Below are 56,955 nucleotides of genomic sequence, written 5' to 3'. Positions count from 1 at the left end.
GATCATGAGACGCACGCCGGAGGCCGCGAGCGGATGCCCGAGCGCGATCGCGCCGCCCCACTGATTGACGCGCGGGTCGTCGTCGGCGATGCCGAAGTGGTCGAGGAGCGAGAGCACCTGCACGGCGAAGGCCTCGTTGAGTTCGAACAGACCGATGTCGTCGATCTTCAGCCCGGCCTTCTTCAGCGCCTTCTCGGTCGAGGGGATCGGGCCGATGCCCATGATCTCGGGCTGGACGCCGGCGAAGGCGAACGAGACCATCCGCATCTTGGGCGCGAGACCCAGCTCCTTCACGGCGGCGCCGCCAGCGAGCAGCGACATCGTCGCGCCGTCGGTCAGGGGCGACGATGTGCCCGCCGTCACGCGCCCGTGCGGGCGGAACGGCGTCTTGAGGGCGGCGAGATCCTCCATCGTGGTCTGCGGTCGCCGGCCCTCGTCCTCCGTGGCGAGCCCCCAGCTGCCCTCGGCATCCTTGATCGCGACGGAGACCAGGTCGGGCTGGAACTTGCCCGCTTCGTAGGCGGCCTGCGCCTTGTGCTGGCTGAGCATGCCGAAGCGGTCGCTGCGCTCCTTGGTGAGCTGCGGGAACCGGTCGAAGATGCGCTCAGCGGTGACTCCCATGTTCAGGGCGCCCGGGTCGACCATGCGCTCCGCGACGAAGCGCGGGTTGGGGTCGGCGTTGCCGCCGATCGGGTAGTGGCCCATGTGTTCGACACCGCCGGCGAGGGCGACGTCGTACATGCCCGAGCCGATCGATGCGCCCATCATCGCGACGCTCGTCATGGCGCCCGCGCACATGCGGTCGATCGCGAAGCCGGGAACCGTCTGCGGCAAGCCCGCGAGGATCGCGACCGAGCGTCCCAGGGTCAGTCCCTGCTCACCCGTCTGGCTCGTCGCCGCGATTGCGACGTCGTCGACGCGATCGGCCGGGACGTTCGTGTTCCGCGCCATGAGTCCGATCGTCGCCTTGACGGCGAGGTCATCCGCGCGGGTGTTCCAGTACATGCCCTTCTCGCCGGCGCGCCCGAACGGGGTGCGCATGCCGTCGACGAAGTAGACGTCCGTGATCTCGGCCACACTGCCTCCAAGGTAAGTGAGATTGAGTACAGCCTAACGTGAGACTCAGTCTCGTGAAATCGCTTGGTTCGATTCTACGAGACGTCGCCCGCGTCGTCGCCGGTCGGCTGAACGGACTCGACAAATGCGACGGCGATCACGGGAGCTGTCGCGGTGATCTGCCATGGTCGCGCGCCGTGCGCAGCGAGGTCGGCCGCGATGGATGCCTCGTCGATGGGCGCCGTGGGAGCCCACGCGATTCGACGCAGCGTGTCGGGCGTGAGCAGGTTCTCGACGGGCATGACGAGCTCGCGGGCGACCTCGTCGACACGCGGCTTCGCCGCCTTCAACCGGGCATCGGCTTCGGGATTCCGGTCCGCCCAGGCACGGACCGGGGGCAGTCCGTCGCTCGGCACGCGGTCGGGCGGCAGAGAAGTCTCAGCGCGTCCTGCCTCGATCGCGGCCCACCACCGATCCAGCTGCGTGCGACTCGCGCGACCCGTGAACTCCTTCACACGGGAGAGATCGTGCTTGCTCTTGGGGTCGGCGAGGATCGCGGCGACGAGCGCGCGGTCGGGAACGAGCCGACCCGGCGCGGTGTCTTCGGCCCGGGCGAAATCCTCACGCGCCTGCCACAGGGCGCGGGCGACGGCGAGTGCGCGGCGGCCGCGTACGGTGTGGAGGCCGCTGAGTCGCCGCCACGGCTCCTCGCGCGGTGGTTTGTCGGGGCGCGTGCGCACGGCCTCGAACTCCTGTGCGGCGATGTCGGTCTTGTGCTGTTCATCGAGTTCGGCGCTCAGCGCCTCGAACACGTCGACGAGATGCAGCACGTCGAGCGCGGCGTACTCCAGCCATGGCTGGGGGAGCGGGCGTGTCGACCAGTCGGCTGCCGAGTGGGCCTTCGCCAAGGTGATGCCGAGTGTGTCCTCGACGACGGCTCCCAGCCCGACGCGCTCGTGGCCGAGCAGCCGTGCCGCGAGCTCGGTGTCGAAGATCGACGGCGGATTCAGATCCAGCTCGCGAAGCGATGGGAGGTCCTGGCTCGCCGCGTGCAGGATCCATTGCTCGCCGCCGATCGCGTCTTGCAGGGCCCCCATGTCGCCGAGAGCGGGCGGATCGAAGAGGAACGCTCCCGCGTCCCGCCGGTACACCTGGACGAGATAGGCGCGCTGCGAGTACCGGAACCCGGATGCGCGCTCGACGTCGACAGCGACGGGACCCGTCCCGCTCGCGAGGGTGCGCGCCGCCGACTCGAACTCCGCGCGGTCGGCGATGACGTGGTACTCAGGCACGCGGCATCCTGTGCGATCCGAACACGGCAATCCCCTCCGACCCCGGCGGCAATCCCGCCAGCATGCATACCAATTCTGCCCACGCGTCGATATGAGCGGTGAGGTCTTCCGCCGGAGACCACGAGGCTCGCAACTCGATCTGCGCACCGTCGCCTTCGCCGGCGAGGCTCCCGAACCCCTTCGACAGCGTCTTGGTTGCGGTTCCGGATGCCGAGTGGAACCCGGCACCGCGCGCGTCGAGCGCGTCCACCAACCATGACCAGGCTACGTCGGCCAGAAGCGGGTCGGTGCCGATTTCCGGTTCGAGCGGCGCTTGCGCGAAGCACACGATCCGCCACGGACCGTTCCACGCATCGCGCTCGGCGGGGTCGTAGAGCAGCACGAGCCGCCCGGTGCCGTACTCCGAATCGACCCCTTCCGCGTCGGGTCGAACGTCGCCCGCGATCGCGTATGCATACGGAGCGAGGCTCGCCGGTTCGGGGATCTCGCGCACGGCGAAATCGGCGCGAAACGACATCTCGCGTACCGCATCCCGCACCGTGCGGAACGCCTCGGGCGCTGACGTCGCGCGGGGTTCATCCACGCAGTCAGACTAGAATGCAGGGACGATGAAGGCATCCAGGCGCGCCGTCGCTCCCGACGCACGAACCGCCCCCCGCGGACGAACCGCCGCCCACGTAGGAATCGGCAAGGCGGTCGCGCTGCGCACGGTGCTCGGGGCGACCGCAGTGGGCCTTGCCTCCGCCCTGGTCGCGGTGACTGCGGGCCTCGCCTTCGTCGCGCTGCGTGTCGCTCGCCGCGTCGTCATGCCCGCGCGCCGCGCGGCCGACACGCGCATCCTGGACGTCGACGTCGCCGCTCAGACCATCACTCTGGGCAGGACTCCCGACACCGCGCTCCCGGGACGCTACGGTCTGTTCACGACGGGTGCGACCGACTATCTGAAGATCGGCTCGGTGCTCGCGAGTGACGCGGGCACGGTCAAGCGGAAGCTCCTCACCGAGGTCGAGGGCGACATGCATCTGGCGCCGGAGGCGGCGTTCAGCGGCTGGTACTTCCACCAGCCGGAGGAGCTGCATCTTCCCTTCACACAGGAGTACGTCCCGTCGCCTCTCGGCCCGTGCCCCGCGTGGCTCTTCCCTGCCGAGACGGACGGCGAGACATCTGACCACTGGGTCATCCAGATCCATGGGCGCGGCACGACGCGCGCGGAGTGCTTGCGTGCCGTGCCCGTCTTCCACGCGCTCGGCGTCACGTCGCTCATCGTGTCCTACCGCAACGACGGCGACGCACCGCGCACCCGTTCCGGGACGTACGCACTCGGAGCGACGGAATGGCGCGACGTCGACGCGGCGATCACGTGGGCGCATCGCCGCGGGGCGCGGAGGATCCTGCTCATGGGCTGGTCGATGGGCGGAGCGATCGCGTTGCAGGTCGCTCTCGGCTCGGCCCACCGTGAGGAGATCGTCGGTGTCGTCCTCGACTCGCCCGTCGTCGACTGGCGCACCGTGCTGAATTATCAGGGCCACGAACTCGGGCTCCCCGCTCCCGTGACGGGGCTTGCGATCGGGACGCTCGGCACCGAGTGGGCGTCGCCTGCGACGGGTGCCGACGGCGGCATCCCGTTCGACCGGCTCGACATCGTCGCGCGGGCTGCGGAGCTCCGGCATCCCGTCCTCATCCTGCACAGCGACGACGACGGCTTCGTCCCTTCCAGCGCTTCGCACGCTCTCGCTGCGGCACGCCCCGATCTTGTCGAGCTGCAGAGCTTCGAGACGGCGCGCCACACGAAGCTGTGGAACTACGACCAGCAGCGCTGGACAGGAGCGATCGAGGACTGGCTGCGCCGGCACGATCCGACCCTCGCCGAGGAGAACGCGCCGTGAGCTCGCCTGTGCATCTGATCGACCGTTCGCCGCAGGTCTCCGGCGCCGAGATGGTCGCCGCCCTCGTGCCCCCTCCGCAGTTCGACGACGCGACCTTCGAGACGTATCGGGCCGACCCGGACTACCCGTCGCAGCAGGAGACGAAAGACCTGCTCATCGCGTTCAGCCGCGGCAGTGCTCCGCTGGAGCGCGGCGGACTCTTCCGGCGCGCGAAGAAGGCGCCGGAGATGAAGCCCGGCGTCTACCTCGACGGCGGTTTCGGCGTCGGCAAAACCCACCTGCTGGCATCCGTCTATCACGCGATGCCCGCCCGTCGGAAGTACTTCGGCTCGTTCATCGAGTACACCGCACTGGTCGGTGCCCTCGGATATCAGAAGACGGTGGAGCTGTTCCGCGGCGCCGACCTCTTGTGCATCGACGAGTTCGAGCTGGACGACCCGGGCGACACGATGGTCATGACGCGTCTGCTCGGCGAACTCGTGCCGACCGGCACGAAGCTCGCCGCGACGTCCAACACCCCGCCGAATGCGCTCGGCGAGGGACGGTTCGCCGCGCAGGACTTCCTGCGAGAGATCCATGCGATGGCGTCGAGCTTCGAGACGCTGCGCATCGACGGCACCGACTACCGGCAACGCGCGATCGACGGTCACGCGGCCGTACTCGACGCGGCGACGTACGCGCACGAGCTCCAGGATGCCGCGGCGCGCGGCACCGTCTCGGACGACGACTTCTCGGGGCTCATCCGGCATCTGGCATCCGTCCACCCTTCGCGGTATATCCGCGTCATCGACGGCATCTCCACGATCGGCCTGCGGGACGTCGTCCAGCTCGAGGACCAGTCCGCGGCACTGCGTTTCGTCGCCTTCGTGGATCGCGCGTACGACGCGCAGATCCCGATGCGTGCCACGGGACGCCCGCTCGACGAGGTCTTCGCTCCCGAGATGCTCGGCGGCGGATACCGCAAGAAGTACCTGCGCGCGATCTCGCGCCTCAACGCGCTGACGCATTCCTGACGCGGCTCCGGGCCCCGCGGCCGCTCTGACGGCCTTCACGCGCGAAACGTGATGTTCACACCCATCCAGGTCTCGTAACGCTTCGGAAACACGACCTGCATGCCGTAGGAAACGCCGCATCGCCACACTGGGACTCGCCTCGACCCGGCGTCCCGAAACGCGCAGGGAGGGGAATCGAGTTACACAACCCCGAGTGAGGATCTCATGGACAGCGGAAACCTCGCGTGGTCTGTCGCGGCGACAGCCCTCGTACTTTTCATGACGCCCGGCGTGGCGTTCTTCTACGGCGGGCTCGTCAAGGCCAAGAGCGTCGTCAGCATGATGATGCTGAGCTTCGGCGCGATGGGCCTGGTCGGAGTGCTCTGGATCCTGTACGGGTTCAACATGTCGGCGATCACCGACGGCCCCACCTTCCTGGCCGGCAACCCGTTCAGTGACTTCGGCCTCGCCAACGCGAACAGCGACACCCTCGTCGGAGCGACCTATGGCGCCACCTTCGCGATCATCACTGTCGCTCTCATCTCGGGCGCTATCGCCGACCGAGCGAAGTTCGGCTCGTGGATGATCTTCGCGGGTATCTGGGCGACGCTCGTGTACTTCCCCGTGGCCGCGTGGGTCTGGGGTGGCGGCTGGATCATGCAGCTCGGCGACACGCTCGGCTTCGACGGCGTCTCGGTCATCGACTACGCCGGTGGCACCGCGGTGCACATCAACGCCGGTGCCGCGGCCCTCGCGCTCGCGCTGGTCCTGGGCAAGCGCGTCGGTTTCCAGAAGGGAATCCACAAGCCGCACAACGTGCCGCTCGTGATGCTCGGCGCCGCGATCCTGTGGTTCGGCTGGTTCGGCTTCAACGCCGGCGCGGAAGGCACGTTCGGCCTCCTCGGCACCGAGGACTCGTCGGTCGGCCTCATCATCATCAACACGCTCGGCGCGACCGCAGCAGCGATCATCGGCTGGGTCGTCGTCGAGAAGTTCAAGGACGGCAAGTCGACCTCGGTCGGTGCCGCGTCCGGCGCTGTCGCGGGTCTCGTCGCGATCACGCCCTCGTGCGCCAACCTGACGCCGGGCTGGGCGCTCCTGCTGGGCCTGATCACCGGCGCCATCTGCGCCCTGGCGATCGAGCTCAAGTGGAAGCTCGGCTACGACGACTCGCTCGACGTGGTCGGCGTGCACCTCGTGGGTGGTGTCATCGGCACGCTCTACCTCGGCTTCTTCGCCACCGGTACCGGACTGTTCGTCGGCGGCGGCATCCAGCAGCTCGTCGTCCAGTTCATCGCGGCGTTCGCGGTGCTGATCTTCTCCTTCGTCGTCGCCTACGTCCTCGGCCTCGCGATCGAGAAGACGATCGGATTCCGCGTCAAGAACGAGGACGAGATCGCCGGCATCGACACCGTCGTGCACGGTGAAGAGGGCTACGCGCTCGTCGACTGATCCCGTCAGGAGCGAAGGGCGTCGGACCGTGGTCCGACGCCCTTCGTCGTGCGCACCGGATCGTTAGGGTGGGGGCATGGCAGGCAGAACGGGCGGCTACCTCACGGGCCTGATCAAAGGCATCGTGAACGTCCTCAGCGGCGGAGCCGCGGTCGTCGACGAGCAACTGCAGCACGCGAAGCGGCGCGAGGATGCCGCGGCGCAGACTGCCTCGCCGGGCCAGCACGGTCGTACGGCCACGATCGAGATCGAGCCGCCGGCAGCGGGCGGCGTGCGCATCACCTACGCCCCCGAGCGTGACGGCGATCCCGACGCGGGTGAGGTCGTGTGGACGTGGGTGCCGTACGAGGAGAACGACGGACGCGGCAAGGACCGCCCCGTCCTCGTCATCGGTCGCCAGAGCGCCGACCGCGTCTTCGCCGTACGGCTGACGAGCAAGGCGCACGACGGGGACCGCGACTTCCTGCCGATCGGTTCGGGCGCGTGGGACTCGCAGGGCCGGCCGTCTTGGGTCGACATCGAGCAGGTGTACTCGGTGCACCGTGAGGGCATGCGGCGCGAGGCATCCGCGATCGACGTGAAGCGCTTCGCGGTCGTCGCCCAGGCGCTGCAGCGCCGCTACGGCTGGGGCTGGCAGGCGGGGGAGTAGCGGCTCACTCGGCTGTCGCCGCCTGCGGCGCGAGGATGATGATCGCAGCCCCCAGAAGCGCGACGGCCGATCCGATGTGGTCCCACACCGTGGGTCGGAATCCGTCCACGACGATGCCCCATGCGAGAGAGCCCGCGACGAAGACGCCGCCGTATGCGGCGAGGACGCGCCCGAAATGGGCGTCGGGCTGGCATGAGGCGATGAAGCCGTACGCGCCCAGCGCGACGATACCCAGCACCGCGAACAACCAGCCGCGGTTCTCCCGCACCGACTGCCAGATCAGCCACGCGCCGCCGATCTCGGCGACAGCGGCGAGGGCGAACAGCGTGACGATGCGCAGCGTGGTCATGCGCGCCATTCTGCCGCCTCGGTGTTTCGTCGTCGTGACGGGCCCGCGGGCACGAGAAAACCCCCGCCGCGGCGGGGGCTCATGGTGGGCGATACCAGACTCGAACTGATGACCTCTTCCGTGTGAAGGAAGCGCGCTACCAACTGCGCCAATCGCCCGTAATCCCGAAGGACCGAGATCCGATGCTACCGGATGCCGAGCGCCGCGCCCAATCGACGCGCGTGACACGCGCGGGCGGCCACCGGTTTTGCGCACGCGCGATCGTCGGCTAAAGTCATTCAAGTGCTCAGGGAAACCGGGGTGCGAATGCGGATGTAGCGCAGTTGGTAGCGCATCACCTTGCCAAGGTGAGGGTCGCGAGTTCGAGTCTCGTCATCCGCTCGAGTGCGGGGATCTCTTTTCGAAGGGGTCACTCCACGTGGGTCGAACCCCACACGGTGGCGTGGCCGAGCGGCTAGGCACCGGCCTGCAAAGCCGTTTACACGGGTTCGAATCCCGTCGCCACCTCGCCTCACAACTGAATACCCATTTGGGCGCGATTGGCGCAGCGGTAGCGCGCTTCCCTGACACGGAAGAGGTCACTGGTTCGATCCCAGTATCGCGCACTCAAGAAAACCCCCGGTAGACGGGGGTTTTTGCATTTCCGAACAAGACAAGGCCGGCCAGGCCGATTCACGCGCTCGCACCCGTCGGAGTCGGAGCGTTAGGCTCGCGGCATGGCCCACCTCGTGCTCACCGTCGTCGGCGACGATCGTGCCGGACTCGTCAGCGCCCTCGCACGCACCATCGCCGACCACGACGGCAACTGGGAGAAGAGCGAGCTGGCCGAGCTCGCCGGTGCCTTCGCGGGCATCGTGCTGGTCTCAGTGCCGGATGAGCGGCAGCGTGCGCTGACGGCGGCGCTCGGCGAGCTCGACGGACTGTTTCGCGTCACGACGCACGATGCGTCGCCCACGGCATCCGCCGACGCCTCGCACTCCGTCTCGTTTACGGTCCTCGGTAACGACCGTCCGGGGATCGTCCGGGACGTCACTGCAACCATCGCCGATCACGCCGTGAGCATCGACGCGTTCCGCAGCCGCACCCTCGAGGCTCCGATGGCTGGTGGCACACTCTTCGAGGCCGTCGTCGAGGTGAGCCTGCCGGCGCACTCCGATGCGGCGGCTCTGACGGGAGCGCTCGAGGCTCTCGCCGGTGAGATCCAGGTCGACCTCACCGTCGGCTGAGCGGGTGGTGGACGACCTCGTTGCGGCGATCCGCGACGACCTTCGGACGCAGGCGAACCCGTCGATCGCTGCCGGCCAGCAGGCGTATATGAAGTCGGCGATGCCGTTCCTGGGAGTTCGCGTGCCCGCGGCTCGCCGGATTGCGCAGTCTCACGGCCGCAGCATCCGAAACGCGGATGAACTGCGACATGCCGCGCTCACGCTCTGGGACGAAGCCCGGTTCCGTGAGGAGCGATACGCCGCGCTCGCCCTCCTCGGGCTGCGTGCACTCCGAGGCAATCCCGACCTCGTGCCGCTGGTCGAGCACATGGTGCGCACCGGTCAGTGGTGGGACTTCACCGACGAAGTCGCTCACCGCGTCGCCGATCTGCTGGATGCGTTCCCCGCGGAGATGGCACTGATCGTTCGCACCTGGAGCAGCGATGGGGACATGTGGATGCGGCGGCTCGCGATCATCGCGCAACTCGGGCGCCGGGAACGACTCGATGCAGACCTTCTGCGCGAGGTGATCGACGAGAACGCCGCCGATCCCGAGTTCTTCATCCGCAAAGCCATCGGTTGGGCGCTGCGGGATGCCGCGCGCAGCGCGCCCGACTGGGTCCGGAGCTTCGTGGCGTCGCGGCAGTTGAGCCCCCTGAGTACTCGCGAGGCCCTCAAACACCTCTGATCGCCCGGTCTGTTCGCGACGGGGCGTGCACCGGTCAGCGGAACGCGAGCGGTACGACGGCGAGCGCGACCGTGACGGGTGCGACGGCGAGGCCCAGCAGGATGTAGCGCTTCCAGGGGACGTCGACCCCGACGGCGTGGAGCCGCTCGTGCCAGAGCAGCGTGGCAAGCGACGCCCACGGCGTGATGAGCGGCCCCGCGTTCACGCCGATGAGCAGGGCGGCCAACCGGACGGGAGAGCCCGCCGCCGACTCCAGGGCGAGATACGCGGGCAGATTGTTGACGACGTTCGCCCCCAGCATCCCCACGCCGGCGACCTGCCAGAGCGAAAGGAGGTCCTCACCGGATCCCGTCGCGGCGGCGAGGAGCGCGCCGGACCCGAGTGCTTCGGCCGCGCCGACGGCGAGGAAGAGGCCCGAGGCGAAGACGACGAGCTGCCACGGCACGAGCGCCCAGCGCAGGGACGTAGGAGAGCGCCATGAGAAGACGACCGCGAGCACGATGGCTGCGCCGACTGCCGGCATCCACGGCGGGATGCCGATGACCAGGAGCGGCAGCATGACGACGAGCACCACCGCGGCGATCCGCAGCAGCGCGGGGTCGACGACGCGCGGAGGGCGAGCGGGGGAAAACCGACCGCGCAGCTCCCGCCGGTTCGTCAGCCAGAGGAGGAGCACGGTGATGAGGGTCGCGATGATCGCCGACGGACCCAGCAGGCCGAGGAAGCCGAGCGCATCCAGATCGCCGAGCCGGTGGGCGGCGAGCAGATTGGTGAGGTTCGACACCGGCAGGAAGAGCGAGGCGGTGTTCGCCAGCCAGACCGTGGCGAACGCGAACGGCATCGGAGACAGACCGTTCGACCGGGCGACGGCGACGACGACGGGCGTGAGCAGCACCGCCGTCGTGTCGAGAGACAGGAACGCCGTCACGACGGCGGCGAAGGCCACCACCGCGAGCCAGAGGACGATGACCCGCCCGCGGGACAGACGCGCCAGTCGTGCGGCGGCCGCATCGAACACTCCGGCCTGCGCGGCGAGCTCCGCGACGATCGTCACAGCCACGACGAACAGCAGGATCGGCCACACACGATCGCCGATCTCCAGCGCGGCATCCAGCGGGAGGAGTCCGAAGACGACGGCTGCGCCGCCCAGGAGCAGCAGCACCGCTCCGATCACGGCAAGCACCACGGCATCCATCATGGACCCTCCTCGACCAGTCCCGTGCGGCGATAGACTGCAGACATGGGACAGAGCCGGATCAGCGCCTTCGCGACTGGCACGCGCGAGCCCGGTATGCGAAAGATCTGGGCCTGAGCGGGCAGGGCGTGCGGCGCCCGAAGCTGAGCATCCCATCCGATCCACTTTTCTGGAGACCTTCCCTTGACTGATGTCTCACCCGCGGCGGACGTGTCGTACCCCGCCGACGGCTTCACCCTGTTCCCCGACCGCTCGGTCGTCGCGCTGCGTGTCGACGGCGAGCTGAAAGACCTCGCGACCGTCGTCGCGGCGACCGACGTCGTCGAGCCGGTCACGGTCGACAGCCCCGACGGGCTCGCTATCCTGCGGCACTCGACGGCGCACGTGCTCGCGCAGGCGGTCCAGCGCATCCGCCCCCAGGCGAACCTCGGCATCGGCCCGCCCATCACCGACGGCTTCTACTACGACTTCGGTGTCGCCGATCCCTTCACACCCGAAGACCTCAAGGCGATCAAGAAGGAGATGGAGCGGATCGTCCGCGAGAACCAGCGGTTCGTTCGTCGCGTCGTCACCGAGCACGAGGCGCGTGCCGAGATGGCGGACGAGCCGTTCAAGCTCGAGCTCATCGGCCTCGCCGGCGGCCCCGGCGCGGGTTCGACCGAGGGCGCGTCTGTGGAAGTCGGTGGCGGCGAGCTGACGATTTACGACAACGTCACCCGCGACGGCGAGACCGCCTGGCGCGACCTCTGCCGCGGCCCGCACGTGCACTCCACCCGGCTCGTCGGGAACGGCTGGGACCTCACCCGCATCGCCGGCGCCTACTGGCGCGGCAGTGAGAAGAATCCGCAGCTGCAGCGCATCTACGGCACTGCCTGGCCCACCAAGGACGAGCTCCGCGCGTACCAGCAGCGCCTCGAGGAGGCCGCCAAGCGCGACCATCGCAAGCTCGGCAAGGAGCTCGACCTGTTCTCGTTCCCCGAGGAGATCGGGTCGGGGCTTTCCGTCTGGCACCCTAAGGGCGGCATCGTCCGGGGCGAGATGGAGCAGCACGCGCGTCGGCGGCACATCGCGGGGGGCTACACCTACGTCTACACCCCGCACATCTCGAAAGAGGACCTCTTCGTCACCTCGAACCACCTCGTGACGTACAAGGAGGGCATGTTCCCCCCGATCGTCATGGACGAGGAGCGGGATGCCGAGGGCAACATCACCAAGGCTGGTCAGGACTACTACCTGAAGCCCATGAACTGCCCGATGCACATCCTCATCTACAAGGAGCGGGCCCGCAGCTACCGCGACCTGCCGATGCGCCTCGCCGAGAACGGCACGGTCTACCGCAACGAGCTGTCCGGTGCCTTGCACGGCCTCACTCGCGTGCGCGGATTCACGCAGGACGACTCGCACCTCTTCGTCACCGAGGATCAGCTGGAGACCGAGGCGACGCGCGTCCTCGAGTTCGTCATCTCGATGCTGCGCGACTTCGGCCTCGACGACTTCGAGCTCGAGCTGTCGATGCGCGACGACGAGAAGTCGAAGTGGATCGGGTCGGACGAGTTCTGGGAGTACTCGACGAATGCGCTCCGCAACGTGGCCGTGGCATCCGGTCTCAAGCTCACCGAGGTCCCCGGCGAAGCCGCGTTCTACGGGCCGAAGATCGACCTCAAAACCCGCGATGCGATCGGTCGCACCTGGCAGCTGTCGACCGTGCAGGTCGATCCGAACCTGCCCGAGCGCTTCGGGCTGGAGTACACCGGACCCGACGGCGAGAAACACCGCCCGATCATGATCCACCGCGCGCTGTTCGGCTCGATCGAGCGCTTCTTCGCGATCCTGCTCGAGCACTATGCGGGGGCATTCCCGGTATGGCTCGCGCCTGTTCAGGTCGTCGGCATCCCTGTCGCGGACGACTTCGCTCCGTACCTCGACGACATCGTGGAGCGGCTGCGCGAGCGCGGCGTGCGCGCGGAGGTCGACCACTCCGCCGACCGGATGCCGAAGAAGATCCGCACTCATACGACGCAGAAGGTGCCGCTGCAGTTGATCGCGGGTGAGCAGGACCGATCCGCGGGCACGGTCTCGTTCCGCTTCCGGGACGGGTCGCAGACCAACGGCATCCCGGTCGATGAGGCGATCGAGAAGATCGTCGGGGCGATTGCGGCGCACACGCTCGTCAACACCGCGGAGGACCTCGCGTGACCGATCGGGACGCCCCTGACGCGCCCTGCCCCGACCTCGAGCAGGCGGCGGAGTTCGCGGGTGTCCCGGACGGCTTCCAGCGGCTGTGGACGCCGCACCGGATGGCGTACATCAACACCGGCGCCGACGCGCTGCGGGGGAGCGGGTGCCCCTTCTGTGCGGCGCCGCAGAAGACGGATGCCGACGGCTTGATCGTCTACCGCGGAGTCACGTCGTACGCTCTCCTGAATCTGTTCCCGTACAACTCGGGACACCTGCTCGTCTGTCCGTACCGACACATCGCGACCTACGACCAGGCGACGTCCGAGGAGGTCGCCGAGATCGGTGCGGTCACGCAGACCGCCATGCGGGTGCTTCGGCAGGTCAGCAAGTGCGACGGGTTCAACATCGGTATGAATCAGGGCGCGGTCGCCGGCGCGGGCGTCGACGAGCACCTGCACCAGCACGTCGTCCCGCGGTGGGGGAGCGACGCGAACTTCTTCCCGATCATCGCGCGGACCAAGGCGCTGCCGCAGCTGCTCGGCGATGTGCGCGAGGCAGTGGCATCCGCCTGGCCCCCCGCCTGAAACGAGCACCGCCGAAACGGCATGCAGCGCGCGGCGCGCCAGGGTGTCTGCCGCGCTGCATGCCGTCTCGGGTGACCGGGTGGCCGGGATCGCGTTCAGCGCACGCGCGTGACGGCGAACTGCTCGCGCGGGTGCGCGTAGTACTCCTGCGCCTCGACGAGCTGCAGTTCGCGCTGTCCGGAATCGTAAGTGAGCTGCAGCAGGTCGTAGACGCTCGAGACCGTCTTGGCGAGAGCGGACGCCGCGTCGCGCGATGAGCGGTAATGTGCCGTGAAGAGCGCCGCGGTGACATCGCCCGACCCGTTGGCCTTCATGGGGATGTGCGGGGTCTGCACCATCCATGCGCCCTCGTCGTCGACGGCGAGCATCTCGATCGTTCCTTCGGGGCGGTCGGGGCGCTCGACGCTCGTGACGAGCACCGTCCGCGGTCCCATCGCGCGCGCGGCGTCGACGGAGGTGAGCGTCGAGTCGAGGTCCCCGGGCTCCGTGCCGGTGAGAAAACCCAGCTCGAACTGGTTCGGCGTGATGATGTCGGCGCTCGGCACGACCCGCTCGCGCAGCAGAATCGGGATGGCGGTCGCCACGAAGCATCCGCTCTTGGCGTTGCCCATGACCGGATCGCACGAGTAGACGGCATCCGGGTTCGCCGACTTCACCCGCGCGACGGCGTCGAGGATCACGTCCCCGATGCCGTCGCTGCCCTGGTAGCCCGACAGCACGACGTCGATCTCGCCGAGCACACCGCGCTCCTCGATGCCGAGGATGACGTCGCGGACGTCATCGGGTGAGATGAGGGGACCCCGCCACGAACCGTACCCGGTGTGGTTCGAGAAGTTGACGGTGTAGACCGGGAGCACCTCGACACCGATGCGCTGGAGAGGGAAGACCGCGGCGGAGTTGCCGACGTGGCCGTAGGCGACGGCGGACTGGATCGAGAGGATCTTCATCGGGATCATCCTGCTTTCGTGAGGGTGGCCGCGCGGACAGCATCGGCCAGGTCGGATGCCAGGCGCTGGAGCTCGGCGTCGGTGAGGTCGTGGGCTGTGAGGCGCAGATGGTGGGCGGCCGAGGGGTCGCTCAGCACGAACTCGTCACCCGGCCGAGCGAGCCATCCACGCCGCATGAGCTGCTCGGCTACGGCGCGCGCCGGCGCGGGGAGAGGGACCCACAGACTCAATCCGTCGCGCGCCGCGGTGGGAACGCCCGCCGCGGTGAACGCCGCCGCCGCGACGAGGTTCCGTGTCGCGTAGTGGTCGGCTGCCGCCGCGACTGCGGCGCGCGCGTGCGCGTCGGTGAGGAGCTCGAGCCCCAGCCGCTGCAGGAGGTGACTGACCCATTGCGACCCAGGATTGAGGCGGCGTGCGAGCCGCTCGGCGGTGTCCGGATCGGAGGCGGTCACGGCGAGGCACATGTCCGGTCCGAGGAACTTCGACACGGACCGGATCAGAGCCCAGCGCTGGTGGTCGGGGCCGATCACGGAGTGGAAGGGCTGCGATGACAGGAGGGAGAAGTGGTCGTCCTCGATCACGAGCACGTAGGGGTGGTCGGTCAGCGCCGCCCGCAGGTCGGCGGCGCGCCGCGCGCTGAGGCTCGCGCCCGTCGGGTTCTGCGCGCGCGGCGTGCAGACGACCGCGCGCACCCCGGCATCCAACGCCGCCCTGAGGCCGGCGACGGTCATTCCCTCGGCGTCGACGGGGACGGCGACGGGCCGGTAGCCGCCGAGACGCACGGTGTTGAGGCTCGCGAGGAAGCACGGGTCCTCGAGCGCAACGGCGTCGTCACGGGTGAGCGTCTGCGCGAGGAGGCGTTCGATCGCGTCGGAAGCGCCGCCGGTGACCGTGAGGCGCAGTGGGCGCTCGTCAGCGACGGCTTCGCGCATCCACGCGGTCGCCCAGCGGTCGAGATCGGGGTCGATGACGGGCTCGCCGTACAGGACCGGTCGCGAGGCGATTCGCCCGAGGGCAGTGCGTGCGTCCGGGATGAGCGCGGCGTCCGGGTTGCCCGTGCCGAGATCGCGGAGGACCGTGCCGCGGGCGAACCCTTCCTGCGCGACGGCGGTGGGTTCGGCCACACGCGTGCCGGCACGCCCGCGCGCCTCGACAAGCCCGGCCTGGGTGAGGTGACGGTACGCGGCGACGACGGTGTTGCGGTTGACCTGCAGGTCGTCGGCGAGCGCACGGACCGGGGGAAGCGCATCGCCGGGGGCGAGTTCAGCGCGCTCGATCTGCTGCCGCACGCTCTCGGCGATCTCGGTCGCCGTGGCGCCGGTGATGACCATGCCTACACCCCTCATCGGCGTCCAGTCTATGTGACAGGCCATGGTACGTTTTGGCCTAGGTCAAAGATGATGACCCCCCACGATCCGTTCCGTCCGCGAGGAGCCCCACGATGCCCACACCCACCACCGGATCCTCCCGCGTCAAGCGGGGCTTGGCCGAGATGCTGAAGGGCGGGGTCATCATGGACGTCGTCACGCCCGATCAGGCGAAGATCGCAGAGGACGCCGGCGCCGTCGCGGTCATGGCGCTCGAGCGCGTGCCCGCTGACATCCGCGCGCAGGGCGGCGTCTCGCGGATGAGCGACCCGGACATGATCGACGGGATCATCGAGGCGGTCTCGATCCCGGTGATGGCGAAGGCGCGCATCGGTCACTTCGTCGAGGCGCAGGTGCTGCAGGAGCTCGGCGTCGACTACATCGACGAGTCCGAGGTGCTGTCGCCCGCCGACTACGTCAACCACATCGACAAGTGGAAGTTCACCGTGCCGTTCGTCTGCGGTGCCACGAACCTCGGCGAAGCGCTGCGACGCATCAACGAAGGCGCCGCGATGATCCGCTCGAAGGGCGAAGCCGGTACGGGTGATGTCTCAGAGGCGATGAAGCACATCCGCAAGATCCGCGGTGAGGTCGCGGCGCTTGTCGCCCTGCCGAAGGACGAACTGTTCGTCGCGGCGAAGGAGCTCCAGGCGCCGTACGAACTCGTCGCCGAGGTGGCCGAAACGGGCGCGCTGCCGGTCGTGATGTTCGTCGCGGGCGGTGTTGCGACGCCGGCGGATGCCGCGATGATGATGCAGCTCGGCGCGGACGGCGTCTTCGTGGGCTCGGGCATCTTCAAGAGCGGCAATCCCGCCGAGCGTGCCGCCGCGATCGTCAAGGCCACGACGTTCTTCGACGACGCGAAGGTCATCGCGGAGGTCTCTCGAGGGCTCGGCGAAGCCATGGTCGGCATCAACGTCACCGATCTGCCGGCTCCGCACCGCCTCGCCGAGCGCGGCTGGTGACTTCGGCCCGTGGGCGTGCGGTGACCCGCGTCGGCGTTCTCGCGCTGCAGGGCGATGTGCGGGAGCACACCCGTGTGCTGACCGCGCTGGGCGCCGACGTGACACTCGTGCGCCGGCCCGACGACCTGGCATCCGTCGATGGACTCGTCCTGCCCGGCGGGGAGTCGAGCGTCATCGACAAGCTGTCACGGGCGTTCGGCATGCAGCAACCGGTACGCGACGCGATCGCGGGTGGCATGCCCGTGTACGGGACGTGCGCCGGGATGATCCTGCTCGCGGATCGCATCGCGAATCCCATCGACGGACAGGAGAGCTTCGGCGGACTTGACGTGACGGTGCAGCGCAACGCGTTCGGTGGTCAGGTGGAGTCGTTCGAGACCGAGATCACCGTCGCCGGCTTCGACGGCCCGGTGCATGCGGCTTTCATCCGCGCCCCGCTCGTCGTCGAGGTCCGGCCCGCAGCGCGAGCGCTCGCGACGCTGCCTGGCGGTGGCGTCGTTGCGGTCAGGCAGGGGAACCTGGTCGCGACGGCGTTCCACCCCGAGGTATCCGGCGAGACGCGCTTCCACGAGTTGTTCCTGCAACTCGTGCGCGCCGCGCGGTAGCGTTCCGGCATGACGACCTGGGTGGCGCTGCTGCGCGGAGTCAACGTGAACGGCGTGACCGTGAAGAGCGCCGAACTGGGTGCTCTCTTCCGTGACCTCGGGTTCGCCGAGGTGAAGACGGTGCTCGCGAGCGGCAACGTGCGGTTCGAGGCCGATGAACCCGAACCTCGCCGCGCGGAGCTGAAGAAGCGGATCGAGACCGGACTGCGCGAGCGATTCGGGTACGACGCGTGGATCGTGCTCGTGTCTCGAGACGAGCTCGCGCATGCCATCACGGGCTTCCCTTTCGACGCGGGGGATGCGGCTCGACAGCCCTACGTCGTGTTCACGAGCGACGACGCCGTCCTTCGCGAGCTCGTTGCGGCGATCGCGGACCTCGACCCCGATATCGACCCCGCGCGGGGCGGGGCAGGCGTCGTCTACTGGAACCCCGCGAAAGGGTCCTCCACCGATACCCCGTACGCGAAGCTTCTCGCGAAGGCGCGGTTCGCGGCATCCACGACGACCCGCAACCTCCGCACCCTCGCGAAGATCATGGCCTGATCCCCGTAAACTGGCTGTCATGTCCGGACACTCCAAATGGGCCACGACCAAGCACAAGAAGGCCGTCATCGACGCGCGCCGTGCCAAGTCGTGGGCGAAGCTCATCAAGAACATCGAAGTCGCCGCGAAGCTCGGCGGAGCCGACCAGGCGGGCAACCCGACCCTCTTCGATGCCGTCCTGAAGGCGAAGAAGACCTCCGTCCCGAAGGACAACATCGACCGCGCCATCAAGCGCGGCGCCGGCATCGGCGGCGAGTCGGTCGAGTACACCTCGATCATGTACGAGGGCTACGGTCCGAACGGCGTCGCCCTCATGATCGAGTGTTTGACCGACAACAAGAACCGCGCGGCCGCCGAAGTGCGCACCGCCCTCTCGCGCAACGGCGGCACGCTCGCCGACCCGGGCTCCGTCGCCTACAACTTCAGCCGCAAGGGCGTCATCGTCGTGTCCGATGAGGGCACAACCGAGGACGACGTCATGATGGCGGCGCTCGAGGCGGGCGCCGAGGAGATCGAGCCGCACGCCGAAGGGTTCGAAGTCATCACCGAGGCATCCGACCTCGTGGCGGTCCGCTCGGCGCTCGTGGACGCCGGCATCGAGTACGACTCGGCCGACGTCGAGTTCGTCCCGAACCTCAAGGTCGAGATCGACGCCGATACGGCGCGCAAGATCTTCCGCCTGATCGACGCGCTGGAAGACAGCGACGACGTGCAGAACGTCTTCAGCAACTTCGATCTCTCCGCCGACGTTCAGGCCGAGCTCGAACAGGACGAGTGATCTCCACCCACCGGTCGTTCACGCCGGCGCTCCATCGCCGGAGGTGAGTCGCAGAGCGGCTGCGCCCGTTTCGACGCCTAGCGTGGAACAGTGGCAGCCGCTCTCCGCGTTCTCGGCATCGACCCCGGCCTCACCCGGTGCGGTGTCGGTATCGTCGACGTCCGTGCCGATCGATCGGCATCGCTCGTGCATGTGGGCGTCGTCCGCTCACGCACCGATCTCGAGATCGGCGAACGCTTGGCGGTGATCGCCGCGGGACTGCGCGACGTCCTCTCCGCGCACCGCCCCGACGTCGTCGCCGTCGAGCGCGTGTTCGCGCAGCAGAACCGCGCGACCGTGATGGGAACGGCGCAGGCGAGCGGTGTGGCCCTGCTCCTTGCAGCCGAGCACGGGCTCCCCGCGGCGACGCACACGCCATCGGAGGTGAAGGCCGCGATCACCGGGTACGGTGCGGCGGAGAAGCTCCAGGTGCAGACGATGGTCGCTCGGGTGCTGCGCCTCGACGCCCTGCCACAGCCCGCGGATGCCGCAGATGCGCTCGCGATCGCACTGTGTCACGCGTGGCGGCGCGGCGCGCCGACGACGGCGGGGACGAGTGCGGCGGGCGAAGCGGCGCTGACGCCGGCGCAGCGAGCATGGGCGCGGGCGGAGAAGGCGGCCGCACGGCGGTGAGCGGCGCGCAGCCCCGCAGCCTCGCGCGGGTGCGTGTCGCTCGAACAAACGTCCGAAGACGCCTCTAGGGTGGTTGCATGATCTCCTCCCTGCGCGGCGTCGTGCTGCATTCCGACGCCGACTCAGTGATTGTCGAGGTCGGCGGCGTGGGGTTCTCCGTCGCGGTGCCGACGGACGTCGCGCGCGGCCTGCGTGCAGGCGACGAGACGCTTCTGCACACGAACCTCGTCGTGCGTGAGGACGCGCTGTCGTTGTTCGGATTCGCCGAGCGCGACGAGCTCGACACGTTCACGCTGCTCCTGAGCGTCTCAGGCGTCGGCCCGAAGTCAGCCCTCGGCGTTCTGTCGGCCCTCAGCGTCGCGCAGATCGCCGAGGCGGTGGCGAACGAAGACGATGCGCCGTTCCGGCGCGTCTCGGGGATCGGACCGAAGACGGCGAAGCTCATCGTCGTCCAGCTCGCCGGCAAACTTCACGCTCGACTGCCCACTCCCGCTGGAGCAGCGCCCGGCATCGCTCCTGCCGCTGTCAGTGCGAAGGTGGTCGCCGCGCTCATCGCACTCGGGTGGAGCGAGCGCGTCAGCACCGAAACCGTGCACGAGATCGCCGGAACCGCGGCGGCATCCGACCTGGGCTCCGTGCCCGCCCTGCTGAAGCTCGCCCTCGCGCAGCTCGGCCCGAGCAGGACGGAGCGTACGAGTGTCTGACGATTCCGCCCGTGACCCGGGGCTTGCGGAAGACGAGACGGAGCTTGCCGTCGAGGGGGCTCTGCGTCCCACATCGCTCGCCGAGTTCGTCGGGCAGCAGAAGGTGCGGGGTCAGCTGCAGCTCCTGCTCGATGCCGCCCGGATTCAGCAGCGTCCGCCCGACCACATCCTCTTGTCAGGGCCGCCCGGTCTCGGCAAGACGACGCTCGCGATGATCGTCGCCCACGAGAGCGAGCGGCCGTTGCGGCTCTCCAGCGGCCCCGCGATCCAGCACGCCGGCGACCTCGCTGCGCTCCTGTCGAGCCTCGTCCCGGGCGAAGTGCTCTTCATCGACGAGATCCACCGGATGGCGCGCTCGGCGGAGGAGATGCTCTACCTCGCGATGGAGGATTTCCGCATCGACATCATGGTCGGTAAGGGTGCGGGCGCCACGAGCATCCCGCTCGACCTTGCTCCTTTCACGCTCGTCGGGGCGACGACCCGTTCGGGGCTGCTCCCGAACCCTCTGCGCGACCGCTTCGGCTTCACGGCGCATCTCGAGTACTACGAGCCGGAAGAGCTCGAGCGCGTCGTCGCGCGGTCGGCCGGCTTCCTAGGCGTGGACGTCCCCGCCGCCGCGCGCGACGAGATCTCGCGGCGCTCGCGCGGCACACCGCGCATCGCGAACAGACTGCTCCGACGCGTGCGCGACTACGTCATCGTGCACGGAGCGGGGGAGAGTGCGTCTGAAGCGGACGTCTCTGCAGCGCTCGACCTCTACGACGTCGACGCCATCGGGCTCGATCGCCTCGACCGCGCCGTCCTGGATGCCGTGGTGCGGCGCTTCCGCGGCGGCCCGGTCGGCCTGTCGACCCTCGCGGTGACGGTGGGAGAGGAGGCCGAGACGATCGAATCGGTCGTCGAACCCTACCTCGTGCGCATCGGCTTCCTCGGACGCACGCCGCGCGGGCGCGTCGCCACGCCTGAGGCATACGCCCACTTGCGCGTGCCGCAGCCCGGGGAGCCCGCGATCTTCGATGACCTATAATCGCTGAAGGTCGGTTCCTGAGGCTGTCGAAGGCCCGCCGTGCTTCTTCGCGCATCTCGCGCGCACCCGAAAGGTCGTACCCATGGATTGGATCCTGCTCGTCGCGATGGCGGCGCTGCTCATCTTCATGTTCTGGAGCTCGCGTCGTCGCGCTGCCCGCATGAAGGCCGAGCAGGAGGCGAAGTCCCGCGCCATGCTCCCCGGCGTCAAGGTACTCCTCCAGGGCGGTCTCTACGGCACGCTCGTCGAGTACGACGGCGAGGACCTTTCGAAGGCCGCCCGCGTCGCGCTCGCCCCGGGCGTCGAGGTCGAGGTGCACAGCCAGGCGATCCTTCGCGTCGTCGACGAAGAAGAGGGCACTCTCACCGAAGACGAGTTCCTCGAGGCTGAGTCCGACCAGGCCGAGTACGTGGCCGATGTCGTGGACGGCGAGATCGCCTCGATCAGCGATGACGCGCAGAGCGCCCGCCCCACGGTGGAGACCGCCGCCGCGGAGAAGAAGGCTGCCGACGGCGCCGAGCCCGGCGACAAGCCGCAGGCCTGACTCACCGCTTCCCACCACCGCTCCGCGGTCTTCGACGAAGAAAGCTGACCCTCCGTGGCCACACCCACCCCTGTGCGTCATGCCTGGCGCGCACTGACCGGCCTGCTCGCGATCGTCGTCGTGCTCTTCGGCGTCAATGCCCTCGGCGTATACGCCTTCGGCAAGAGCTCCTGGACGCCCGAGCTCGCCCTCGACCTGCAGGGCGGCACGCAGATCATCCTCTCGGCCAAGACGCCCGACGGCGCCGCGCCGACGACAGAGCAGATGAACCAGGCGGCCGCGATCATCCGCCAGCGCGTGGATGCCTCGGGTGTCGGTGAGACCGACATCACGACGCAGGCCGGCAACCAGATCGTCGTGCAGATCCCCGGCCCCGCCGACGACGAGACCCGCGATCGCATCGCCGCCTCCGCGCAGATGCAGCTGCGCGCCGTGCTGTACACCACCGCGGCATCCACGTCGTACGTGGGCGAGGACGGCAACCAGACGCCGTACCCCACACCGGACCCGAGTCTCGTCGCCACCCCGACGGCTTCTCCGACTAACGGCAGCGACCTGAATTGGGTGACGCCGGCTCTTCAGGCGGAGTTCCTCGCATACGACTGCTCGAACCCTGCGAACGATCCGGCGAACGCGCCCAAGGATCAGCCGGTGATCGCGTGCGACCCGGCCGGCACCGCGAAGTACATCCTCGGTCCGGTCGAACTCGACGGCTCGTCGATCACGGATGCCACGGCCGGCATGAACACGCAGAACGGCCAGTGGGTCGTCAACGTCGTCTTCGATGAGGCGGGCGCGAAGACCTTCGGCGAGGTCAGTCAGCGTCTCTACGCGTTCACGAAGGCGGGTCAGACCCCGCAGAACCAGTTCGCGTTCGTCCTCGACGGCGCCGTCATCTCCGCACCGTCGATGAACGGCGTCATCCTCGACGGCAAGCCGCAGATCTCGGGCACGTTCACCCAGGAGAGCTCGAAAACTCTCGCCGACCAGTTGAAGTACGGTGCGCTGCCGCTCAGCTTCGAGGTGCAGAGCACGAACTCGATCTCGGCGACCCTCGGTTCGCAGCAGCTCCAGATCGGCCTCATTGCGGGTCTCATCGGACTCGCGCTCGTCGCGCTCTACTCGCTCATCGTCTATCGCGCGCTCGGATTCGTCATCATCGCCTCGCTCGCGGTGATGGCCGTCTTGACGTACATCACGCTGTGCATCCTGGCGTGGCGCATGGGCTTCCGTCTGTCGCTCGCGGGCGTCGCGGGACTCATCGTGACGATCGGATTCACCGCCGACTCGTTCATCGTCTACTTCGAACGCATCCGCGACGAGCTGCGCGACGGCAAGTCGATCACGGGCGCCGTGGAAGACGGCTGGGGTCGAGCCAAGCGCACGATCTACATCTCGAAGTCGATCAACATCCTCGCCGCCGTGGTGCTGTACATCCTGGCGGATGCCACGGTGAAGGGCTTCGCCTTCACGCTCGGACTCACGACACTGATCGACATCCTGATCTTCATCCTGTTCACGCATCCGGTGATGCAGCTGCTCGCACGGACACGCTTCTTCGGCGGCGGACACCCTCTCTCGGGCCTTGACCCCGAGGCGCTCGGGGCGGTCTACCGCGGGCGCGCGCAATTCCGCGCTCCTGTCGCCGCGAACGCACAGGGCGCTGCAGCGCGCCGGGCGAAGCGCTCGCGCGGCGAGGCGGAACGCCGTCAGACGATCGCAGAACGCAAGCAGGCCGAGCTCTCCGGGAGCCGCTCGACGACGGAGGGGGACGACTGATGCGCTCCATGAACCAGCTCGGAAACGACCTCTACACCGGCAAGACCTCGTTCCCGTTCGTCGGGCGACGGCGGCTGTGGTTCCTCATCGCGGCGATCCTCGTGATCGGCGCAGCGCTCGTGCCGCTGTTCCGCCCGATCCAGTTCTCGATCGAGTTCACCGGCGGGTCGCAGTTCACCGTGAGCGGCATCACCGCGCCCGACCAGGCGCTGGCGACGACCGCGGTGCAGACGGTGGTGCCCGGCGCCACGACGAAGGTCACCACGATCGGCTCCGCCGACGGTGAGCAGTCGGTCCGCGTGCAGACCGATCAGATGACAGACGAGGAGACCCGCGCGGTCTCCGCTGCCCTTGCCGAGGCGTACAGCGTGTCGGCGGACGAGGTGAGCTCGTCGTTCATCGGCCCGAGCTGGGGCCAGGATGTGACGCGCCAGTCACTGTGGGGTCTCGCGATCTTCCTCGCGCTGACCTTCATCATCCTCGCGGTCTACTTCCGCACGTGGAAGATGTCGGTCGCTGCCATCATCGGCCTCGTCGACGTGCTCGTCATCACGGTCGGGGTGTACGCGCTGTTCGGGTTCGAGATCTCTCCGGCGGCCGTGATCGGGTTCCTGACGATCCTCTCGTACTCGCTGTACGACACGACGGTCGTCTTCGACAAGATCCGTGAGAACACCCGCGAGGACGGTGAAGGGTCGGGGCGCACGTTCGGAGAGTCGGTGAACCTGGCGGTCAATCAGACGCTGATCCGCTCGATCAACACGACCGTCGTCGCTGCCATCCCCACGGGCGCGATCCTCTTCATCGGCGCGCTGTGGCTGGGAGCGCAGACGCTCACCGACATCTCTCTGTCGATTTTCGTCGGAACGATCGTCGCCGCGTACTCGACGCTCTTCGTCGCGGCCCCGCTGTTCTCGCTCCTGCGGGAGAACGAGCCGGAGATCAAGGCGCGCGATGCGCGTGCCCTCACTGCGCGCGAGCGCGCCGCCGTCGCCGCGTGACCGGCGGGGCTTCGCCCCGGGCGTAGGATTGTGGGATTGCTTCGAGCGGAGGTGAGCGGATGACCGAGACGGCACCCGCCTCCGCGTATGGGGCGACACCGCCGCAGAGTTCGTCTCTGCGGCGGCTTGTTCCGCGGATCTTCTCGCGCGCACCCTCGCGCGACGGGGTGGAACCACTGATCCGCACCGTTCGCACCCACCATCCCAAGGGCGACACGTCGGTCATCGAGCGCGCGTACCACGTCGCCGCCCAGGCCCATGCGACACAGAACCGTCAGAGCGGTGAGCCGTACATCACCCACCCGCTCGCGGTCGCGCAGATCCTTGCCGACCTCGGACTCGGTCCGCGCGCGATCGCGGCGGCGCTGCTTCACGACACCGTCGAAGACACCGACTACAGCCTCGACCAGCTGACGGCCGATTTCGGCGACGAGGTCGCGATGCTCGTCGACGGCGTCACGAAGCTCGACAAGGTCAAGTACGGCGATGCGGCGCAGGCCGAAACCGTGCGGAAGATGATCGTCGCGATGTCGAAAGACATTCGCGTGCTCCTCATCAAGCTCGCCGACCGCCTCCACAACGCGCGCACGTGGGGCTTCGTCCCGCCCGAGAAGGCGGCGAAGAAGGCCACCGAGACCCTGGAGATCTACGCTCCGCTCGCGCACCGCCTCGGCATCCAGGCGGTCAAGAGCGAACTCGAGGACCTCTCCTTCGCGGTGATGCATCCGAAGCTCTATGCCGAGATCGATTCGCTCGTCAAGCAGCGGACTCCGCAGCGCGAGGAGTACGTCCACACCGTCATCGACGCGGTCGAGTCGGACCTGCGTGAACTCCGCATCCGCGGGCGCGTGATGGGGCGGCCGAAGCAGCTGTACTCGGTGTACCAGAAGATGGTCGTCCGCGGGCGCGAGTTCGACGACATCTACGACCTGATCGGCATCCGGGTGCTCGTCGGCACGGTACGGGACTGCTACGCCGTGCTGGGATCGATCCACGCGCGCTGGACACCGATCCCGGGACGCTTCAAGGACTACATCGCGACGCCCAAGTTCAATCTCTACCAGTCGCTGCACACGACCGTGATCGGCCCGGGTGGGCGTACGGTCGAGATCCAGATCCGCACCAACGAGATGCACCAGCAGGCCGAGTACGGCGTCGCGGCGCACTGGAAGTACAAGGAGCGGATGGCGGGGAAGACCCCCGACGCGAAGTCGGTCGACGCCGACATGGCGTGGCTCGCCCACATCTCCGACTGGCAGGCCGAGACGGCCGACCCGGGGGAGTTCCTCGACTCGCTGCGCTTCGAGATCGGTGCGAAAGAGGTCTACGTCTTCACACCGAAGGGGCGCGTGATCGGTCTTCCGGCCGGAGGGACGCCGGTCGACTTCGCCTACGCCGTGCACACCGAGGTCGGCCACCGCACGATGGGCGCGAAGGTCAACGGACGCCTCGTTCCGCTCGAGACGCCGTTGAACTCCGGCGACGTCGTCGAGGTGTTCACGTCGAAGAACCCCGATGCCGGGCCCAGCCAGGACTGGTTGACGTTCGTGAAGTCGACCCGCGCGCGCAGCAAGATCCGCGGATGGTTCACGAAGGAGCGTCGCGAAGAGGCTGTCGAGCAGGGCAAGGATGCCATCGCACGGGCGATGCGGCGCCAGAACCTGCCCCTGCAGCGCCTCATGAACCAGGACTCGTTCACCGAGGTGGCGCACCAGCTGCGCTACGAGGACGTCACGGCCCTCTACGCCGCTGTTGGAGAAGGCCACGTTTCCACGCAGTCGGTCATCGAGAAGGTGACCGCACTCGTGAGCACCGAGGAGGACACCTCCACCGGGCCGATCGAGATCCCGCACGTCGGCCGCTCGCGCGCGCCGCGCGGCGGCGACTCGGGCGTGCTCGTGCGCGGGGCGCCGGACATCCTCGTGAAGCTTGCGAAGTGCTGCACGCCTGTCCCCGGTGACGAGATCGTCGGGTTCGTCACGCGCGGAAGCGGCGTCTCGGTGCATCGCGCGGACTGCACGAACGTGAAGTCGCTGCTCGGCGACCCGGAGCGGATGATCGAGGTGTCCTGGGCTCCGACCACGAAGAGCGTCTTCCTCGTGCAGATCCAGGTCGAGGCGCTCGACCGCTCGGGGCTGCTCAGCGACATCACTCGCGTTCTCAGCGAGCATCACGTCAACATCCTCTCCGCATCGGTCCAGACGACGAATGACCGGCTGGCGCTCAGTCGCTACGTGTTCGAGATGGGCGACATCGTTCACCTCGACCGCGTGCTCAACGCGGTGCGCCGCATCGACGCCGTCTACGACGTCTACCGCGTCACCTCTTCCTGAGTCCGGCCGGGTCGGGATCCGCTGCCTGCGCCGTCCGCGCCGCACGTATGCGCCGGCGGAGTTCGGTCATCGCGGGTCTCTTGAAACGCAGTCCCTGTGATCGGGTGAGGACATCGAGTGCCTCGTGCGCGAGGCCGGGGCGAACGGCGAGCATCGCCTCGATCGGTGCGTCGATGTCGTCGCCGGCAGCCCGTTCCGGTCTCAGCCGGACGAGGTCCGCGAGGGTGCGCGCCGGACTGGTGATCCAGACGCCGCCGATGCAGTCGAGATCGTCGGCCGAGATCGGCTGCTCCCGACACTCCACGCGCACGTCGAGAGTGGGGCGACCGCGCACTCCTGCTCGGCGCTGCAGAGTGTGCCGCGAGGGCGGCTCTGCCTGGGCGCCGTACACCCAGGCGGCGCTCAGTCGGGTCACGGCGAGGGCGCTCGGTACGCATCCGGCGAGTGACGCCGCTCGCAGCTCGCGTGTTTCGACGGCATCTGCCGGCATGTAGGCGTCGCCGATCTCGACGACATCGCCGTCGAGACGCGCGCACGCGAGTTCCGCCAGCGACAGGCGATCGCCGGCGAAGTAGAGGAAAGGCCACGACATGTCGGGCATCGTGTCACGGCGAGCGGAGAAGAGAGGGCCGGTTCCCCGCATCTGTGGATGGATGGGGGAAACCGGCCCTGTGTGGAGGATTCGACCTCGCTCAGCCGCCGAGGGCCTTGAGCCACCCCTTGCGGGCCTCGAGGGCTTCCGTCGCGCGTGCGATCGCCGACTTGTCCTTCGAGGCTTTCGCCTTCTCGAGGTCGGCTTCCAGCCCGGCGATCGCGTCGCGCAACTGGCTCGTCATGTCGTTCTGTCGGGCCTTGGTCTCCGGGTTGTTGGCCTTCCAGTCGGCCTCCTCCCGGGACTTCAGGCCCTGCTCGATCTTGCGGAGGTCATCGTCGAGCGCGCGCTCGGCTTCGCGTGGGAAGATTCGACCGATCTCGTCCCAGCGGCGCTGGATGCCGGTCAGAAGGGTCCGCGCTTTGGCGTTGTCTTTCTCTTCGGGCACCGCGGCGGCCTCTACGAGCAAGGCGCGCTTGGCCTCGATCTTCTCCTTGGATGCCTCGGCATCGGCCTGCTCGCGGCCCGCGCGGGCTGCGTACAGCGCGTCGCCGGCAGCCTTGAACCGCGCCCAGAGTGCGTCGTCGGCCTTCTTGCCGGCGCGGCCCGAGGTCTTCCACTGGTCGAGGAGCGAGCGGTAGTCGCCAATCGCGTCCTCGCCGCGCGATACGAGGGCCTCGGCTCGGTCGACGAGACGCGCCTTGGTGTCGCGCGCCGACTTGTGCTGCTCGTCGAGTCCGGCATAGAACTCGCGACGGTGCTTGTCGAGGGTGGCGCGGGCGTCGCGGAATCGCTTCCAGAGCTGTTGGCCGGTGTTCTTCGGCAGGCGGGGCCCGGTGGCCTGATGAGCCTGCCACTGCTCGAAGAGTGCGGTGACCTCCTGCGACGTCTGCTTCCACTGGATCGACTTGGGGTCACGGGCGGCGATCGCTTCGATGCTCTCGACGAGCCTCGTGCGCTCCGCGACCGCGGCGTCGACGGCTTCGCGCTGCGCCTGCGCCTCCTCGGCGGAGGCCTCCGAAAGCGTCGACTCCAGCGCGTCCAGTCGCGTCAGGAGGGCAGCGAGGTCGCCGACGGCGGCCGCGCCGACGACGCGCTCGCGCACGGTCGCCGATGTCGAGCGGAGGTCGGACGCGGAGGCGCCACCGGAGCGATGCCGCGTCTCGAGGAGCGTTACCTCGCCGGCGAGGTCGACGTACTTGCGCTCGAAGTAGGCGAGGGCCTCGGCGGGGGTGCCGTCGGGATACTGGCCCACGACTCGCCACTCGGCTCCCTCGCGCACCGACACGGTGCCGTCGTCGTCGACGCGCCCGAACGGCTCGGCGGCCGAGGCCGTCGGCGCGGGCGCGACAGCGGGGCGGGTCGCGGGCGGCCGCGGCACGGGGATCCGTGCAGGCGTGGGTACGGGAGCGGGCGTCGGGACCTCGGGGGTCTCGTCGGCCGGAGTTTCGGTGGCGTCAGTCACAGATAGCACCTCGTCGCGGCGCACGCCGCATGGGGGTTTCGGTCGGCTCACAGCCTATACGGCACGCGCCGCCGACAGGAGGGACAGGTCAGGGGGCGGTCGGCGTGGGCGACGGCGTGGCGCCGCCCGGGGCGGGTGAGTCCGACGGCTGCGGCGCCCCAGGTATGGTCGGCTCGGGCGTCGGCGTCGCGCTTGGCGAAGGCGTGGGGGTCGGTGCTCCGGGGCCCGCCGTGTAGTACAGAGTCTGACCGCCGACGATCGCCAGGATCAGGATGCCGCCGGCGAGACCGGCGACGAGGTTGTCGCGTCGCCGACGCGCGATCAGGCCGTCGTGGAACTCCTGGCGCGCGCGGTACAGCCGCGTGCGCTCCTTCGCTTCGCGCGATTGCTTCTTGCCTGCACCCGTCGCCACTCCGAACCTCCCTCAGATCCCGATGAGCCGGGCCGTACGCATCCTAACCGGTGGTGCGAGGGCGACCGGTGCCGGCGACACCCCGGTGTCTCAGGCGGCGACTAGCCTGGACGGATGGCTTCGGCATCCGCTCTCTTCCAGGGTCAGACCCCGTTGGCGGTCCGGATGCGGCCGACCTCGCTCGAAGAGGTCGCCGGACAGTCCCACCTGCTTCGCCCCGGCTCGCCACTCGTGGCGCTTGCGGATGCAGCGCAGGGCGCGGCGGGCGCCGTATCGGTGATCCTGTGGGGCCCGCCCGGAACGGGCAAGACGACGCTCGCGCAGGCGATCGCGCGGACCTCCGGACGCCGGTTCGTCGAGCTCTCCGCCGTGACCGCCGGGGTCAAGGACGTGCGCGAGGTCATGCAGGAGGCGCTCGACCAGCGCGATCTGTACGGCGCCTCGACGATCCTCTTCCTCGACGAGATCCACCGGTTCACGAAGGCCCAGCAGGACGCGCTCCTGCCCGGAGTCGAGAACGGCTGGGTGATCCTCATCGCCGCGACGACCGAGAACCCGTCGTTCTCGGTGATCTCGCCGCTGCTGTCACGCTCGCTCCTGCTGACGCTCAAGCCGCTCACCGATGACGACCTCGCGATGCTCGTCGAGCGCGCCGTCGCGGATCCCCGTGGACTCGACGGCGCCGTCGAGCTTTCGCCCGAGGCGCGGACAGCGCTCGTGCAACTCGCGTCGGGAGACGCGCGGCGCGCGCTCACGTCGCTCGAGGCCGCGGCCGCCGTCGCGGGCGAGTCCGGCACGATCACAGCCGATCACGTCGCTCAGGCCGTCGACCGGGCGCTCCTGCGCTACGACCGCCAGGGCGATGAGCACTACGACGTCATCAGCGCCTTCATCAAGTCCATCCGTGGATCCGATGCGGATGCCGCGATGCACTACCTCGCCCGCATGATCGAGGCGGGGGAGGACCCGCGCTTCATCGCGCGCCGGCTCGTCATTTCGGCATCCGAGGACATCGGCCTCGCCGATCCGCAGGCGCTCGTGATCGCCGTCGCCGCAGCGGACGCCGTGGCGTTCATCGGCATGCCGGAGGGGCGCATCCCCCTTGCCGAGGCGACCGCGTACCTCGCGACGACCGCGAAGTCGAACGCGGCCTACCTCGCGATCGATCAGGCCATCGCGGACGTGCGCGCCGGCGGGATCGGCAGGGTGCCTGTGCACTTGCGCGACGCGCACTACCCCGGTGCCAAGCGGCTCGGGCACGGCAAGGGCTATGTCTACCCGCACGACCTCGACGTCGGTGTCGCGACCCAGCAGTATTTGCCCGACGAGCTGCGCGGCCGGCGGTATTACGAGCCGACCGGGCGGGGTCTCGAGCGTGACATCGCGGCGCGGGTCGAGAAGATCCGCAAGATCCTGGGGGACTGATGAGCACCTTCGACCCCGCGGCCCCTTGGCAGCGCCTCGGCCAGGCACCCGGATACCGGGGATACGTCACGGTGCGGCGAGACACCTATCGACTGCCCGACGGCACCGAATCGGACTGGGACGTCCTCGAGCAGGCCGACACGGTCGCCGTCGTCGCATTCACGCAGCGCGGCACGGTCCTGCTGTTCGAGCAGTTCCGCGTCGGCCCCGCGCGAACGCTGGGCGAGCTCCCCGGAGGTCTCATCGATCCCGGCGAGGATGCCGTCGCCGCCGCGGCGCGCGAGCTGGAAGAGGAGACCGGATTCCGCGCGGGCGTGCTCGTCCACGCGGGTTCGGAGTGGGCGGGAGCGAACTCGACGCGCCGCAAGCACATCGTCGGCGCCGCGGACTGTCGCCGCGTCGCTGCGCCGCGCTGGGAGACGGGCGAAACCGGTCGCGTACGAGAGATCGGTGCGGGCGAGCTCGTGCCGCATCTGCTCGGCGGAGACCTGAGCGATGCAGGCGCCGCGATGCGGGCGCTGCACGCCTTCGCGCGCTCCGAGGTCGACGACGGCCTCGCTCCTCTGCGGGCGCGCGTCCGTGGGCTCCTCGCGGGCCACCCGGAAGATCCCGCGGACGAGTTCGCCTCTTTCTGGGCCGAGGTCGATCTGACGGATGCCGCAGCCGCGCACCGGGCGCTCGAGGCGATACTCGGGTATCGCGACGATGCACGCGCGGCATACGAGCGCGCCTCGCTGCACGACTCCCTCGGCGAGGAGGCGGCGGCCGTGCCGCTGTACCGCGCAGCCCTCGCGGGCGATCTGGACGAGGGACTGCGAACGCAAGCCACGATCCAGCTCGCGAGCTCGTTGCGCAACGTGGGCGATGCGTCAGGCGCGATCACGCTCCTGCAGGCGGTGCCGGCATCCGACCCGCTGTACGACTCGGCTCGCGCCTTCTTGGCGCTCGCGCTCTTCTCCGACGGAAAACCTGCACCCGCACTCCGCGAGGCCCTGCAGACGCTCGCGCCGCACCTGCCGCGCTACCAGCGCGCCGTGCGCGCGTACGCCGACGAGCTGCGGACGCCCGACCGCGTGCGTGTCATCGCTGTCGGCCTGCTCGTCCAGGACGTATGGGTGCTGGGGGAGGAGTATGCCGGGTCCGAGGCGAGTGGACCCTTCCTGCGCCTCCCGGGAGGAGGCGTCGAGTTCGGTGAGCGCGCCGACGATGCCGTCCGGCGCGAGTTCGCGGAGGAGCTCGGTGTGACCCTCGACGATGCGCACCTGCTCGGCATCATCGAGAACATCTTCGATCGGCCGGCGAAGCGCGGGCACGAGATCGTCTACGTCTACGGCATCCGTTGCGCGGAACTCGAGGCGCTGCCGCGGGACGGGCGCCTGCCTGTCCGGGACGCGGACACGACGGTCGGCTGGTATCGAATCGACACACTGGCCATGCCGCTGCACCCGGATGTGGCTCGCTGGATCGGGTGATGCCGGCACACGCCCGCGCGTCCCGCGGGCACCGGCTCGACGGATCTCGCCGTCTGATAGGCTTGATCGGCTCGAAACCGGAGTTTTCGGGCATCCCCCTCTTCTGACGAAGATCCCTCGGCATGCCCCGGCGTGCAGTCCGAGTGGAGCGAAGAGCGGGAGATACGTCCGTGAGCCGTGACAGACACGGCCGCGTCATCAGAAGGAGAGCTTCGTGGCAACGAAGTCCCAGGACCGCCGCAAGGTGCGCCTCTCGCGCGCTCTCGGCGTCGCCCTCACCCCCAAGGCCGCCCGCTACCTCGAGAAGCGTCCCTACGCTCCCGGTGAGCACGGCCGCACTAAGCGCAAGCAGGACAGCGACTTCGCGGTCCGCCTGCGCGAGAAGCAGCGTCTGCGCGAGCAGTACGGCATCCGCGAGAAGCAGATGCGCAACACGTTCAACGAGGCCCGCCGCAAGGACGGCCTGACCGGTGAGAACCTCGTCGAGCTGCTCGAGATGCGTCTCGACGCTCTCGTGCTGCGTGCCGGCTTCGCCCGCACCACGGCGCAGGCTCGTCAGCTCGTCGTGCACCGTCACATCCTCGTCGACGGCCAGCTCGTCGACCGTCCGTCGTTCCGCGTGAAGCCGGGCCAGCTCATCCACGTCAAGCCCAAGAGCGAGGCTCTCGAGCCGTTCCAGGTCGCGGCCGCCGGCGGCCACGCCGAGGTGCTGCCGAACGTTCCGGCCTACCTCGAGGTCGAGCTCGACAAGCTGCAGGCGAAGCTCGCGCGTCGCCCCAAGCGCGCCGAGGTGCCCGTCACGTGTGACGTGCAGCTCGTCGTCGAGTACTACGCCGCCCGGTAATCCCGGTCCGCATACGCTCGAAGGGCGTCGGGGTCTCCCCGGCGCCCTTCGTCGTTTGCACCTAACATGGACAGCATGAAGAGCGTGCTGTGGTTCATCCTGGGTCTTGCGGGGGGCTTCGTGGCCGCTCACATCATCGACAAGGATCCGCGCGGCCACGATGCTCTCGCCGAGGTCGACGCGCGGATCACCGAGTTCACCGACCGGATCGGCGAGGCGTACCGCGCGCAGGAGGCGAAGATCGACGGCATCGCCGCGTCGGTCAAGGACGCCGCCGCTCAGATCGCCGACTGACCCGACCTTCCCTCCGCCACGCGCCCGAGCGCGTGCGCTCACGGACTTGCTTGCCCGAGGAACACATATGAAGACCGCCGAGATCGCGCAGCGCTACCTGAACTACTTCGAGAAGAACGGTCACACGATCGTGCCCTCGGCGTCCCTCGTCTCGCCCGACCCGGCGCTGTTGTTCGTCATCGCCGGGATGGTGCCGTTCATTCCGTACCTGTCGGGCGACGTACCCGCACCGTATCCGCGCGCCGCGGACAACCAGAAGTGCATCCGCACGAATGACATCGATGAGGTCGGAAAGACCCCCCGCCACGGCACGTTCTTCCAGATGCTCGGCAACTGGTCGTTCGGCGACTACTTCAAGGAGGGGGCGATCCGCTACGCGTGGGAGCTGCTGACGTCCCCCGAGGCAGACGGCGGTCTCGGCTTCGACCCGAAGGATCTCTGGGTCACCGTCTACGAAGAGGATGACGAGGCGCACGACCTCTGGCGCGAGATCGCGGGGCTCCCGGAGGAGCGGATCCAGCGCCTCGGCAAGGACACGAACTACTGGTCGACGGGGCTGCCGGGCCCCGCGGGCCCGTGCTCGGAGATCTTCTTCGATCGTGGGCCGGCGTACGGGATCGACGGGGGACCTGCGACCGACGACGACCGTTACGTCGAGATCTGGAACCTCGTGTTCATGCAGTACGAGATCACCGATGTGAAGAGCAAGTACGACTTCACGATCGTCGGTGAGCTGCCGGCGAAGAACGTCGACACCGGCATGGGCCTCGAGCGCATCGCCTTCCTCAAGCAGGGCGTCGACAACATGTACGAGACCGACCAGGTGCGTCCGGTGCTCGACAAGGCGGTGGAGCTCTCCGGCAAGACGTACGGTGCGAATCACGAGGACGACGTGCGTTTCCGCGTCGTCGCCGATCACGTGCGCTCCTCGCTCATGCTGATGAGCGACGGGGTGACCCCCTCGAACGAGGGGCGCGGCTACATCCTCCGCCGCCTCATGCGCCGCGTCATCCGTGCGATGCGCCTGCTCGGCGTCGACGGGCCGACGTTCGCCGAACTCTTCGCGACGTCGCGGGATGCCATGAAGGACGCCTACCCGGAGGTCGCGACCGACTACGCGCGCATTTCGCAGTACGCGCTCGCGGAGGAGGCGACCTTCCTGCGCACGCTCGCAGCGGGCTCGGAGAACCTCGATGCCTCGATCGCGGCGGCGAAGGCGTCGGGGGCGACCGGAATCGGCGGCGCGGAGGCCTTCCTGCTGCACGACACATACGGCTTCCCGATCGATCTGACGCTCGAGATCGCCGAAGAAGCCGGGCTCACGGTGGACCGCGGCGCGTTCGACACGCTCATGTCCGAGCAGCGCGCCCGGGCGAAAGCGGACGCCCGCTCGCGGAAGCGTCAGCTCGCCGACACGAGCGTCTACCGCGATCTGCGCGCCAAGGGCGAGACCGTCTTCACGGGCTACACCGACCTCGAGACGGAGTCGACCGTCCTCGGCATCCTCGCCGAGGGTCACCCCGTCGCGAGCGCCGGCGCGGGACAGATCGTCGAGGTCATCCTCGCCGAGACCGCCCTGTACGCCGAGAGCGGCGGTCAGGTGGCCGATAAGGGCGTCATCGTCGGGCCGGGCTACGAGCTCGAGGTGCTCGACGTGCAGCGACCCGTCCCGGGTCTCGTGAGCCACACCGTGGAGGTGACGACCGGTGAGGTCGCCGTCGACCAGCCCGCGACGACGGTCGTGGATGCCGCGAACCGCCGCGCCGCGCAGCAGGCGCATTCCGCGACGCACCTCGTGCACGCGGCGCTGCGCGACACGCTCGGCAAGACCGCCACGCAGGCCGGTTCCCTCAACCGCGCCGGTTACCTGCGCTTCGACTTCACGTGGGGGCAGGCGCTCTCGGATGCGACGAAGACGGAGATCGAGGAGATCGCCAACAACGCCGTCCGCGACAACCTCGAGGTGACGACGCGCGTGCTGTCGCTCGACGAGGCGAAGGCGGCGGGCGCGATGGCACTGTTCGGCGAGAAGTACGGCGAGACCGTGCGGATGGTCGACATCGGGGGCCCCTGGTCGCGCGAGCTCTGCGGCGGCACGCACGTCGGGTCCAGCGCGGAGGTCGGGCTCGTGAGCCTCGTCGGCGAATCGTCGGTCGGCGCCTCGAACCGTCGAGTCGAGGCCCTGGTCGGTCTCGATGCCTTCCGCGAGCTGGCCGCGGAGCGCGCGATCGTTTCGCAGCTGACGTCGTCGCTCAAGACGCCCAAGGACCAGCTCGCCAGTAAGATCGCCGAACTCTCAGCGAGCCTCAAGTCGGCCGAGAAGCGCATCGCGCAATTCGAGGCGAAGGCTCTCGAGGGGCGCATCCCGGCCCTCGCCGGCGCGGCGAGCGCGGTGGGACCGTTCCGGGTGGTGGCCGAGACGCTCGGCGCCGCAGCATCCGGCGACGACGTGCGCGCGCTCGCTCTGCAGGTGCGCGAACGCGTCGGCGCTGGTGCGGTCGTCGCGCTCGGCGCCGAGGTGGCAGGGCGCCCGGTCGTCATCGTCGCGACCGATGACGTCGCGCGCGGGGCCGGCGCGAAGGCCGGCGCTCTCGCAAAGGTCGCGGCCGCGGCGCTCGGCGGTGGCGGCGGCGGGCGTGACGATGTCGCCCAGGGCGGTGGAACGGACACGGGGGCGCTGGCGGATGCGCTGAGCGCCGTTCGGCGCGCGCTGGAGGCGGCGACCGCGTGAGCGGGTTCCGCCGCGGTGTGCGGCTCGGAATCGATGTGGGCACAGCCCGCGTCGGCGTCGCGCGATGCGATCGCGACGGGCTCCTGGCGGTGCCCGTGGAGACCGTGCCGCGCAACGAGGCATCCATCCAGCGCATCGCAGATCTTGCGACCGAGTTCGAAGCGTTCGAGCTTCTCGTCGGGCTCCCGGTGAGTCTGTCGGGCGGGGAGACCGCGTCGACGGAGGACGCGCGGGACTTCGCCGCCGAGCTCGCCGCCACAACAGGAGCGCCCGTGCGCCTCGTGGACGAGCGGCTGAGCACAGTGACGGCACACGCCGCGATGCGCGATGCCGGGAGATCCCAGAAATCTTCTCGTAGGATTATCGACCAGGTCGCCGCGGTGGTGCTGCTCCAGCACGCCATCGACGTCGAGAAGAGCACCGGTACCCCGGCCGGTGCCCTGCTTCCCGGATCGCAGGAGAGCCCCTGATGCCCGACACCCCGCCGAACGACGATCCGTTCGCGGACCTCTTCACGAAGCTTCCCACGCCCGCGTCGACGCCGTCTGCGGCGCCGGCCCCCCGCTCGCAGGCGCCGTCGGCCGCCGCGCCGGGCAGTCGACGCGCCGCGCGCGAAGCGGCGGAGGCAGGGCACACCGAGGGGGATGGCGCTTCTGCGAGTGCTCCGGCGGCGCCCGTCGCGTCGGCGCCGGCCGGACAGCGCAGCCCCGCGGTGACGGCGTCCGGCAGCCTCGGCGATGAGCCGGAGCCTGCGGTCGATCCCGTACCCGTCGCCGCGGCGCGTGCGACTCAGGGCGTCGAAGCGCTCTTCGCCGCGGACGCGCATGACGCCGATGACCGCGCCCGCATCGAACGCCACCAGCGCGACCGGCGCAAGAGCCGCATCGCCGGCTGGGTCGTGTTCGCGGTGATCCTCGCGATCCTCGGCGGCATCGTCGGCGGCGGCTTCTCCGTCTGGACGACGTATGAGGACAAGATCCGCGCGTTCATGGGTTGGGAGGAGCCGAAGGACTACGAGGACGGCATCGCCGAAGGCGAGGTCAGCGTGACCGTCGTCTCGGGCGACACCGGCTCGTCGATTTCCACGACCCTCTTCCAGTCGGGGGTCACGAAGACCGACAGTGCGTTCTACGACTACCTCATCAAGACCGCGCAGAACCCGACGTTCCAGCCCGGTGTGTACACGCTCAAGCAGAAGATGTCGTCTGCCGCCGCGCTGACCGCTCTGAAGGACCCGGCGAACCGGCGCGAGAACACCGCGCAGCTCCCCGAGGGACTCACTCTCGAGTCCACGCTCGCGCGCGTCGCCGACGGCACGGGCACGCCGCTCGCCGACCTCGAGGCTGCTGTCGCGGACCCGTCCGTGTACGGCGTCGCCGCGTCATCGCTCGAGGGGTGGCTGTTCCCCGCCACGTACACGTTCGACCCGGGAACCACGGCGCAGCAGATGATCCAGACGATGGTGGATCGCACGGTGCAGTCGCTGGATGCCGCGGGCGTGCCGGTCGACCAGCGTGAGCGCATCCTCACGATCGCCTCGATCATCCAGCGGGAGGCGCGGTTCACCCAGGACTTCTACAAGGTGTCGCGCGTGATCGAGAACCGTCTCGACCCGGACAACGAGGAGACCCACGGCCTCCTGCAGATGGACTCGACGGCGCAGTACGGATTCAACGAGATCAACAAGGGAACCGTGAGCTCGTCGGCCGAGGCGCTCGAGAGCGACAACCCCTGGAACACGTATCTGCACCCCGGCCTCCCCATCGGTCCGATCGCGAATCCGGGAGACGTCGCGATCGATGCCGCGATGCATCCCGCCGACGGACCGTGGCTCTACTTCGTGACCGTCAATCTCGACACCGGCGAGACCGTGTTCTCGACGACGTATGCCGAGCACGAGAAGGCTGTCGCGCAGTGGCAGGAGTGGTGCTCGGCCAATGACAGCGACGACTGCTGAGGCCGTGTCCGCCCACTCTGTCACCCGGAACAGCCTGGAGGTCTGGGGCGACCCGATCGCTCACAGCCTGTCGCCGCGCCTGCACGCCGCCGCCTACCGCGAGCTCGGTCTGCCGTGGTCGTATGGGCGACGGCGCGTCGACGAGGCATCCTTCCCGGCGGAACTCGCGTCGCTCGGCGCCGAGTTTCGTGGACTCTCCCTCACCTACCCGTTGAAGGGCGTGGCGTACGACGCGGCGGTGGCGCGGGATCGTTTCGCGACGCTGACGGGCGCCGTCAACACGCTGGTCATGTCGGTCGACGGCCCGCACGGCTACAACACCGACGTGGCGGGGCTCGTCGCCGATCTGCGCGATCACGGGGCGAGCACGGTCGAGCGGGCGCGGATCGTGGGCGCGGGCGCGACGGCGACCTCGGCGCTCGTCGCCCTCGCCGACCTCGGCGCCCGCGAGGTCGAAGTGGTGGCGCGGCGGGCCGCGGCGGTGGAGCCCCTCGCCGCTCTCGGGGCGCGGATCGGCGTGACCGTGACAGGGTGCGATTTCGGAACGGCCCCGGCCGACGCGGTCTCCGTGACGCTGTCGACGCTGCCGGGCGGCGCCACGCTGCCCGATGGTGCGGGGAACAGCCTCGCGGCGGGAGGAGGAGTGCTCTACGACGTCGTCTACGGCACGTGGCCGACTCCGCTCGCGCTCGCGTGGGAGGCCGCCGGCGGCCGCGCGGTGAATGGGCTCGGCATGCTGCTGCACCAAGCGGTGCGTCAGGTCCGCATCTTCACCGCGGGAGACGCCGACCTGCCGCTCCCGGGCGAGGAGGCCGTCGTGGCCGTCATGCGCTCCGCGCTCATGGGAGACTAGGGGGATGCTCCGCGTGCTCACGGCCGGCGAATCGCACGGCCCCGAACTCGTCGCCTTCATGGAGGGTCTGCCGTCCGGCGTCCCGATCTCGCGAGCGGCCATCCAGGCCGACCTCGCGCGCCGCAAGCTCGGCTACGGCCGCGGCTCGCGGATGAAGTTCGAGGAGGATGAACTCACGATCTCCGCCGGTGTGCGTCACGGATTCTCCATCGGCAGCCCGATCGCGCTGCGCGTCGGGAACACCGAGTGGCCCAAGTGGGTCGAGGTCATGAGCGCCGAGCCCGTCGAGCTCACGGACCGCTCTCGCGGTCGCGGCGCCGCGCTGACCCGGCCGCGGCCCGGTCACGCCGATCTCGTCGGCATGCAGAAGTACGGCTTCGACGAGGCCCGCCCGATCCTCGAGCGCGCGAGTGCGCGCGAGACGGCGGCGCGTGTCGCGCTCGGAGCGATCGCGCGGTCCTTCCTCGGTGAGCTCGGTATCCGCCTCGTCTCGCACACCCTCTCGATCGGTCCTGTGCAGGTCCCGGGCGGTCGCCCCCTTCCGACGCCCGATGACGTCGATGCGCTGGATGCCGATCCGCTGCGCTGCTTCGACGGTGAGACCTCAGCGGCGATGGTCGCCGAGGTGGATGCCGCGAAGCGCGACGGGGACACCCTCGGCGGCATCGTGGAGGTCCTCGCGTACGGTCTTCCGCCGGGACTGGGTTCGCACGTGCAGTGGGACCGGCGCTTGGACGGACGCCTCGCGCAGGCGCTCATGTCGATCCAGGCGATCAAGGGCGTCGAGGTCGGAGACGGCTTCGAGACGACGCGTCGTCGGGGTTCGGCCGCGCACGACGAGCTGTTCGCGACAGACGAGGGCATCACGCGCTCGTCCGACCGCGCCGGGGGCACGGAGGGCGGCATGTCCACGGGCACCGTTCTGCGCGTTCGCGCCGGCATGAAGCCGATCGCCACCGTGCCGCACGCGCTGCGCACGATCGACGTCGCCAACGGAGAGGCCGCCACGGCCCACCACCAGCGCTCCGACGTGTGCGCCGTTCCGGCGGCGGGCGTCGTCGCCGAGGCGATGGTCGCGATCGTTCTCGCCGAGGCCGTGCTCGAGAAGTTCGGCGGTGACGCGATCGCCGAGACGCGGCGGAATCTGGAGTCCTACCTCGCGACGATTCCCGCGGCGCTCAAGAGCGCGTCGGACAGCGACGACGCGCTCGGATGACCGAGCGCGCGATCGTCCTCATCGGGCCGATGGGGGCGGGCAAGACGAGCGTCGGTCGGCGTGTCGCGCGTGCCCTCCACCGGCCGTTCGCCGACACCGACAAGATCGTCGTCCGCGACCATGGCCCGATTTCTGAACTGTTCGCGGTCCACGGTGAGCGGCATTTCCGCGCGCTCGAACGTGCTGCGGTGCGCGAAGCGCTGGCATCCGGGGGTGTCGTCGCTCTGGGCGGTGGGGCCGTCCTCGATGCCGACACCCGGGCGGATCTGCGCGCCCACCGCGTCGTGCTCCTGACGGTGCAGCCGCACGTCGTCGGTTCGCGCATCGGCGGGACCGATCGTCCGCTGCTGGCCGGTGAAGATCCGGTGGCGCGCTGGACCCGCATCTACGAGGAGCGCCGGGCGCTGTACGAGGAGGCGGCCGATCTCGCCCTCGACGCGTCGAGCGGTCCGCTGGCCGACATCGTCGCCCGAATCGTGCAGTGGGTCGGTCACGACGGTCGGGACGTCAACGAAGGAGAGCACTCGTGAGCGACACCACGATCATCCGCGTCGAGGGCGACGCCCCCTACGAGGTGCGCGTCGGCCGGGGCATCCTCGGCGACGTCGCCGCTGCGCTCCCGGAAGCGGCGCGCAAGATCCTCGTGGTGCACCCGCCGACGCTGACCACGCAGGCGACCGCGTTGCGCGACAGCCTCGTCGCCACGGGCGAGCGGCAGGTGCTCCTCGCCGAGATCCCCGACGCCGAGTCCGGTAAGCGGGTCGAGGTCGCGGCGTTCTGCTGGCAGGTCATGGGGCAGGCCGACTTCACCCGCACCGACGCCGTGGTGGGCTTCGGCGGGGGAGCGGTCACGGACCTGGCCGGCTTCGTCGCCGCAACGTGGCTGCGCGGCGTCGCCGTCGTCCAGGTGCCGACGACGGTGCTCGCGATGGTGGATGCCGCGGTCGGCGGCAAGACCGGGATCAACACCAACGAGGGCAAGAACCTCGTCGGCGCATTCTGGCCGCCGCGCGCGGTGATCTGCGATCTGGACCTGCTCGACTCGCTCAGCCGCAACGAGCGCGTCGCGGGATTCGCCGAAGTCGTGAAGGCCGGTTTCATCTGGTACCCCGAGATCCTCGATCTGATCGAGGCCGATCCCGAGGCGGCCGTCGATCCGCGCACACCGGCGTTCCGTCGCTGCATCGAGCTCGCGATCGAGATGAAGGCGCGCGTCGTGGGTGAGGACCTGCGCGAAGCGGGACTGCGCGAGGTGCTCAACTACGGGCACACGCTCGGCCACGCCATCGAGCACGCGGAGCGCTATCAGTGGCGCCACGGTGCGGCGATCTCGATCGGCATGCTCTTCGCGGCGGAGCTCTCCCGCCTCGCCGGGCGCCTCTCGGATGCTTCGGCGCAGCGTCACCGCGACATCCTCGAGAAGCTCGGACTTCCGACGAGCTATCGCGCCGGTGCGTTCTCGCAGCTGCTCGCCACGATGCAGCGCGACAAGAAGACCCGCGGCTCCATGCTGCGCTTCATCGTTCTCGATGAGATCGGTAAGCCCACGGTGCTGCAGGCGCCCGATGAGTCCCTTCTCTTCGCCGCGTACCAAGAGGTCGCCGCCGCCTGAACGCGCTCCAGTGCGCGGGCGCGCGCTCGTCGCCGCCACACGTTCCGCGCCGCAGGCGCAGGCGGGGCGCTGATAGGGTGCCGACCGTGACCATCCCGCGCCGCCTCCTGCTCGTCAACGGGCCCAACCTCAATCTGCTCGGCATCCGCGAGCCCGCGACCTACGGGCACGACACGCTCGCCGACGTCGAGAAGTCGGTCACGGAGGCCGCCGCCGCGCTCGGCTTCGAGGTGACGGCCGTGCAGAGCAATCACGAAGGCGTGCTGCTCGACGCCATCCACGCCGCGCGGACGACCTGCGCGGGAATTGTCATCAACCCGGGAGGTCTGACGCACACCTCCGTCGTGCTGCGCGACGCGCTCTCGGGGGTCGCTCTGCCCGTCGCCGAGGTGCACATCTCGAACGTCTACGAGCGCGAGGAGTTCCGTCATCACTCCTACGTGCACGACGTCGCCGCCGTCCACGTGATCGGCGAGGGCGTGGCGGGCTACGCGCGCGCGACGGCGCTGCTGATCGATGTCATCACGGGTGGCGCGGAGGGCTGAGCGCACGCCCCAGCGGCGCTGCGTGTCGCACGATCGGCGACGGGGGACAAGGGGGTGATGCGCTCCCGCGTCAGGGGACTATCGTCGCGCGCATGCGTCTTGGTCGAACATCCGCGGCAGCACCGCTCGCCGCCGCCCTCCTCGCCCTCGCTCTCGCCGCGTGCGCACCCGGCGCGCCCGAGCAGACGGCGTCGGCGAGAGCGCCGCGCGCCACGGCGGTCTCGCCGACCCATTCCGCCGCCGTCTCGTCGTCGCCCGCCGCTGCGGCGACCTCCGCTCCGAGCGCGGCCGACCTCGACGGCACGTGTTGTCGCGCCGCCGATCCGGCCACGTGCCTGACGATCGAATCCGGCAGCGCGACAGACGGCGCGACGGTCCGGGACGCCGGAGACGACGAGGGCGCCCCCTGCCTGACGGTCCTCATCGGCTCCGACGGAGGTTTCGTCGCCTGCTACTGCCCGAAGGGCGTGAGTTCGTCCATGCCGATCACGACGGATGCCGGGGCTGAGGTGAACCTCGACAACACCGCCTACGACCGGCTCTTCGTCACGCAGAACCCGCCCTACGTCGACACCTGGTACCGGGAAGGCGATCTGAGCGCCGCGTCGATGCGCTGATCCTCGCCCCTCGGACTGAGTGCACTCATTAATGAGTACAATCAGTATGTGAGCGAATCCCTCCCGCGTCGTGAGCGGAACATGGCCGATAAGAGCCGGCGCATTCTGAGCGCTGCCGCCGAGCTCTTCGACGAGCACGGATACGCGGGCGTCACGACCCAGCAGATCGCGGACCGTGCCGACGTCGCCGCCGGCACGGTGTTCCGCTACGCCGACAGCAAAGCGGAGCTGCTTCTTGCCGTCCTCAACGAGCGCATCGCAGCGGCGGTCGACGAGGGGGCGCGCGACGCGGCAACGGTCCCCGACCCCGTCGATGCCGTCGCGGCGCTCCTCGCGCCCCTCCTCCGGTCGGCGGCGCGGACGCCGCACGACACCGCCGTGTATCAGCGCGAGCTCATGTTCGGCGGCCGCGGCGAAGGCGGCGGCGAAGGCGGGAGCAGCGTCGGCCGCTATCGCCGCGAAGGCCTGCGTGTGATCGACGACCTCGAAGCGCGCATCGGCGAGATCATCGCACCGCTCGCGGCCGACGGTCCTGCTCGCGTCGCTGCGCGATCGATCTTCGCGGCCACGCACATCTTCCTCGTCCAGCCGAGCCTCGGGCTCGGGCACGACGCCGATCAGCTGCGCGCCCAGGTCGCGCAGATCGTCGCCGGCGCCCGGACAGAGGCCCCCGCGCACGCGGCCACCCCGCCGCGACGGCACGCAAGTGCACACGAAGGCGGCACCCCGCCAGAAGGAGAAGATCATGAGTGACATCACCACCGTCGCCGTGCTCGGCACGGGCGTTCTCGGATCGCAGATCGCGTTCCAGACCGCCTACAACGGCTTCCCGGTGATCGCGTACGACATCGATGATGCGGCGCTCGATGCGGCGAAGGAGCGATTCCAGCGACTCGTCGCGACCTACCGCGTCGAGGTGCCGGGTGGCGCCCGCGGCCGCGCCGACGAGGCTCTGGCCCGCATCACCACCACCTCCGACCTCGCTGAAGCGGCACAGGCCGACCTCGTCATCGAGGCGATCCCCGAGATCCTCGACCTCAAGCGCGCCACCTACGAGAAGCTCGGACAGCTGGCGCCCGCGCACACGATCTTCGCGACGAACTCCTCGACGCTTCTGCCGAGCGACCTCGCGGCGTCCACCGGCCGGCCCGAGCGCTTCCTCGCCCTGCACTTCGCGAACCGGGTGTGGAAGTTCAACACCGCCGAGATCATGGGCACCCCCGAGACGGCGCCCGAGGTGTTCGACGAGGTCGTGCGGTTCGCCGGCGACATCGGCATGGTGCCGATCCCGATCCACAAGGAGAAGGCGGGCTACGTGCTCAACACTCTCCTCGTGCCGCTGCTGAACGCGGCGATGGGACTCGCCGCCGGGGGCTACGCCGAGGTCGAAGACATCGACTGGACGTGGCGGATCGCCACCGGTGCGCCGCTCGGACCCTTCCAGATCCTCGACGTCATCGGGCTGAACACCCCGTACAACATCCTGACCCACGGCCCGGAGGGCGATCCGGAGATCGCCGCCTGGCTCAAGGAGAACTACATCGACAAGGGCAGGACGGGCGTCGGCACGGGCGAGGGCTTCTACTCCTACGCCTGATCGGAGGCGCGGCGGAGCGCGTGGGCTAAGATCGACTGTCGGCCGCCTGCCCGCGCGCACGCCGCCTCCTCGAACCTCACGAACGGAAACTCCACACTCATGGCATCCACCGCAGACATCAAGAACGGCGTCGTCCTCAACATCGACGGACAGCTCTGGAGCGTCGTGGAATTCCAGCACGTCAAGCCCGGCAAGGGCGGCGCGTTCGTGCGCACCAAGCTGAAGAACGTGCTCACCGGCAAGGTCGTCGACCGCACGTTCAACGCGGGCGCCAAGGTCGAGATCGAGAGCGTCGACCGCCGCGACTTCACCTACCTCTACAACGACGGCGACAGCTTCGTCTTCATGGACGTCGACAACTACGACCAGCTGTCGGTGGGGGCTGCGACCGTCGGCGACGCCGCGAACTTCCTGCTGGAGAACCAGCAGGTGCAGATCGCGCTCAACAACGAGAACCCGCTGTACGTCGAGATGCCCGCCTCGGTGGTCCTCGAGATCACGTACACCGAGCCGGGCCTCCAGGGCGACCGCTCGTCGGCCGGCACGAAGCCCGCGACCGTCGAGACCGGCTACGAGATCCAGGTGCCGCTGTTCGTCGAGCAGGGCACGAAGGTCAAGGTCGACACCCGCACGGGCGACTACCTCGGCCGCGTCAACTGACGCGGCGCTGACGCATGAGCGCACGCTCCAAGGCGCGCAAGCGCGCCCTCGACATCCTCTACCAGTCCGACATCCGCGGCGATGAGCTCGCGGTGACCCTCGCCGCCGAGGCGAAGCGCGCCGCGAGCGAGCCGGCGCGCGAAGCGTCCTGGCTGTACGCGCGCGAGATCGTCGACGGCGTCATCGACAACCAGGATGCGATCGACGAGCAGATCGTGACGCACGCGCGTGACTGGAAGCTCGAGCGGATGCCGGCGGTGGATCGCGCGATCCTGCGCATCGGCGTGTGGGAGATCCTCTACAACGACGAAGTTCCGACGGCGGTCGCTATCGACGAGGCGGTGGAACTCGCCAAGGAGTTCTCCACCGACGACTCGGGTTCGTTCGTCCACGGCGTGCTCGCGCGCATCGACCGCGCCGGCTGACCTCTACGTCCGCCTGATCACCGAGTCGACGGTCAGGGCAGCGCGTCGAACACGCCGCCCGCGATCTCGAGGGCGTCGCCTCCGACGCCCATGAGGTCGCCGACCGCGAACCCGATCTCGACGAGTCCACCGAGCGCGTCGGCGATCTGGAGCAGATCGAGAGTGCTGGCGGCGACCTCGCCGAGCGCGCTCAGGCTCGTGGCATCCATCTCGTCGTAGGCGATCTTCAGGTGCGCGAGCCATTCGCGTTCGACGCCGAACACGACCGCCCACGGCAGCAGCTTCTCATCGAGGAGGTAGGTCTCCACGGGGCCCGGCCGCGACAGCGCGCCGGTCGGCGACTGCAGCACGCGGAGGCGGTCCGCCTCGGCGAGGGTCAGATACTGCCGGAGCCCGTCCAGGTGCGTTCGACGTGAGTCGGCCTCGGCGGTGGGCACGCGCCGCTCGCCCGGCGGGATCACGCACAGGGCGACGACGAGCAGGACCACCGCGGCGAAACAGGCGGCTCCCGGCATCCAGGCACCCGCGACGAGGGTGAGCGCGGCGGCCGGGACGGCGATCATGAGGAGGAGCACCGCGGCGACCCGCACCGTCAACCGCGCGCGGGTGCCACGCGGGCGCAGCAGTCCCCGGCGCGTAAGCGCGGCGGCGCGCCGGTCGACGTACGCGCGCACGCGGCGACCGACGGCGCGGCGGTCTTTCGAGAACCGGCGCAGGCGCTCGCGGGGATGGCCCGGGCCGAACAAGGCTTCGAGCAGCTCGGTCTGGGCGGACGTCAGCGCGACGCCCTCGACGAGCTCCACGCCCACCGCGATGCGACCGCGCGGGCCCGTGTCGGCAACGAGGCGTACCGCTCCTGTGGTCGCGAGTTGGAGGAGCCCCGCCGCGACGGCGCGTCGCTCCCGACCGACGAGAATCGCGTCGTCGACGACATCAGCCGATCGCTCCGCCGATGCGAACGGGGTGAATTCCGCGATGAGCGAGCGCGGCAGCGCTGTTGCGCGAACGCGCGCGACGAGAGCGCACGCGAGCAGAACGGCGCCGAGGAGGGCGAGCGCGGTCGCGATGGGCACCCGCCCAGTGTAGGGACGGCAGGATGGATTCCATGGATTCCTGGCGCGCTGTGCTGTTGCCGACCGCGCCCGAGCCCGCGCAGCAGCTCGCGCTCGGCGTCGAGTTGCGCGTGCGCGAATCGGCCGCGGCGGCGCACTGGGGCGCACGTCGCGTGCGCGCGGCGACGCCTCGGGATCTTTCGAGGGAGGATGCCGGGGCGGAACTACTCGTCGGCCTCCGCCCGCTCTCGCGCCGCGAGCAGTCCGGGTCGTGGGCGCGCACCGGCGTCTCTTGGGATCTGCTGCGTCGCGGCGGCGGGGCGTTCTCTCGAGCGCAACGCGAGTGGTTCGTCGAGCTCTACGGCATCGCGCACGACGCCCGCCTGCTCGCGGGCCCGCGCGATGACTCCAACTGGGTCACCCTCGACGCCGTCACGTCGCCCCTCGTCTGGAAACACCTGGACGCGGCGCCCGCCCGCGCGATCCCTGTCGTTCCGGCGGGCAAGGGGCAGGTCGTGCAGCTCGCGACGCCGGCGACCGCCGCCGTGCGCGTGCGCCCTGCGGCGCGGGGCGCGCTGCGACTCGAGGCCGAGATCACGATCGGGGAGACAATACTCGATACTCGTACGGTGCATCCCGTCGGCCGCTCGGGTCTGTACGCCGCGCGGGCGGCGCGCGATGGCATCCACCTCACCCTCGCCGCCGCCGACCTCGGCGACGGCGTCCGCGCGCTGCTGGCTGCGCCCGACGGCCTCGTCGTGCCCGCCGCCGATGTCCCCGCCTTCGCGCGCGAAGCTTTTCCACGGCTGGAACGGGAGAACACGATCCTTCTGGCGCCCGGGGCGACGCTCCCCGAGCCCGAGCCCACCACGCTCGTCGTGACGATCGTGTTCGGGACCGGAGACACGCTGGCTTACCGCCTGGAGTGGCTGCGTGACGGCGTCGATCGCGAGCCGTGGAGCATGCAGCGGTCCGGTGATCTCGTGGAGGAGGATCTCCGGGTCGCCGTCGCCGAAGCGTGGGGACGAGCGTCCGACGTCCCGTTCGCCGCTTCGTCGGACCTCGAGGGGGTGGATGCCGCGGAGTTTGCCGCACTCATCCTTCCCGCCCTGGAGGAGCGCGAGCACGTCCGCGTGGAAACACGCGGGCGCCGGCGCGAGTACCGCGAGCTGCGCGGCGACCCGCGCATCACGGTGAAAACAGTGGAGAGCCCGGACCCTGACTGGTTTGACCTCGGCGTGCTCGTCGAGATCGACGGGCGCAGCATCCCCTTCACTCCGCTGTTCACCGCGCTTGCTCTGCGCAGGAAGAAGCTCCTCCTCGTCGACGGCAGCTACTTCTCGCTTGCGCACCCCGCGCTCGCGCGCCTGCGCGACCTGATCGACGAGGCCGCCGAGCTCGCCGAGTGGCAGACCGGGCCGCGCATCAGCCGCTACCAGGTACCGCTGTGGGAGGCGTTCGAAGACCTCGCCGACGAGGCACAGCCCGCGGTCGCGTGGCGCGCCGCCGTCGCGGCGCTGCGTGAGAGCGCGCCCGGCGAGCGCACGCCCGTGCCCGACGGGCTCAATGCGCACCTTCGGCCCTACCAACGGGACGGACTCGATCGCCTGGCGCTCTGGTGGCGGTACGGTGTGGGCGGCATCCTCGCGGACGACATGGGCCTCGGCAAAACGCTGCAGGTGCTCGCGCTCTTCGCGCACGCGCGCGCCGCCGAGGCGGCAGGCGACAGCGACGGAGGCGACGACGGCAGCGGTGCACGGCGACCATTCCTCGTCCTGGCGCCGACGTCGGTGATGGACACGTGGCGGTTGGAGGCGGCGCGATTCGCGCCGGATCTGCGCATTCACGTCCAGGATGCCACGCTGCGCAAGACCGGGACGCGGCTGGAGGCGCTCGACGCCGACGTCGTCGTGGCCTCCTACGGGCTGCTCCGCCTCGACGAAGACGCCTACGCGGCGCGGGCGTGGGGCCTCGTCGTCCTCGACGAGGCGCAGTTCGTGAAGAATCCCGCGACGCGCCAGTACCGCGCCGTGCAGCGGCTGCGTGCCGACAGCGTGATCGCCGTCACCGGGACCCCGCTCGAGAACTCGCTGACCGAGCTGTGGGCGCTCCTGTCGCTCACGTGTCCGGGCCTGTTCGCGTCGGCGCGCCGGTTCCGCGAGGACTACGTGAAGCCGATCGAGCGCGGCAAGGTTCCGGAGAACGAGGAGGGCTCGGACTACCGCGCCGCGCGCCTCGCGCGGCTGCGCGCGCGCCTACGCCCGTTCGTCCTGCGGCGCACGAAAGAGCTCGTCGCACCGGAGCTGCCGCCGCGACAGGAGCAGGAGCTGCGGATCGAGCTGAGCGCCGCGCACCGCGCGATCTACGACACCACGCTGCAGCGTGAGCGACAGAAGGTGCTGGGGCTGCTCGACGATCTCGATCGCCATCGCTTCATCGTCTTCCGCTCGCTGACGCTGCTGCGCCGACTGGCGCTTTCACCGTTGCTGATCGACGTGGGGGATGCCGCAGGCGCGCACTCCCGCAGCATCCGCTCGGCGAAGCTCGAGGCGCTGCGGGAGCGCCTCGTCGAACTCGCGGCGGAGGGGCACCGCGCGCTCGTGTTCAGTCAGTTCACGTCGTTCCTCGACCTTGTGCGCGCTGACCTGGATGCGCACGGCATCGCGTACGCGTACCTGGACGGCTCCACGCGGCGGCGTGCAGAGGTCGTCGAAGCGTTCCGCGGCGGGGAGGCTCCGGTGTTCCTCATCAGCCTCAAAGCGGGCGGGTTCGGGCTCACGTTGACGGAGGCCGACTACGTCTTCCTCCTCGATCCGTGGTGGAACCCCGCCGCCGAGGCGCAAGCTGTCGATCGCACGCACCGGATCGGACAGACGCGGCCCGTCACGGTCTACCGGCTGATCGCGAGCGGAACGATCGAAGAGAAGGTGCTCGCCCTGCAACAGCGCAAGGCGCGCCTCTTCCGCGCGGTCGTGGGGGACGACGATGCGCTGGCTCGGGCCCTGACGGCGGAAGACATTCGGGGGCTGCTCGAGCCCTGAGCGCCGTGCACGCGGACGGGCTATTCCCGGCCCGCCGCCAGGATCGTTCGCCAGCCGCCGCGTAGACTCGTCGTCGCTCGTCGCCCGCCCCTGCAGGAGGTCACCCATGCGCATCACAGGACTCGGCCACGCCGGCATGTTCATCGAGACGACCGGTGGTTCGATCCTTTGCGACCCGGTGATCGGGCCGAGCTTCTTCGGTTCGTGGTTCCCCTTCCCCGACAATCGTGGCCTCGACTGGGAGCGATTCGGCAAAGCGGACTTCCTGTACATCTCGCACCGGCACCGCGATCACTTCGACCCCGCGCTGCTGGAGCGGTACGTGCCGAAGGACGTCCGCGTGCTCCTGCCGGCTTACCCGACGGACGACCTCGAGGTCGACATCCGCGCGCTGGGGTACGAGAACATCGTCTACACCCAGCCGGGCGAGGTCCTCGAGTACGACGGGGGCCTGAAGATCATGGTGACACCGCTGCGCGCGCCGAGCGACGGCCCCATCGGCGACTCGTCGCTGTCGGTGGACGACGGGACGGCATCGATCCTCAACCAGAACGACTCGCACCCCCTCGACCTCGAGAAGCTGCTGAGCTTCTCGAAGCCCGACGCGTACTTCACGCAGGTGTCCGGCGCCATCTGGTGGCCCATGGTCTACGACCTCGAGCTCGAGGCGAAGCAGAACTTCGCGCAGCTCAAGCGCGACGCGCAGAACAAGCGCGCGATGTACTACATCGAGAAGGTCGACGCCGCGCACGTCTTCCCAATGGCGGGACCGCCGATGTTCCTCCGCGAGGACCTCTTTCGCTACAACGGCCTGGGTCTCGACAACGAGTCGATCTTCACCGACCAGCGCCAGTTCCTCTCGCACATGCGCGACGTGCGGCCGGAGCAGAAGGGCTACGAGTTCGTCCCCGGCACGCAGGTCGACCTCGACGGCGGTGACGTGACGGTGACGCAGACGCTCTACACGCCCGCGGAGATCGACCACATCTTCGACGAGAAATGGGAGTACCTGGCATCCCAGCGCGACTCCCGCCAGGGCGAGGTCGAGGCCGAGATCGCGCGGCGTGCGCCCGTTCTGCCGCCCGAGGAGATGCTCGCGGCGATCAAGGAATGGTGGGAGCCGCTGCTGCGCAGGGCGCGCACGATCCGAATGGGCGTCGGCGGCAACGTACGGTTCCGCATCGGCGAGCTCGACATGATCGTCGACTTCCCGAAGGCCAAGGTCCGCGAGTACGCGGGGGAGGAGTGCATCTACTGGTACACGATCCCCGCTGACCTCGTCTCGACGAACATCCGCGACCACGAGATCGACTGGTCGAACTCGATCTTCCTGTCGATGCAGTTCGAGGTGGGGCGTTCGGGCAAGTTCAACGAGTTCCTGACGACGTTCCTGAAGTGCCTGTCGCGCGACCGGATCGAGTACGTCGAGAACTGGTACGCCGAGCAGTCGGACCAGACCGAGGATGCCGAGATCGACGGCTGGACCGTGCAGCGCCGCTGCCCCCACCTGCGCGCGGACCTCACGAAGACCGGCAAGATCGAGGACGGCGTGCTCACCTGCGCGCTGCACGACTGGAAGTGGGACCTCGCGTCCGGCCAGTGCCTGACGACCCCGGGGCACCCGATCCGGTCGTCGCGCGTCGTGGAGACCGCGTCCAGCGCCGTCGGTGGTTGAGTAGCCGCCGCAGGCGGCGTATCGAAACCACGGGTGCGCGAGATCACGTCCGCAGCACGAGCTGCTTCAGCCGCACCCGCGATGTCGTGACCGCCCGCCACCGGTGGTCGCCGCCGTGCCACGGTGGGGCTTTGACCTCGGGCACCCCGGTATTCATCCGGATCTGCCAGCCGATCCGCTCGAGGAACCGGTGGTGGTACCAGCAGAGCAGCACCCCATTGTCGGTGTGGGTGGGCCCACCGCGGGCGTGTTCGGTGACGTGGTGGATCTCGCACCAGCCGGCCGGCGTGCCGCAGCCCGGAATGACGCAGCCGCCGTCGCGCAGGGCGATCGCGCGGCGCTGGTGCCGATTGAAGACGCGCTCCTCGGTGCCGATCGCGACGATGCGCCCGTCGTCGCCGCTCACGATGCGCTGGATGACGCCGCCGCACGCGATGTGCCGGGCGACCGCGCCGCTCACAGGCTGGTCGCAGCCGTCTGCGTGGGCGTAGCCGGTACCGGATGCAAGGTCGCTGGCGGTGACCGAGACGACGAGGGTGGGCGCGTGCCCGCCGATCGTGGGCAGCCGGCCGCTGGATGCCGCGACGCCGAGAACCGCCGCGAGCGCATCGTGCTGCTTCTGCCCGCGCGTGCGGTCATCGATCGCGGGCAAGGGCAGCAGGTCGCCCTTCTCGTCGAGGGCGAACGGGTCGTCGAACTGCACCGACGGCGCGAGCTGCGCGTCGAAGATGGTCTGCAGCTGAGCCGCCACCTCGGGCAGCAGCAGCCCGCGGGCGGGCACGCCGTGCGCGGTCGGCGTGCCGAGCACGAACGAGCGCTTGCGGATCGCCGCGCGCTCGCGCGGCTCGGCGCCGTCCTGATCGAGGGCGATCGACCACGTCTGCGCGTGGATCGCGAGCACCGTGGCGCAGGCGGGCGGCGCGCCGTCGGGTCCTTCGCCGCGGGCCTCGGCGACGACGACGTCGGCGGCCGCCTGCCGCGCCTCGGCCGACACCCGCGGCACGGTCTCGGCAAGCGGTCCCGTGATCGCGAGGATGCCGTCGACTCCGATCACCCCATCGATCATCGCCGTCCGGACGGACGGGAAGTCCGCCTCGAGGAGTTCGCCCGTCATGTCCGAGACGGCCGGCCGCACGGCCTTCGCCGCCCGCTGCCACCGCGCGGCGGTCGCGGCCGAGACCCGCGCGGTCTCTTCGATCAGTTCGGTGACGCTGCGGCATCCGAGGTGTGACGTCATCCGCTCGTCACGGACGCCCGTCTCGGAGCGCCGCATGACCTCGCCCGTCGCGTCGACCAGCAACGCCTCGACGAGGCGCTGGATGCCGCCGAGCGCGCTCAGCTGCGCCGCGAGCTCGTTCTCGGTCGCCCGCTGCAGGGCCCACGCCGACCCGCATTCCGCGACGAGCGCCGCGACCTGCGACTGCAGGTCTGCGAGGGGCTGCGACAGAACGTCCATACCGTCAATTCTGCCGAGGGGGTCCGACACTGCGACTCGGAAAACAGCAGGTCCACGCTCGAAAACGGCTGTCGAAGATGAGAGTTCCCTCATCCTCGCAGATCCCGCTCCCATAGAGTGGGAGCAGTCTGTCCCGCGCTCTCCTCGAAGGCCCTCCGTGCTCAATCACGCCACGTTCATCTGGAACGCCGCCGACATCCTGCGCGGCACGTACAAGCAGCATCAGTACGGCGACATCATCCTGCCGTTCACGGTGTTGGCGCGGCTCGATGCGGTGCTCGCGCCGACGAAGCAGGCGGTGCTGGCGGCATCCGCGGGGTATGGGCCCGACATCGAGCCGCCGCAGGCCATGCTTCGGGCCAAGGCTGGGCACGCTTACTCGTTCTGGAACCGCAGCCGCCACGACCTGGCGTCCCTCTCGGGAGACCCCGACAACCTCGAGAAGAACCTGCGCGACTACGTGCGCGCGTTCTCGCCGAACGTGCGCGACATCTTCGAGAAGTACAAGTTCGACGAGGCGATCACCGACCTGTCGATGCACGATCTGCTGCTGCAGGTGCTGCAGCACTTCGCGAAGGTGAATCTGCATCCGGATGCCGTCAGTAACGAGCAGATGGGGCACATCTTCGAGGAGCTGATCCGCAAGTTCGCCGAGGCGAGCAACGAGACCGCGGGTGAGCACTTCACTCCGCGCGAGGTGATCGAGCTGATGGTGTCGCTTCTCGTCGAAGGCGACGAGAGCCTGATGACGCCGGGGATCGTGCGCGAGGTCTACGACCCGACGGCGGGGACGGGCGGCATGCTGTCGGTCGCCGCCGACCGCATCCACGGTCACAACGCGAAGGCCCAGGTGAATCTGCTGGGGCAGGAGATCAACCCGGCGTCGTACGCGATCTGCAAGGCAGACATGGTCGTCAAGGGGCAGCCGATCGAGAACATCGTGCTCGGGAACACGCTCACCGATCCGGCGTTCGAGGGCAGGACGTTCCATTACGGGCTCTCGAACCCGCCGTTCGGCGTCGACTGGAAGCAGTTCCGCGCGCAGATCGAGACCGAGCACAAGGTCGCCGGCTTTGCGGGACGGTTCGGTGCGGGGCTGCCGCGCGTGAGCGACGGGTCGCTGCTGTTCCTCATGCACCTCATCTCGAAGCTCCGCGAGCCGAAGCCGGGGGAGGATGCCGCCGTCGCCGGCCGCGGTGCGATTGTGCTGAACGGCTCGCCGCTGTTCACCGGCGGGGCGGGGTCCGGGGAGTCGAACATCCGCAAGTGGATTCTCGAGTCGGACTACCTCGAGGCGATCGTCGGGCTGCCGACCGACATGTTCTACAACACCGGTATCGCGACGTACGTGTGGGTGCTCAACAAAGACAAGCCGGCTCGCCGGCGCGGACGCGTGCAGCTGATCGACGCGACCGGCATGTACGAGAAGATGCGCAAGTCGATCGGGTCGAAGCGGCGGGTGCTGTCGGAGGATCACATCACCGAGATCACGCGCCTGTTCACCGCGTTCGAAGAGTCGAAGCACTCCAAGATCTTCCGCACCACCGACTTCTTCTACCGCACGATCACCGTCGAGCGACCGCTGCGCCTGAACTACGCACTCGCGGCTGAGCGCGTCGAGAAGGCCCTCGCTTCGCGCCCCGTGCAGAAGTGGGATGCCGCGCTGCGCACCGCCCTCGCCGCCGCCGCAGTCCGGTGGTCGAGTAGCTCGCGCAGCGAGCGTATCGAGACCACGCGAGCAGCCTTCACGACTCACCTGGCCGCCACCCTGACCGCCGCCGACATCACCCTGACCCCCGCGCAGCTGAAGACCCTTGTCTCCGAGCTCGGCGAGCCCGACGACGAGGGCGAGCTGGTGACTTCGGCGGGCAAGCCGGTGGCGGATGCCGCCCGCCGCGATAGCGAGAACGTGCCGTGGGACGAGGACATCCACGAGTACCTCGACCGCGAGGTGAAGCCCTTCGTCCCGGATGCCTGGATCGATGAGTCCAAGACCAAAGAGGGCGCCGAGATCCCGTTCACCCGGCACTTCTACGAGTACGTTCCGCCGCGGCCCCTCGAAGAGATCGACCGCGACCTCGACGAGGTGCTCGGGCGCATCCGCGTCCGGCTCGAGGCGGTCAAGGCGTGAAGTTCCCTACGAAGCGGCTTCGATACCTCGCGAAGGTCGTCAACGGTGGCACCCCATCCGTGGACGCTGACAACTGGAACGGAGCGATACCCTGGGCTACTCCCGTGGACCTGGGGCGAGTGAATGGTGCGACTTTGACGAGCACCGAGCGTACGTTGACCATGAAAGGCGCACTCAACGGCTCCGCTATGGTGCCTGCCGGTTCCGTCATACTCTCCACGCGCGCTCCGATTGGCTACACGGCCGTCGCGAATATGGCCACGGCCTTCAATCAGGGTTGCAAAGCACTCGTTCCCGCCGCGAGCGCCGACGGCCGCTTCCTTCGCTACTCCATTGAGGCAACGACGGCGGCCCTCGTCGCACTCGGCCGCGGATCCACGTTTCTCGAAGTGAACTCTCGTGACCTTGCTGCTCACCGAGTGCCGACCGCTCCGATTGAGACTCAGCGGGAGATCGCACACTACCTCGACCACGAGACCGCCGAGATCGACGCCTTCATCGCCGACCTCCTACACTCACGGGTGCTCACCATCGAGCGAACCCGGTCGTTTGCCTCGTTCCAGATCGAGCGAGGTGCGGCCAGCGCTACTTCCGAATCGATTCTGAGCCACGTGATCGACGTCAATGCGGGACAGATTGATCCGCTCGTCGATCACTATGCAGATCTGCCTCTGATCGCCCCGAACCACATTGAGTCGCGCACAGGTCGTCTGCTCTACCTTGAATCCGCGCGTGACCAGGGCGCCATCAGTGGGAAGTACAAGGTTCGGGCGGGTCAAGTGCTGTACTCCAAGATTCGCCCAGCCCTGATGAAGGCGACGATCGCACCGTGCGACTCGCTCTGCGCCGCCGACATGTACGCCATGGATGCCCGGCCTGTTTGGCTGAGCAACGACTACCTCTTGGAGTATCTTCTCAGCGACAGGTTCGAGCAGTATGCGGTGACGATGTCCGATCGCGTCGCGATGCCTAAGCTGAATCGGGACGCATTGGGGCGCGCTCCGATTCGGATACCATCGGCCGACATCCAGGCGCGAGCTGTGTTGGCGATCAAGATTTCGCGGCGGGCGCAATTCGACGCGATCGCCGACATCGACGCCGCAATCGCCCTCGCGAAGGAGAGGCGTGCGGCGCTGATAACGGCCGCAGTGACCGGCCAGATTGATGTCACGACGAAGCAGAAGCCCGCCGTCGACCGCATTCAGACTGCCATCCAAGAGGGGCGCTGAGCGCGGCAACGACGGAGGTCGCCCGCGGGCGGTACGCTGTTTGCATGCAAACATCGCCCGATATCGACGTGGCTTACACCACGCCGATCTACTCGCAAAGCGAGGCGGCGCGGATCGTCCAAGCACCGGCGACCTCGTTCACGCGGTGGGCACAGGGCCACCGTTTCAAGCAGCGCCAAGAAGGGCGGTGGGGCTCGAGCCCGGCGCTTCTCACGGGTGTGCGACCGGGTCGAGGAGTGACCGTCCCCTTCACCGCCCTCGCCGAGGGCTTCATCGTCGAATCGTTCCGCCGTGCCGGGCTCCCCATGGCCCGGATCCGGCCAGCCGTCGAAGTCCTCCGTGAGGAGATTGGGCTGGAGAAAGCGCTGCTCAGCGAAAGGCTCATGACCGATGGTGCCGAGATCCTCTACCGTAACGGCGAGGGCGACCTCGTCGTGGTGCGCAATCATCAAGGGGTCTTCAACGAAGTTGTCAGGGAGTTCTTGAAGAGCATCACGTACCGCGACGGCTTCGTCAGCGTCATCCATCTCCCCGCTTTCGAGGCCGTTGACGTCGTCGTCGACCCGCACCGCAACTCGGGCCAGCCAACGGTCGATCGCGTCGGCGTCGGCGTCGAAGACATCCTCAGCCGAGTACGCGCAGGGGAACCGTTGGCCGAGGTGGGCGATGACTTCGGACTGACCGCGCGCGAACTTCGGTCGCTGATCATCCAGGCCGCGTGAGATGGGCGCAGCGAGATTTCTGCTAGACCGATCACTCGGTCAGCGAAAACTCGTTGCGCGACTGCGAGATGCCGGCTGGGAGGCGACGACTCTCGCGGAACTGTTCGGGGACGATCGCGCCCAACGAATGAGCGATCAGGA

Annotated in this window: 54 protein-coding genes and 4 tRNA genes (2 of these 58 only partly in view); 45 read left to right on the top strand and 13 right to left on the bottom strand. The window is 69.1% G+C overall.

The genetic code is table 11. From position 1 onward, the window contains the following. From WFI52_RS07065 to WFI52_RS07055, 3 genes are all read right to left on the bottom strand, one after another. Nucleotides 1-1,077, bottom strand: partial view of a thiolase family protein gene (locus tag WFI52_RS07065; RefSeq protein WP_336626296.1) — the 5' portion only. The gene continues 132 nt to the left of window position 1, outside the view; the window shows 1,077 of its 1,209 coding nt (coding positions 1-1,077); its start codon is at nt 1,075-1,077; its stop codon lies beyond the left edge, outside the window. Nucleotides 1,078-1,151: 74 nt separating this feature from the next. After that, the gene (locus WFI52_RS07060) at nt 1,152-2,348 is read right to left on the bottom strand and encodes an HRDC domain-containing protein (RefSeq protein ID WP_336626295.1); all 1,197 of its coding nucleotides are present in this window, start codon (nt 2,346-2,348) and stop codon (nt 1,152-1,154) included. Beyond that, nucleotides 2,341-2,931 carry a DUF3000 domain-containing protein gene (locus tag WFI52_RS07055; protein ID WP_336626294.1) on the bottom strand — a complete coding sequence of 197 codons (591 nt, stop codon included), beginning with the start codon at nt 2,929-2,931 and terminating at the stop codon, nt 2,341-2,343. Before WFI52_RS07055 ends, WFI52_RS07060 begins: the two co-directional genes overlap by 8 nt. 25 nt (nt 2,932-2,956) lie before the next feature. Between WFI52_RS07055 and WFI52_RS07050 the strand changes: the two genes are divergently transcribed. From WFI52_RS07050 to WFI52_RS07035, 4 genes are all read left to right on the top strand, one after another. After that, nucleotides 2,957-4,234 carry an alpha/beta hydrolase family protein gene (locus WFI52_RS07050; RefSeq protein ID WP_336626293.1) on the top strand — a complete coding sequence of 426 codons (1,278 nt, stop codon included), beginning with the start codon at nt 2,957-2,959 and terminating at the stop codon, nt 4,232-4,234. Nucleotides 4,235-4,284: 50 nt separating this feature from the next. Continuing rightward, on the top strand, nt 4,285-5,247 hold the full coding sequence (zapE, locus tag WFI52_RS07045) for a cell division protein ZapE (RefSeq protein WP_336626304.1): 963 nt from the start codon (nt 4,285-4,287) through the stop codon (nt 5,245-5,247). Between the two features lie 204 nt (nt 5,248-5,451). Then, nucleotides 5,452-6,678: an ammonium transporter gene (locus WFI52_RS07040; protein WP_336626292.1), complete on the top strand. Its 1,227-nt coding sequence runs from the start codon at nt 5,452-5,454 to the stop codon at nt 6,676-6,678. A gap of 76 nt (nt 6,679-6,754) precedes the next feature. Beyond that, on the top strand, nt 6,755-7,327 hold the full coding sequence (locus tag WFI52_RS07035) for a type II toxin-antitoxin system PemK/MazF family toxin (RefSeq protein WP_336626291.1): 573 nt from the start codon (nt 6,755-6,757) through the stop codon (nt 7,325-7,327). A 4-nt stretch (nt 7,328-7,331) separates the two neighbouring features. On the opposite strand, the gene WFI52_RS07030 is transcribed toward WFI52_RS07035, so the two are convergent. Together WFI52_RS07030 and WFI52_RS07025 are read right to left on the bottom strand one after the other, a co-directional pair. Next, complete coding sequence (locus WFI52_RS07030; protein WP_336626290.1) at nt 7,332-7,676, bottom strand: YnfA family protein; 345 nt, start codon at nt 7,674-7,676, stop codon at nt 7,332-7,334. Between the two features lie 82 nt (nt 7,677-7,758). Then, nucleotides 7,759-7,834 (bottom strand) — tRNA-Val (locus tag WFI52_RS07025). Between the two features lie 150 nt (nt 7,835-7,984). Here WFI52_RS07025 and WFI52_RS07020 point away from each other — a divergent pair. The 5 genes from WFI52_RS07020 (at nt 7,985) to WFI52_RS07000 (ending at nt 9,569) form a co-directional block, all read left to right on the top strand. After that, nucleotides 7,985-8,057, top strand: a tRNA-Gly gene (locus WFI52_RS07020). Between the two features lie 55 nt (nt 8,058-8,112). Further along, nucleotides 8,113-8,183: transfer RNA gene (locus WFI52_RS07015), tRNA-Cys, on the top strand. Between the two features lie 26 nt (nt 8,184-8,209). Next, a tRNA-Val gene (locus WFI52_RS07010) sits at nt 8,210-8,281 on the top strand. Nucleotides 8,282-8,392: 111 nt separating this feature from the next. Then, nucleotides 8,393-8,902, top strand: a complete 510-nt coding sequence (locus WFI52_RS07005) for a glycine cleavage system protein R (protein WP_336626289.1) — start codon at nt 8,393-8,395, stop codon at nt 8,900-8,902. Nucleotides 8,903-8,906: 4 nt separating this feature from the next. Then, nucleotides 8,907-9,569 carry a DNA alkylation repair protein gene (locus WFI52_RS07000; RefSeq protein WP_336626288.1) on the top strand — a complete coding sequence of 221 codons (663 nt, stop codon included), beginning with the start codon at nt 8,907-8,909 and terminating at the stop codon, nt 9,567-9,569. A gap of 34 nt (nt 9,570-9,603) precedes the next feature. On the opposite strand, the gene WFI52_RS06995 is transcribed toward WFI52_RS07000, so the two are convergent. Beyond that, entirely contained in the window at nt 9,604-10,764 is a 1,161-nt protein-coding gene (locus WFI52_RS06995) for an SLC13 family permease (protein WP_315552615.1), read from the bottom strand. A 183-nt stretch (nt 10,765-10,947) separates the two neighbouring features. On the opposite strand from WFI52_RS06995, the gene thrS reads away from it, so the two are divergent. Both thrS and WFI52_RS06985 read left to right on the top strand, forming a co-directional pair. Next, nucleotides 10,948-12,960: a threonine--tRNA ligase gene (thrS, locus tag WFI52_RS06990; RefSeq protein ID WP_336626287.1), complete on the top strand. Its 2,013-nt coding sequence runs from the start codon at nt 10,948-10,950 to the stop codon at nt 12,958-12,960. After that, nucleotides 12,957-13,526 carry an HIT family protein gene (locus tag WFI52_RS06985; protein WP_336626286.1) on the top strand — a complete coding sequence of 190 codons (570 nt, stop codon included), beginning with the start codon at nt 12,957-12,959 and terminating at the stop codon, nt 13,524-13,526. The genes thrS and WFI52_RS06985 overlap by 4 nt, the downstream gene beginning before the upstream one ends. 95 nt (nt 13,527-13,621) lie before the next feature. On the opposite strand, the gene pdxY is transcribed toward WFI52_RS06985, so the two are convergent. Together pdxY and WFI52_RS06975 are read right to left on the bottom strand one after the other, a co-directional pair. Then, entirely contained in the window at nt 13,622-14,473 is an 852-nt protein-coding gene (gene pdxY / locus WFI52_RS06980; RefSeq protein ID WP_336626285.1) for a pyridoxal kinase PdxY, read from the bottom strand. Nucleotides 14,474-14,478: 5 nt separating this feature from the next. Next, on the bottom strand, nt 14,479-15,819 hold the full coding sequence (locus WFI52_RS06975) for an aminotransferase class I/II-fold pyridoxal phosphate-dependent enzyme (RefSeq protein ID WP_336637402.1): 1,341 nt from the start codon (nt 15,817-15,819) through the stop codon (nt 14,479-14,481). Nucleotides 15,820-15,914: 95 nt separating this feature from the next. On the opposite strand from WFI52_RS06975, the gene pdxS reads away from it, so the two are divergent. The 11 genes from pdxS to WFI52_RS06920 all read left to right on the top strand — a co-directional run bounded on the left by pdxS (nt 15,915) and on the right by WFI52_RS06920 (nt 26,791). Next, a complete protein-coding gene (gene pdxS, locus WFI52_RS06970) occupies nt 15,915-16,805 on the top strand; it encodes a pyridoxal 5'-phosphate synthase lyase subunit PdxS (RefSeq protein WP_336626283.1) in 891 nt (296 codons plus the stop codon). Nucleotides 16,806-16,825: 20 nt separating this feature from the next. Further along, nucleotides 16,826-17,410 carry a pyridoxal 5'-phosphate synthase glutaminase subunit PdxT gene (gene pdxT, locus WFI52_RS06965; protein WP_336626282.1) on the top strand — a complete coding sequence of 195 codons (585 nt, stop codon included), beginning with the start codon at nt 16,826-16,828 and terminating at the stop codon, nt 17,408-17,410. 9 nt (nt 17,411-17,419) lie between these two features. Next, nucleotides 17,420-17,953 (top strand): DUF1697 domain-containing protein, encoded by a 534-nt coding sequence (locus WFI52_RS06960; RefSeq protein ID WP_336626281.1) that lies wholly within the window; start codon nt 17,420-17,422, stop codon nt 17,951-17,953. A gap of 19 nt (nt 17,954-17,972) precedes the next feature. After that, nucleotides 17,973-18,731, top strand: coding sequence for a YebC/PmpR family DNA-binding transcriptional regulator (locus WFI52_RS06955; protein WP_336626280.1), 759 nt, complete (start codon nt 17,973-17,975; stop codon nt 18,729-18,731). A gap of 90 nt (nt 18,732-18,821) precedes the next feature. Further along, on the top strand, nt 18,822-19,403 hold the full coding sequence (gene ruvC, locus WFI52_RS06950; protein ID WP_336626279.1) for a crossover junction endodeoxyribonuclease RuvC: 582 nt from the start codon (nt 18,822-18,824) through the stop codon (nt 19,401-19,403). Nucleotides 19,404-19,480: 77 nt separating this feature from the next. Further along, nucleotides 19,481-20,107, top strand: a complete 627-nt coding sequence (gene ruvA, locus WFI52_RS06945) for a Holliday junction branch migration protein RuvA (RefSeq protein WP_336626278.1) — start codon at nt 19,481-19,483, stop codon at nt 20,105-20,107. Beyond that, nucleotides 20,100-21,134: a Holliday junction branch migration DNA helicase RuvB gene (gene ruvB, locus WFI52_RS06940; RefSeq protein WP_336626277.1), complete on the top strand. Its 1,035-nt coding sequence runs from the start codon at nt 20,100-20,102 to the stop codon at nt 21,132-21,134. Before ruvA ends, ruvB begins: the two co-directional genes overlap by 8 nt. 82 nt (nt 21,135-21,216) lie before the next feature. Continuing rightward, nucleotides 21,217-21,678 (top strand): preprotein translocase subunit YajC, encoded by a 462-nt coding sequence (locus tag WFI52_RS06935; protein ID WP_336626276.1) that lies wholly within the window; start codon nt 21,217-21,219, stop codon nt 21,676-21,678. Between the two features lie 54 nt (nt 21,679-21,732). Beyond that, on the top strand, nt 21,733-23,457 hold the full coding sequence (secD, locus tag WFI52_RS06930) for a protein translocase subunit SecD (RefSeq protein ID WP_336626275.1): 1,725 nt from the start codon (nt 21,733-21,735) through the stop codon (nt 23,455-23,457). Beyond that, the gene (gene secF / locus WFI52_RS06925; protein WP_336626274.1) at nt 23,457-24,458 is read left to right on the top strand and encodes a protein translocase subunit SecF; all 1,002 of its coding nucleotides are present in this window, start codon (nt 23,457-23,459) and stop codon (nt 24,456-24,458) included. The genes secD and secF overlap by 1 nt, the downstream gene beginning before the upstream one ends. Nucleotides 24,459-24,517: 59 nt before the next feature. Further along, on the top strand, nt 24,518-26,791 hold the full coding sequence (locus tag WFI52_RS06920) for a RelA/SpoT family protein (RefSeq protein WP_336626273.1): 2,274 nt from the start codon (nt 24,518-24,520) through the stop codon (nt 26,789-26,791). Here WFI52_RS06920 and WFI52_RS06915 read toward each other — a convergent pair. From WFI52_RS06915 to WFI52_RS06905, 3 genes are all read right to left on the bottom strand, one after another. Next, a complete protein-coding gene (locus tag WFI52_RS06915; RefSeq protein ID WP_336626272.1) occupies nt 26,778-27,383 on the bottom strand; it encodes an SAM-dependent methyltransferase in 606 nt (201 codons plus the stop codon). The two genes, WFI52_RS06920 and WFI52_RS06915, sit on opposite strands and share 14 nt — an antisense overlap. Nucleotides 27,384-27,483: 100 nt before the next feature. Beyond that, on the bottom strand, nt 27,484-28,848 hold the full coding sequence (locus WFI52_RS06910) for a DUF349 domain-containing protein (protein ID WP_336626271.1): 1,365 nt from the start codon (nt 28,846-28,848) through the stop codon (nt 27,484-27,486). 88 nt (nt 28,849-28,936) lie between these two features. Beyond that, on the bottom strand, nt 28,937-29,260 hold the full coding sequence (locus WFI52_RS06905; RefSeq protein ID WP_336626270.1) for a dioxygenase: 324 nt from the start codon (nt 29,258-29,260) through the stop codon (nt 28,937-28,939). Nucleotides 29,261-29,374: 114 nt separating this feature from the next. On the opposite strand from WFI52_RS06905, the gene WFI52_RS06900 reads away from it, so the two are divergent. From WFI52_RS06900 to nusB, 17 genes are all read left to right on the top strand, one after another. Then, nucleotides 29,375-30,685 carry a replication-associated recombination protein A gene (locus WFI52_RS06900; RefSeq protein ID WP_336626269.1) on the top strand — a complete coding sequence of 437 codons (1,311 nt, stop codon included), beginning with the start codon at nt 29,375-29,377 and terminating at the stop codon, nt 30,683-30,685. After that, nucleotides 30,685-32,157, top strand: coding sequence for a tetratricopeptide repeat protein (locus WFI52_RS06895; RefSeq protein WP_336626268.1), 1,473 nt, complete (start codon nt 30,685-30,687; stop codon nt 32,155-32,157). The genes WFI52_RS06900 and WFI52_RS06895 overlap by 1 nt, the downstream gene beginning before the upstream one ends. A gap of 214 nt (nt 32,158-32,371) precedes the next feature. After that, nucleotides 32,372-33,001, top strand: a complete 630-nt coding sequence (gene rpsD, locus WFI52_RS06890) for a 30S ribosomal protein S4 (protein WP_292861510.1) — start codon at nt 32,372-32,374, stop codon at nt 32,999-33,001. A 75-nt stretch (nt 33,002-33,076) separates the two neighbouring features. Then, on the top strand, nt 33,077-33,295 hold the full coding sequence (locus WFI52_RS06885; protein ID WP_336626267.1) for an ATPase: 219 nt from the start codon (nt 33,077-33,079) through the stop codon (nt 33,293-33,295). A 67-nt stretch (nt 33,296-33,362) separates the two neighbouring features. Continuing rightward, nucleotides 33,363-36,026, top strand: a complete 2,664-nt coding sequence (gene alaS / locus WFI52_RS06880; RefSeq protein WP_336626266.1) for an alanine--tRNA ligase — start codon at nt 33,363-33,365, stop codon at nt 36,024-36,026. Further along, nucleotides 36,023-36,496: a Holliday junction resolvase RuvX gene (gene ruvX / locus WFI52_RS06875; RefSeq protein ID WP_336626265.1), complete on the top strand. Its 474-nt coding sequence runs from the start codon at nt 36,023-36,025 to the stop codon at nt 36,494-36,496. The genes alaS and ruvX overlap by 4 nt, the downstream gene beginning before the upstream one ends. Next, nucleotides 36,496-37,983 carry an endolytic transglycosylase MltG gene (gene mltG / locus WFI52_RS06870; protein ID WP_336626264.1) on the top strand — a complete coding sequence of 496 codons (1,488 nt, stop codon included), beginning with the start codon at nt 36,496-36,498 and terminating at the stop codon, nt 37,981-37,983. Before ruvX ends, mltG begins: the two co-directional genes overlap by 1 nt. A 4-nt stretch (nt 37,984-37,987) precedes the next feature. Further along, a complete protein-coding gene (locus WFI52_RS06865; RefSeq protein ID WP_336626263.1) occupies nt 37,988-38,836 on the top strand; it encodes a shikimate dehydrogenase in 849 nt (282 codons plus the stop codon). A 4-nt stretch (nt 38,837-38,840) separates the two neighbouring features. Further along, nucleotides 38,841-40,052, top strand: a complete 1,212-nt coding sequence (gene aroC / locus WFI52_RS06860) for a chorismate synthase (RefSeq protein WP_336626262.1) — start codon at nt 38,841-38,843, stop codon at nt 40,050-40,052. After that, nucleotides 40,049-40,582, top strand: coding sequence for a shikimate kinase (locus tag WFI52_RS06855; protein WP_336626261.1), 534 nt, complete (start codon nt 40,049-40,051; stop codon nt 40,580-40,582). Before aroC ends, WFI52_RS06855 begins: the two co-directional genes overlap by 4 nt. Continuing rightward, nucleotides 40,579-41,664: a 3-dehydroquinate synthase gene (aroB, locus tag WFI52_RS06850; RefSeq protein ID WP_336626260.1), complete on the top strand. Its 1,086-nt coding sequence runs from the start codon at nt 40,579-40,581 to the stop codon at nt 41,662-41,664. Before WFI52_RS06855 ends, aroB begins: the two co-directional genes overlap by 4 nt. Before the next feature lie 86 nt (nt 41,665-41,750). Further along, nucleotides 41,751-42,209, top strand: a complete 459-nt coding sequence (aroQ, locus tag WFI52_RS06845; protein WP_336626259.1) for a type II 3-dehydroquinate dehydratase — start codon at nt 41,751-41,753, stop codon at nt 42,207-42,209. 92 nt (nt 42,210-42,301) lie between these two features. Beyond that, nucleotides 42,302-42,826 carry a hypothetical protein gene (locus WFI52_RS06840; protein ID WP_336626258.1) on the top strand — a complete coding sequence of 175 codons (525 nt, stop codon included), beginning with the start codon at nt 42,302-42,304 and terminating at the stop codon, nt 42,824-42,826. A gap of 48 nt (nt 42,827-42,874) precedes the next feature. Continuing rightward, the gene (locus WFI52_RS06835; protein WP_336626257.1) at nt 42,875-43,579 is read left to right on the top strand and encodes a TetR/AcrR family transcriptional regulator; all 705 of its coding nucleotides are present in this window, start codon (nt 42,875-42,877) and stop codon (nt 43,577-43,579) included. Beyond that, entirely contained in the window at nt 43,572-44,423 is an 852-nt protein-coding gene (locus WFI52_RS06830; protein WP_336626256.1) for a 3-hydroxyacyl-CoA dehydrogenase, read from the top strand. Before WFI52_RS06835 ends, WFI52_RS06830 begins: the two co-directional genes overlap by 8 nt. A gap of 99 nt (nt 44,424-44,522) precedes the next feature. Then, nucleotides 44,523-45,083, top strand: coding sequence for an elongation factor P (gene efp, locus WFI52_RS06825; protein ID WP_336626255.1), 561 nt, complete (start codon nt 44,523-44,525; stop codon nt 45,081-45,083). Between the two features lie 14 nt (nt 45,084-45,097). Next, nucleotides 45,098-45,508, top strand: coding sequence for a transcription antitermination factor NusB (nusB, locus tag WFI52_RS06820; RefSeq protein WP_336626254.1), 411 nt, complete (start codon nt 45,098-45,100; stop codon nt 45,506-45,508). A gap of 32 nt (nt 45,509-45,540) precedes the next feature. Here nusB and WFI52_RS06815 read toward each other — a convergent pair whose 3' ends face one another. Continuing rightward, nucleotides 45,541-46,581: a DUF2207 family protein gene (locus WFI52_RS06815; RefSeq protein WP_336626253.1), complete on the bottom strand. Its 1,041-nt coding sequence runs from the start codon at nt 46,579-46,581 to the stop codon at nt 45,541-45,543. A gap of 32 nt (nt 46,582-46,613) precedes the next feature. Between WFI52_RS06815 and WFI52_RS06810 the strand changes: the two genes are divergently transcribed. Further along, the gene (locus WFI52_RS06810; RefSeq protein ID WP_336626252.1) at nt 46,614-49,601 is read left to right on the top strand and encodes a DEAD/DEAH box helicase; all 2,988 of its coding nucleotides are present in this window, start codon (nt 46,614-46,616) and stop codon (nt 49,599-49,601) included. Between the two features lie 106 nt (nt 49,602-49,707). Further along, nucleotides 49,708-51,276, top strand: coding sequence for a Rieske 2Fe-2S domain-containing protein (locus WFI52_RS06805; RefSeq protein ID WP_336626251.1), 1,569 nt, complete (start codon nt 49,708-49,710; stop codon nt 51,274-51,276). Between the two features lie 43 nt (nt 51,277-51,319). Here the strand turns inward: WFI52_RS06805 and WFI52_RS06800 are convergent, their stop codons facing one another. After that, the gene (locus WFI52_RS06800; protein ID WP_336626250.1) at nt 51,320-52,732 is read right to left on the bottom strand and encodes an HNH endonuclease signature motif containing protein; all 1,413 of its coding nucleotides are present in this window, start codon (nt 52,730-52,732) and stop codon (nt 51,320-51,322) included. 157 nt (nt 52,733-52,889) lie between these two features. Between WFI52_RS06800 and WFI52_RS06795 the strand changes: the two genes are divergently transcribed. The 4 genes in view from WFI52_RS06795 to WFI52_RS14185 are tightly spaced (at most 44 nt apart) and all read left to right on the top strand, a layout consistent with a single transcriptional unit that may run on beyond the window. Beyond that, entirely contained in the window at nt 52,890-54,863 is a 1,974-nt protein-coding gene (locus WFI52_RS06795; RefSeq protein ID WP_336626249.1) for a type I restriction-modification system subunit M, read from the top strand. Beyond that, entirely contained in the window at nt 54,860-56,092 is a 1,233-nt protein-coding gene (locus WFI52_RS06790; protein ID WP_336626248.1) for a restriction endonuclease subunit S, read from the top strand. The genes WFI52_RS06795 and WFI52_RS06790 overlap by 4 nt, the downstream gene beginning before the upstream one ends. A gap of 44 nt (nt 56,093-56,136) precedes the next feature. Beyond that, nucleotides 56,137-56,814: a DUF433 domain-containing protein gene (locus WFI52_RS06785; RefSeq protein ID WP_336626247.1), complete on the top strand. Its 678-nt coding sequence runs from the start codon at nt 56,137-56,139 to the stop codon at nt 56,812-56,814. 1 nt (nt 56,815) lies between these two features. Beyond that, nucleotides 56,816-56,955: the beginning of a hypothetical protein gene (locus tag WFI52_RS14185; RefSeq protein ID WP_442927714.1), read on the top strand. The gene runs 268 nt beyond the window's last position; only the first 140 of its 408 coding nucleotides appear in the window; it begins with the start codon at nt 56,816-56,818; its stop codon lies beyond the right edge, outside the window.

This window comes from Microbacterium sp. MMO-20 (assembly GCF_037147735.1).
GTDB lineage: Bacteria > Actinomycetota > Actinomycetes > Actinomycetales > Microbacteriaceae > Microbacterium.
Note: the sequence above shows the minus strand (reverse complement) of the source record. Positions and strands in the feature narration are given on the sequence as shown.

Bases quoted from the DNA above. Each gene is read 5' to 3' on its own strand.
- WFI52_RS07050 (WP_336626293.1), top strand. From the start codon at position 2,957: ATGAAGGCATCCAGGCGCGCCGTCGCTCCCGACGCACGAACCGCCCCC.
- zapE (WP_336626304.1), top strand. From the start codon at position 4,285: ATGGTCGCCGCCCTCGTGCCCCCTCCGCAGTTCGACGACGCGACCTTC.
- WFI52_RS07040 (WP_336626292.1), top strand. From the start codon at position 5,452: ATGGACAGCGGAAACCTCGCGTGGTCTGTCGCGGCGACAGCCCTCGTA.
- WFI52_RS07035 (WP_336626291.1), top strand. From the start codon at position 6,755: ATGGCAGGCAGAACGGGCGGCTACCTCACGGGCCTGATCAAAGGCATC.
- WFI52_RS07030 (WP_336626290.1), bottom strand. From the start codon at position 7,676: ATGACCACGCTGCGCATCGTCACGCTGTTCGCCCTCGCCGCTGTCGCC.
- WFI52_RS07005 (WP_336626289.1), top strand. From the start codon at position 8,393: ATGGCCCACCTCGTGCTCACCGTCGTCGGCGACGATCGTGCCGGACTC.
- WFI52_RS06995 (WP_315552615.1), bottom strand. From the start codon at position 10,764: ATGGATGCCGTGGTGCTTGCCGTGATCGGAGCGGTGCTGCTGCTCCTG.
- pdxY (WP_336626285.1), bottom strand. From the start codon at position 14,473: ATGAAGATCCTCTCGATCCAGTCCGCCGTCGCCTACGGCCACGTCGGC.
- WFI52_RS06975 (WP_336637402.1), bottom strand. From the start codon at position 15,819: ATGAGGGGTGTAGGCATGGTCATCACCGGCGCCACGGCGACCGAGATC.
- pdxS (WP_336626283.1), top strand. From the start codon at position 15,915: ATGCCCACACCCACCACCGGATCCTCCCGCGTCAAGCGGGGCTTGGCC.
- WFI52_RS06960 (WP_336626281.1), top strand. From the start codon at position 17,420: ATGACGACCTGGGTGGCGCTGCTGCGCGGAGTCAACGTGAACGGCGTG.
- WFI52_RS06955 (WP_336626280.1), top strand. From the start codon at position 17,973: ATGTCCGGACACTCCAAATGGGCCACGACCAAGCACAAGAAGGCCGTC.
- ruvA (WP_336626278.1), top strand. From the start codon at position 19,481: ATGATCTCCTCCCTGCGCGGCGTCGTGCTGCATTCCGACGCCGACTCA.
- WFI52_RS06935 (WP_336626276.1), top strand. From the start codon at position 21,217: ATGGATTGGATCCTGCTCGTCGCGATGGCGGCGCTGCTCATCTTCATG.
- secF (WP_336626274.1), top strand. From the start codon at position 23,457: ATGCGCTCCATGAACCAGCTCGGAAACGACCTCTACACCGGCAAGACC.
- WFI52_RS06920 (WP_336626273.1), top strand. From the start codon at position 24,518: ATGACCGAGACGGCACCCGCCTCCGCGTATGGGGCGACACCGCCGCAG.
- WFI52_RS06915 (WP_336626272.1), bottom strand. From the start codon at position 27,383: ATGTCGTGGCCTTTCCTCTACTTCGCCGGCGATCGCCTGTCGCTGGCG.
- WFI52_RS06900 (WP_336626269.1), top strand. From the start codon at position 29,375: ATGGCTTCGGCATCCGCTCTCTTCCAGGGTCAGACCCCGTTGGCGGTC.
- WFI52_RS06895 (WP_336626268.1), top strand. From the start codon at position 30,685: ATGAGCACCTTCGACCCCGCGGCCCCTTGGCAGCGCCTCGGCCAGGCA.
- WFI52_RS06885 (WP_336626267.1), top strand. From the start codon at position 33,077: ATGAAGAGCGTGCTGTGGTTCATCCTGGGTCTTGCGGGGGGCTTCGTG.
- alaS (WP_336626266.1), top strand. From the start codon at position 33,363: ATGAAGACCGCCGAGATCGCGCAGCGCTACCTGAACTACTTCGAGAAG.
- mltG (WP_336626264.1), top strand. From the start codon at position 36,496: ATGCCCGACACCCCGCCGAACGACGATCCGTTCGCGGACCTCTTCACG.
- aroC (WP_336626262.1), top strand. From the start codon at position 38,841: ATGCTCCGCGTGCTCACGGCCGGCGAATCGCACGGCCCCGAACTCGTC.
- WFI52_RS06855 (WP_336626261.1), top strand. From the start codon at position 40,049: ATGACCGAGCGCGCGATCGTCCTCATCGGGCCGATGGGGGCGGGCAAG.
- WFI52_RS06840 (WP_336626258.1), top strand. From the start codon at position 42,302: ATGCGTCTTGGTCGAACATCCGCGGCAGCACCGCTCGCCGCCGCCCTC.
- WFI52_RS06830 (WP_336626256.1), top strand. From the start codon at position 43,572: ATGAGTGACATCACCACCGTCGCCGTGCTCGGCACGGGCGTTCTCGGA.
- efp (WP_336626255.1), top strand. From the start codon at position 44,523: ATGGCATCCACCGCAGACATCAAGAACGGCGTCGTCCTCAACATCGAC.
- nusB (WP_336626254.1), top strand. From the start codon at position 45,098: ATGAGCGCACGCTCCAAGGCGCGCAAGCGCGCCCTCGACATCCTCTAC.
- WFI52_RS06810 (WP_336626252.1), top strand. From the start codon at position 46,614: ATGGATTCCTGGCGCGCTGTGCTGTTGCCGACCGCGCCCGAGCCCGCG.
- WFI52_RS06805 (WP_336626251.1), top strand. From the start codon at position 49,708: ATGCGCATCACAGGACTCGGCCACGCCGGCATGTTCATCGAGACGACC.
- WFI52_RS06800 (WP_336626250.1), bottom strand. From the start codon at position 52,732: ATGGACGTTCTGTCGCAGCCCCTCGCAGACCTGCAGTCGCAGGTCGCG.
- WFI52_RS06785 (WP_336626247.1), top strand. From the start codon at position 56,137: ATGCAAACATCGCCCGATATCGACGTGGCTTACACCACGCCGATCTAC.